We start from the raw sequence: 54473 nt of genomic DNA on the forward strand, positions 1-54473 counted from the left end.
ATCAGGTTTGCCGCGCTGAACGATTTCAGCGCGAAGCGCTCCATCTTGAACTGCCCTTGCGGAGACGGCGTGTCGACGCCTTCGACTGCGAATTCGCCGTCGTTATATCTGACCGCCTTGATCCTGGCCGTTCCCTGTGGAAGGCCCATCGACATCGTGCCGATCTCGATCCGACCAATGCGAAGACCCTCATAGAATCCGGCGAGCTTCTCCATCATCTCGCGCGATTGCGCGGCGGTCGCGACGACCGACCGGTCCGTCGGCACGAGTGCAACGATCTCGGCCGGCCGGAATTTGGAGGGCTGCACCGCGATGTCCTCGAAACTGACCCCGTCGATCTCCATCCGCAGGCCCTGGGTCGATTTGAGCACATAGCGGCCGGCCGAGATCTGCCGGTAGATGCGGTGATAGCTGTCGTCGCCGGCCTTCTGCGGGTCGAGCGCCGCGGCGACTGCTGTCGCGTCGAAATCGTTGATGATGATGTTGGAGAGGTCGCCGGTCAGCTTGTCCTGTTTGCCCGGCTGCGGCACGTCGATGGTGAAGACGGCGCGGTCGGCCTTCATCGCCTCGACCTTGCCGCGCTTGAGAGTCTGGACCGCCAGCCCGGAATAGGTGATTTCGCCGCTTCCAGCGGCGCTGCCGCTCGCGTCGAAGGTCATCGTCAGCGTCGGAGCCGTGACGGATGATGCCGTGATGCTCGAATATTGTTCGAGCACATAGCGATAAATGTCGATCAGGGAGCGGTCCGTCGGCGGATTGCCGCCGCGAATGGGGCCGGCATAGTCCCGCAGAGTGAGCTGCGGGATCTTGTAGGATGCCTTCAGCTTCGCGGCGCCGACCTGGTCCAGGGCGACTTCGAAACCGCCGACCTCGATGATGTCGGCCGAGAAGCTGGTATCGTCGATCAGGCGAACGCCGGTACCCTTGATGCCAGTAATCTTGATCTGCGCTTGCGGCTGGCCGGCGGGGGTGATGGCGATGTCCTCGATCGTCAGCATCCGGGTCGCGAGCTCGAAGGTGATCTTGCCATGGCTCGCCTTGCCGCCGCCCGAGCGGATCTGCTCGAACGCCGCCTCGACCTCGCTGGTGGCCCGATGCTGGACATAGAGGTTGAAGCCAAACCATCCGCCCGCGCCGAGCACGGCTGCCACGATCAGGCCGATCAGGATTCGCTTCATTCCCAGCTCCAGTTGCTCATTTTGCACCGCGCAACCTGCCATATTCAGAAAAAGTCGCGCGGTCCAGGGAAAGCTATGCTTTTCAAATATTTGACGGCGCGCCCTGTTGATGGGGGCGCAATCGGATGTTGCCACCGAGGCGCCCGGCGTGCTTCATCGCCCTTCCATGACCCGGAAATACGGTTCGCTTGGACAGCGGCCCCGGATCATGCATTTTGAGGCCGGTAACGCGAGGCGAGACACCGCATGTCGTCCTATTCTGATGATCTCCACCAGGCGGCGCTCGCCTACCATCGTCTGCCGCGCCCTGGAAAGCTCGAGATCCAGGCAAGCAAGCCGCTTGCCAACCAGCGCGACCTCGCGCTGGCCTATTCGCCGGGCGTCGCCGCGGCCTGCACCGAGATCGCCAAGAACCCGGCTGAAGCCGCGACGCTGACCACCCGCGCCAACCTTGTTGCCGTGGTTTCCAACGGCACCGCGGTGCTCGGCCTCGGCAATATCGGCCCGCTGGCCTCCAAGCCGGTGATGGAAGGCAAGGCGGTCCTGTTCAAGAAATTCGCCGGCATCGACGTGTTCGACATCGAGATCGCCGCCGACACCATCGACCGCGTGGTCGAGACCGTGGCCGCGCTCGAACCGACCTTCGGCGGCATCAATCTGGAGGACATCCGCGGACCGGAATGCTTCGAGATCGAAGCGCGCCTGAAGGAGCGCATGAAGATCCCGGTCTTCCACGACGACCAGCACGGCACGGCCATCATCGTCGCAGCCGCCATCACCAACGGTCTCCGCCTGAACGGCAAGAAGCTGTCCGACGTCAAGATCGTGGCCTCGGGGGCAGGGGCGGCCGCGATCGCGACGTTGAATCTGCTGGTCTCGATGGGCGCGCAGCGCAAGAACATCTGGGTCTGCGACATCGACGGCCTCGTGCATGAAGGGCGCAACACCTCGATGGACCGCTGGAAGGCGGTCTATGCGCAGAAGACAGACAAGCGCACGCTCGCCGACGTCATCGGCGGCGCCGACATCTTCATCGGGCTCTCGGCACCCGGCGTGCTCAAGCCGGAGATGGCCAAGGCGATGGGCGACAAGCCGCTGATCATGGCGCTCGCCAATCCGACACCGGAGATCATGCCGGAAGAGGCGCGCAAGGCGCGGCCCGACGCCATGATCTGCACCGGACGCTCGGACTACCCGAACCAGGTCAACAACGTCCTCTGCTTTCCCTTCATCTTCCGCGGGGCGCTCGACGTCGGCGCCACCGCGATCAACGAGGAGATGAAGCACGCCGCCGTCGAGGCCATCGCGCAGCTCGCGCGCGAGGCGCCGTCGGATGCCGTCGCGCAGGGCTTCGACACCGGCGAGACGCAGGGCTTCGGTCCGGGCTCGCTGATCCCGAGCCCGTTTGATCCGCGCCTGATCCTGCGCATCGCGCCGGCCGTGGCGAAGGCGGCGATGGAATCGGGCGTCGCGACGCGGCCCATCACCAATTTCGACGAGTACAGGGCGCTGCTCGAGCGCTTCGCCTTCCGCTCTGGCCTCGTCATGAAGCCGATGTTCGCCAAGGCCAAGACCCAGCCGGTGCGCGTGATCTATGCCGAAGGCGAGGACGAGCGCGTGCTGCGCGCCACGCAAGTCGTGCTGGAGGAGAAGCTGGCGCGGCCGATCCTGGTCGGCCGTCCTTCGGTCGTGGAGGCGCGCCTCAAGCGCTTCGGCCTCTCGATCAGGGCGGGCAAGGATTTCGACCTGGTCAATCCCGAGGACGATCCGCGCTACCGCTCCTACGTGCAATCCTATGTCGAGGTCGCCGGCCGCCGTGGCGTGACGCCGGATGCGGCGCGCACGGTGGTTCGCACCAACAATACGGTCATCGCGGCGCTTGCGGTGACGCGCGGCGAGGCGGACGCGATGCTCTGCGGCGTCGAGGGCCGCTATATGAGCCATCTGCGCCACGTCCGCGAGATCGTCGGCTTCTCGCCGGGGATCAGCGACTACGCGGCGCTGGCGCTGCTGATCACCAGCAAGGGCGCCTTCTTCATCGCCGACACGCAGGTTCGTCCCAACCCGAGCGCGGAGGAGCTTGCCGAGATCGCCTCGCTCGCCGCGGTCCACGTGCAGCGCTTCACCATCAAGCCCAAGATCGCCTTCGTCTCGCATTCGGATTTCGGCAGCTACGACACCGAATCCTCGCGCAAGATGCGGCGGGCGACGCAGCTATTGAGAGAGAAGCATCCGGAGATCGAAGCCGACGGCGAGATGCAGGGCGACACCGCGCTCTCCGCCACTGCGCGACGAATGGTGCTGCCGCACTCCAAGCTCGAGGGTGAGGCCAACATCCTGATCATGCCGACCCTGGATACCGCCAACGTCGCCTATCAGATGATCAAGTCGCTGGCGGACGCGCTGCCCGTCGGCCCGATCCTGGTCGGCCCGGCGCGCCCCGCGCACATCCTCACCCCCTCGGTAACGGCGCGCGGCATCCTCAACATGACCGCAGTTGCCGTGGTGGAAGCGCAGGAACGCGCCTCGCGGCAGCAGCCCACGTTGTTCACGTAAGGGCCGGGCTCTCACGGCGCTGGAGGTGCAATCCCTTCTCCCCTTGCGGGAGAAGGTGGCGTAGGCGGCCTTCGGCCGCCGTTCTCAAGAACGCCGAAGCGAAGCTTCGGCTATGGCGCCGGATGAGGGGTTGTTTCCGCGAGTCCGGATCTCGCGAGTTTCCCCATGCTGATAGATACCCCTCATCCGTCTCGCCGCTTCGCGGCGAGCCACCTTCTCCCGCAAGGGGAGAAGGGAAGAAACCGCCACCTTTGAATTCCTTTCAGCTCGCCATTTCCCCGTTTGAAAAGCCCAAACGGACTCTTCATAATCGACTTAAGCGTTCCGTGCGGTAGCGCTTTGCCAAGAGGCCGATCATGCCAGCGTTCGTGACTTTCGGGCGAATCCTGTTCGCCGTGCTGTTCATCTACACGGGCGCGACCAAGCTCTTTGCCATGCAGGCGACCGCCGACGTCATCGCCGCCAAGCTCGTGGTGCCCGACATCATCGCGCCCTACGCCAAGCAGATCGAGACGGCGACCGCCATGACGACGCCGCAGCTTTTGGCGATCGCGATCGGCGGGCTCGAGATCATCGCAGGGCTGATGATCGCGCTGAATTTCGGCGCGCGTTTCTTCGCCATGCTGCTGATCGTCTACGTCGCCGTCGCGACCGTCCTGTTCTACGATTTCTGGAACATGGCGGCTCCCGACAACGCCAAGATGCTGGTCGACGCGCTCAAGAACCTGTCGATCATCGGCGCGCTCTGCATGATCATCGGCTACGGCCGCACCACGCGTCCGGCCGAAGCGGCCTACGGCGACGTCTAGCGGTCAAATCCGCTCTCGGCGGCGCGCGGCGCGGGTGTGGCGCTGCAGGCGGTCTCGATATGTGGGGGGCGGCGGCTCGGCTGATTCCGCACAAGAAAGCAGCAAGGTACGCAATGGTATTCTATTGCCGGTACTGTGCATGGGGTTGTTTTGCCAGTTTGAATCGGAGCCTTCGGTGTGAGCGACGTCGGTCATGCCGAGAGGCTAACCCGGCCGCCACGGAGTCACGGTCACCTCATGCGCCGCGTCGAGAAGGTACGGCGCGCCCGGCTTCATCCCGTGCGCAGCCAGTACGTCATGCGGCGTCCGCTGGGGCACGCCGACGAAGCATCCTTCGCCGCCGGGCAGCCGCACATGCGGCGCCTCCGATAGCCAGAACGTGTCGTAGCGGTCCATGAACATGTCGAACACGACCGGGCCGCCGATGATGGCGACCATGCCGGAGGCGACGCCGGCGAAGGCGCAGGCCTGTTCGAAGCTCGCATGCGCCGGATTCCACAGCGTCGCGTTCGGCATCTCTGGATCGACGGTGAGGTCCTTGATCTTGCGGGTCAGGATCAGCCGCTTGCGCTTGGCCGAATTCGGCTGCTGCTCGTGCGAGTTGCGGCCGTGCACGATCAGCGCGGCGCGATCCAGCGCCTGCTCGAAGAACAGCTTGTCGCCTTCGAACTTCAGGCTGTCGGGCATGACGCGACCGGCGTCGGCAAGCATGCCGTCCGCCGAGACGATGACGTAGCCTTCGAAGCGGAAAGACAATGGCCTTCTATTCGGAAACGGTCGTCACCACGGAATTGACCGGGCGCTGGCTCACCGTCGGCAGCTTGATGTCCTTGAGCAGTTCCTGGTCGTATTCCGGCAGCGTCGAGACCGGGAACTTGGCGCGCATCGCCACCACCTTGTAACCGCCGGCCTTCAGCCGCTTGAGCAGCTCGGGCAGCGCCTCCGCGGTGTGCTTCTGGAAATCGTGCATCAGGACGATGCCCTTGCCCCTGGTCTCGAGCTTCTTCATCACGGTCTCGACCACCTTCTCGGGCTTGGAGGCCTTGAAGTCGAACGAGTCGATGTCACAGGAGAAGATGCCGACATTGCGGTTGCCGAGATAGGTGACCATCTCCGGCGGATGCTGCAGCGCCGGGAAGCGGAAGAACGGCGCAGGCGAGATGCCGCCGAGCGCCCACTTCACCGCCGCAAAGCCCTTCTCGATCTCGTCCTTGCGCTGCGCGTCGTTGAGCTTCTTGTTGTTGAGGTTGGCGTGCGACCAGGTGTGGGCGCCGACGGTGTGCCCGGCCGCGTAGACCTGCTTCAGGATCTCCGGCTCGTAGGTCGCGTGCTTGCCGATAGTGAAGAAGATTCCGGTGGTGCATTCATCCGCGAGTGCCTTCAGCACGGCGGGCGTGTTCTTCGGCCAGGGGCCGTCGTCGAAGGTCAGCACCACCTCCTTGTCGCGCAGGAAGTCGAGCTCCTTGAAATGCTCGAAGCCGAAGCCGGGACCGCCCGTGGTGTCGATCTCGACGGTGCGGGCGACGCCGAGCGCGCCCGGTGTGTTGCAGGCCGCGCGGGCCGGCTGCGGCGCCTGTTTCGGCGGGGGCGGATTGACGAAGCCCGCTGGCGCCGCAGCCGCTGCTGCGGGCGTTGGAGCTGCAGGGGAAGTTGCAGCTGGTGTTGCCGCCGGCGCGGCTTGCGCTGCGGCTGCGGGCTTCGCGGCCGGCGTCTGCGACCATGCGGCGCCGGTCATCGCCACCGACATCGCACCTGCTAAAATCAGTCCTGCCGCCACACGCATGGTGTTGTCCTCGAGATTGATCCCGTTGTTCCGCCGCGGCTTTTCGCCTGCGGCCAAAACCGTCCTGCCCCAAACTCATCCTAGCCTAGATGGTGGGCCATCGCCATTGCAACGGCTGTTTGATGTCCCACCGCAATTGTGCCCAACCGGATGGCGTGCACCTGCGTCACGTGTCGGCCAGGGTTCTGGCAATGGCAGTCTTGATCCGCGTGTCGGCCGGCTCGACGGCGGATGGAAACACCTCGGCGATATAGCCGTCGCGGCCGATCAGGTACTTGTGGAAGTTCCAGCGCGGAACTTCCTTTGGTCGAGCCTCGGCGGCCCATTTGTAAAAGGGATGCGCTCTCGCACCGACCACCGTCGCCTTGGCCGTGATCGGGAAGGTAACACCATATTGGTGGTGCGCGGTCTGCGTGATCTCGCTGCTACCGCCGGGCTCCTGGCCACCGAAATCGTTGGAGGGCACGCCGATCACGGTGAGGCCGCGCCCGCGAAACTCGTTCCAGATCTCCTGCAAACCGGCATATTGCGGTGTGTAGCCACAGAGCGAGGCCGTGTTCACCACCAGCAGCGGTTTGCCGGTGAACGCTGCGAGGCGGATGTCGTCGCCTGACAAAGCGGGAAAGGAGAATGCGTAGGCCGAGACCCGGCTCATCCCGCTATCAGCGAGGGCGCGCGTGACAGGCGCGAATGCGCCTGCAAGCGTGACGCTCAGCACGGTCCTGCGATTCATCATGACGGCGTCCCCCGAGACGATCCGAGGGCAGATTACTCCGCCACTGCGACCTCACGCGTCAACACCGCGTTATCGAGCGCTGCGTGCGGGCTAGTACAGGCGGACGATGAAGTCGGTGCCTTCGCCGGTCTCGCCCTGGTTGATGCCCTGGTCGGAAACGATGATTGAGCCGCCTGACGTCAGCATCTCGTTGATCTTCGCCATCGTCTCGGTGGGGACCGAGATGCGGTCGAGGGCTTCAGCCGGGCTGTCCGGCGTCACCACCGGTTTTGCGGCAACGGGGATCACGGCTGCGCCGCGCTGGCGGCGCGCTAAGCGGCTGTCGTCCTCGCGCGCCGCGGAACGGGCGGAGACGGGCAGTGACACCACCGACCAGCGCAGCGCGTTGGCATCGGCCTTGTCGAGTTCAGCGGTGAAGACATGCGTGCCGAGCGGCCGGTCGCTCGCGGCAATCGTGACGGGCACCTCGAACAGCGGCGCAAAATTCTGCCGCACATAGAGCTTGGAATCCTTGCGGCTGATGAAGACGGCAATCTGGCCGGCCCGCTTGGGCGCGTCCGTCTTCGCTGCCGCCGCAGGATCGGCAACGCGGCCCTCGTCCTTCTTCGCATCGGGTGCGGCGGCGAGCGCCGGTGCATTGGCCTGATTGGGCGTCTTCGCGGAGTCCACCGCCTCGGTCTTGGCCGGCTCGGTCTTGACGGTCTCGACCTTGTCGGCGGGCTTGTCGTTGCTCGCCGGCTTGGCCGATTCTTCCGATTGGGGCTTGGCCGCTTCGGATGCTTCGGCCGTCTTGACCTCGGCGGCCGGTGCGGCGGCTTCCTCGTGCGCAGCCGCATTGCCGGTGGTCACGTCCGACAACACGGCGTGGCCGACGGAGGTGCGCAACTCGAGCACGCTCTCGGCGCTGGCCGTCTTGGTCTCGACCGGCTTGGCTTCGGCCGTGCCTTTATCGGCCTTGTCGGCGACATTGGTCTGCGGCGCGAGGCTCGCGGCGGGCTGCGGCGGCACGCGCATGGAGGCGAGCAGGGGATGGGAGAAGCTTTGCGGCGACATCTGGCCGGGCGCCACGATCACGCGCGCGCCCATCCTGGTCCAGTTCCACATCTTCATCGCGAACGCCATGGGCATGCGGATGCAGCCATGCGAGGCCGGATAGCCCGGCAGCACGCCGGCATGCATCGCGACGCCGGACCAGGTGATCCGCTGCATGTACGGCATCGGCGCGCCGCTATAGATGTTGGAATGATGGAATTTGTGCTTCTGGATGACGCTGAACACGCCCATCGGCGTCGAGTGGCCCTTCATGCCCGTCGACACCGGTGATTCCGCGAACACACCGGTCTTGTCGTAGACCGTTACCCTCTGCCGCTCGATCGAGACGACGATGACAAGCGGGCCTTGCGGCTTGGTGCCGGCTTCCTTCTCGACGACGACTTCCTTCTTGCTTGCGGCGCCGCGCTTTTGCGGCTTCTGGCGCGGTATTTCGGGAAGTCGCTCCTGCCGGGCGTAGTAGGACCCGTCGGAATAGTCGGTCCAATAATAAAATGCTGCGTCTGCCTGGCTGGTCGCGCCGATCGCGCCCGCCGCCGTCAAAATGGCGACCTGCCACAGCCGTACCGGCTTGGCAGAAGAACCCGACCCGTTCACGCTGTTCATCCTCGAATCCATAATCCAAATCAGACGTTAGTCTTCGCAAAGGGGATACGCGTTCACCAGCAGCGCGGTTCTGCCATCAGCTACTTTTGTTCAAGGCGTAGCAAAAAAGCCTCACGGAGCGGTAAACGGCGGCCGCGTCCGCCCCTCCGCCGCCTTCCTGACCGCCGTTTGCGTTCCTACATTGCGGGGACTTGTTACCGGAGACCTTCATGTCATCTTGTTTCCCCGGTCTTTCCAGCATCCGCTTGAAAGCCCTCGCTTTATTCCTCCTGGCTTTGATCGCGCCAACGGCGTCGGCATCCGCGGCCGATGAGCCCGATCTGATCTTCCGCCGCTCCACCGTGTTCAAATGGGTGAGCCCGAACGACAAGCTCGCGACCTATGGTCTCGACGATCCCGAGGTCGAGGGCGTCGCCTGTCATTTCACGGTGCCGGAGAAGGGCGGCTTCAAGGGCTGGCTCGGGCTCGCCGAGGAGGTCTCGGACATCTCGCTGGCCTGTCGCCAGGTCGGTCCGATCAAGTTCAAGCACAAGATGGAGCAGGGCGACGACATGTTCCGCCAGCGCCGGTCGCTGTTCTTCAAGAAGATGCAGATCGTGCGCGGCTGCGACACCAAACGCAACGTGCTGGTCTACATGGTCTATTCGGACAAGCTGATCGAAGGCTCGCCCAAGAACTCGACCTCGACCGTGCCGATCATGCCTTGGGGACCGGCGGACGCAAACGTCCAGAAGTGCGGCGAGTTCTTCACGCAGTGACGCGCGTCGTTCACTCCTGTGACGCGGTCGCGTTCACCCGGTGGCGATCGCGCGGCGCAGCAAGCCGCGACCCGGTCAGCCGCACAAATGTCTGCGGCGCCGCCTCGAAGCCCCGGCTCGATTGCAGCGCCATTGCGCCGGCGCTGCCGCGAATGATTGGTTGATCTCCGCGATCCGTCGGTGGATTTTCATCGCGCGGCGTTGCGCGATTTCCCGCCATCATGGCCATCCCTCACGTGAATGCGCCCGATGATCCGGGCGTCTCGGTTTCGATGGCTTGGGTCGTCGTTGAACCAACCCCGGTTCAACAGGATCCAGCCTTCTTTTGCCCGTCCTTTCACCAGAAAAACGTAAAATGCGTGTGAAGCGCGCGCGGCGGCGGCATGACGACAGCTGCGCGGGGCGCATATCCGTACCGGCACCGGAACTTAGCAGGCGACTTTGACCTGCCGTGAGACCTGTCTGAAATAACTGGCATTTTCCGAGATTTGTTTCGTCGCCGCGCCCGGGACGAAACAATTCTCACGAAGACGAAACCATTTTCAGCTTTTCGCGCATCACGCGCGAAACCGCCCATGGTTATCAGGCTCATAACGACGACGGCGCACCGCCGGCCAGCGAATTGGAACACACATCATGCGCGTGCTCAGCTTCATCCTTGCTTTCGGTCTCGTTCTCGCCGGCCCCTCATTGGCGGGTGCGCCCGATGGCAATCTCCCCGGTGTCGGCACCTTCCAGTACAGCGGCTCGCCCCTTGCGGTTCCGGCCGCTCAGCTCATGATCGCTGCGCGCTTCTGACCGCACACAACAACAGCCGGCATAGCCCATCATGTTGCTTCGTCTCTGCGCCGCAGCGTTCGTGTCCCTTCTGACGATCAGCTCCGTTCAGGCGCAGGTCCGCTCACCTTCCAGGCTACCCGATCCGCGCGGCGAATTCGTTCGCCAGTGCGCGCCGCGCATGCTCGGCCGCTGGGAGCATCCGGAGGAGGTCTGTGGCTGCCTGCACGATCACGCCGCCGCGGCCGTCGAGGATCGCGATCTGCGCGAAGCGCTGCTGCGGGGCATCAGCGAGACCGGCGTGCCCACCATCGAGACCGATTGGGTGCCGGCCTCCAAGCAGAGCGAGATCGGCCCGACCTTCACCAAGATCGCCAAACCGACGCTACAGTGCATGTTCGATCCGGCGAAATAGCTTTCCGGATCCTCACTTCGTTTTCGGTCCGTGCCGCGGCACGCAGGAGCTCGTGCGCGAGACTCCCTTATCGGTCATCTTCGCGCCGCGGACTTCCCTGACCTGGCCGGCGGGGCAGGTTCCGTCATCCACGAGCACACGCTGGCCGAGCTTGAGATCGCCGATGTCCTGCTCGCGTCCGATGGTGGCGGCGCTTGCGGTCGAGGCAAGCGCGATGGCGATCAGCAACGAAAGGCAGGTCGCGTGGCGCAGCGGCATGATGTGAGGTCCCGGATCGATGCCGCAATCTAGGGAGCGGCGGGCGATTCTGATAGTGAAGCTTCGTCACGCGCGGCGGGCCGATTTTCCCCTTGCGCCCAATGCCGCGCGCGATTCCCTTGCGAGACGTTCGGCGGAGGCCACGAGCTGTGGCATGGGATGTCCAGAAAATCCCAGCACGAAGCCGGGGAGGGGACGCCCGCGCGAATAGGTGTCGGCCAATAGCCAGCCTTCGGCGCCGGCCACCTGCTTGGCATGCGCAGCCACCGCCGGATCGACGGCAGGATCGAACCGGGCGACAAGATGCAGGCCCTGTGACGGTACCGGCACCGAAAGCGCGCCGTCGGATGCGACTTCCAGCGTCCCGGCGAGCACGTCGCGCGCCTCGCGATACAGTTTTCGCACGCGCTTGAGGTTCGCGGCGAAGGCGCCGGAATTGAGCATGTCCGCCACCGCGCCCTCCATCAGTGTGCCGGGAAATCGGTCAAGCGCCGCGCGCGCTGCCGTCACGTCTGCGATCAGACGTTCGGGCAGGGCGCAATAGCCGATGCGCAGGCCCGGAAACAGCGTCTTGGCAAATGTGCCGAGATAGATCACGCGCTGGAGGCGATCGATGCCGGCGAGCGACATCAGCGGCGCGCCGTCATAGCGGAACTCGCTGTCGTAATCGTCCTCGAGCACGAATGCGCTGGCCTGCTTCGCCCAGTCCAGAAGCTCGAGCCGCCGCGGCATCGACATCTGCACGCCAAGCGGAAACTGGTGCGATGGCGTGACGTAGGCCGCACGTGCGGACGGCGCCGCGATCCGGCCTTTGGCGACGCGCATCCCGTGCTCGTCCACCGGGACAGGCACGGTGCGATAGCCGCAATGGGCGATAGTTTTTCGGGCGGCGGGATAGCCCGGGTCCTCGCACCAGACCTGGTCGCTGGATTTCAGGATCGCGCTCAGCACGATGCGCAGCGCGTGGAGCGTGCCCGAGGTCAGCATGATCTGGTCGGAATCGCAACGCAATCCGCGCGCGGACAACAGATGGTCGGCGATCGCCACACGCAGCTCGCGGCTGCCGCGAGGGTCGCCATAATGCAGGTGCTCCGATCCGAATGCGCGCATGCGGCGGCCGACGAAAGCGCGAAAGCGCTGCACGGCGCGTTCGTCGATATGGGTACAGCCGAGCGCAAACGCGCCCTGCTTTGGCGCTTCGAGAACCACCTTCGGCTTGTTGGGCTCGGCCGCGCGCTTGGGGATACGCGCCGCGACGAACGTTCCGGAGCCGACCGTTGCGTCGGCAAAGCCGTCGGCGATCAGGCGCTCATAGGCGGTGACGACGGCGTTGCGGCGGAAGCCGGTCTGCCTGGCCAGCGTCCGCGACGGCGGCAGCGGCTCGCCCGGCTTGACGAGACCGGAGACGATCATCTCGCACAGCGCCTGATAGAGCCGGTGCGCGGCGGATGCGCCGGCGGTGACGTGAGGGCCGGCGAGATCGAGCGGAAGCTCGGGCTTGGCTCGGGAAGATGAATTGGTCGGAATTTTTTGCATGGAATTGGAACTATCGCAGACCAAATGCGCCGCTACAACTGCTCCGGATTTTCTTCCATCCGAGCAGGAGCGGCCGTGAGCCAGACCGAGACCTCGACTTCCTATCCGACATCGGCACGCAACCAGGTGAAGCGCCGGCACGACCGCGGATTCTATGATCACGACACGGTTCATCGCATCCTGGATTCCTCGATGCTGTGCCACGTCTCCTACGCGATCGACGGCCAGCCCTATTGCACGCCGACCTTCTTCTGGCGGCAGGGCACCAAGCTCTACTGGCACGGATCGAGCGCCAGCCGCATGCTGCGCAACCAGAGCAGGGGCGAGCGCGTCTGCCTGACGGTCGCCCATCTCGACAGCCTCGTGCTGGCGCGCTGCGGCTTCAACCATTCCGCCGACTACCGCGCCGTCATGGCGTTCGGCACGGCCTATCTCGTCACCGACCCCGATGAGAAGGAGCGGGCGGTGATCGCGATGGTCGATCGCTTCTTCCCGGATCGCACCGCCGGCCTGCGACAGAGCACCACACAGGAAATCAAGGCAACGTCGTTCATCGCAATGGAAATCGAGGAAGCTTCGGCCAAGATCCGGAGCAAGGGTGTCGCCGACGACGATGAGGACTATGCGTTGCCGATCTATGCGGAGCGCATTCCGGTCCGCACCGTGCTCGGCGCCCCGGAACCGTGTCCGCGCCTGCTCGATGGTGTGAGCCGGCCTGCGACGCTGAACGGCTATTCCGAAGGCCGGCTGCTCGAAGATGCATTGCGGGATGCATATTTTCTGGAGTACCCGAACGGCTGAAATCGGCTAGTTTGCGCGCTCCTTGGGACCATTGGAATGTCTGGAGTCGCCCGAATGAATGCCGAAACGCAGCAGAGGATTCTTGACGCCGTCGACAACGGCTTCGAAGCTCAGCTTGCAACTACAAGCGATTTCGTCGCGATCCCTTCGACCCGCGGGGCGGAGGGACCCTGCCAGGACATGATCGGCGATCTCCTGCGCGAACGCGGCTACGAGGTCGACGACTGGCATATCGATGTCGAGGATTTGAAAGATCTGCGCGGCTTCGGCCCGATCGAGCACGACTTTTCGAAGGCGCGATCCGTGGTGGGCACTTACCGCCCGCGAACCAATGGCGGCAAGTCGCTGATCCTGCAAGGGCACTGCGACGTGGTGCCGGCGGGTCCGCTCGAATTGTGGGATACGCCGCCATTCTCGCCGGTCATCAAGGACGGCAAGATGTTCGGCCGCGGTGCCTGCGACATGAAGTCCGGGACGATCGGTGCGCTCTATGCGCTGGACGCGATCAAGGCGGCTGGCTTCAGGCCGACGGCGCGGATCCATTTTCAATCGGTGATCGAGGAGGAGAGCACCGGCGTCGGCGCACTCTCCACCCTGCAGCGCGGCTATCGCGCGGACGCCTGCTTCATTCCGGAGCCGACCGGCGGCAAGATGGTGCGATCGCAGGTTGGCGTGATCTGGTTTCGCCTCCGCGTGAAGGGACACCCGACCCACGTCGCCTTCGCAGGCTCTGGCGCGAACGCCATCATGGCGGCGTATCACCTGATCCAGGCGCTGCAGAAGCTCGAGATCGAATGGAACGAGCGCGCCAAGGCCGACCGTCACTTCAAGACGATCGACCATCCCGTCAACTTCAACGCCGGCGTCATCAAGGGCGGCGACTGGGCCTCCAGCGTGCCGGCCTGGTGCGATGTCGACTGCCGGATTGCGGTGTTGCCGGGCTGGTCGATCGCCGATCACCAGAAGGAGATCATGGCCTGCGTCGCCGCCGCTTCGCGCAACCACCGCTTCCTCGCCAACAATCCGCCGCAGGTCGAGTGGTCCGGCTTCCTGTCGGAAGGCTATGAGCTGACCAATGCTAGGGAGCCCGAGGCTGCGTTCGGCAAGGCCTTCAACAGGGTCTATGGCGGCGCGCCAGAGGATCTCGTCTTCACGGCACTGACCGACACGCGCTTCTACGGCCTCAACCACGGCATCCCGAGCCTCTGCTTTGGCGCCAGCGGAGGCGAGATGCACGGCTTCAACGAGTTCGTCGATCTGGATTCATTGAAGAAGGCGACCAAGGCGATGGCGCTGTTCATCGCGGAATGGTGCGGGCTGGAGAAGGCGTAGGCCTCTCCGCCGTCATTGCGAGCGCAGCGAAGCAATCCAGCATCTCTCGGCGGCGGCAGCCTGGATTGCTTCGTCGCTGCGCTCCTCGCAATGACGGAACGGCGGTTAGGCGCTCATCCTGAGGAGCTTGCGGAGCAAGCGTCTCGAAGGGTGAAGGCACGGCCGGTGGCCTCGCCCTTCGAGACGCCGCTTCGCGGCTCCTCAGGGTGAGGAGAAACATCTTGCCGCCCTGTGCCCGAAACACGGGCTTCGCCAACTCCTTTAAGCTTAAAAGAAGGACTAGGATGCGGTCCTGACCGGTGGCAGACTGGCGTCCGGTTCGTCGGACGAGTCCTCGGGAGCAACGATGCGCGATTGGGATGACGCTTACGCCAATTCGGCCCATATCCCGGGCTCGGACAAGATGCCGGCGCTGTGGGCGGAGCGGGCGGCGGCCTACCGCGCCGGGCTGAAGGAATTTCGTCCCGACATCGCCTACGGCGCCGGCGAGCGCCAAAAGCTCGACCTGATCCTGCCTGACGGCGATAGCAAGGGTCTCGTCGTCTTCGTTCATGGCGGCTACTGGATGCGCTTCGACAAGTCGGCCTGGACCGACCTCGCCGAAGGTGCGCAGCATCATGGCTGGACGGTGGCGCTGCCGAGCTACACGCTGGCGCCGGCTGCACGCATCTCCGATATCACCGCGGAAATCACCGCCGCGATCGCCAAAGCCGCATCGCTGGTCTCGGGGCCGATCCGGCTCGCCGGCCATTCCGCCGGCGGCCATCTCGTCACGCGCATGCTGTGCGACGACAGCCGGCTCGAGTCTGCTGTCTTCAACCGCATCGCCGGCACGCTCTCGATCAGCGGTCTGCATGATCTGCGTCCGCTGCTCAAGACGAAGATGAACGACACGCTGCGCATGACCATGGAGGAGGCGAGCCTCGAAAGCGCGGCGCTGCATCTGCCGCGGGGGCATTCGCCCGTAACGGCCTGGGTCGGCGGCAGCGAGCGGCCCGAATTCATCCGCCAGTCCGATCTGATGGCCAATATCTGGACCGGCTTCGACGTGCCGACGCACCTCGTCATCGATCCCGGTCTCAACCATTTTACCGTGATTGACGGGCTGAAGGACCCGTCCTCGCCGATCACTGCCCGCCTGATCGGCCTCGACTGAGCAAAGCCGGGAAGATCGATCGAAAGGACCCGCCATGACGTCCCGCGATTACGATCCTGCAAGCGAAGGCGCCGAGACCGATTTCGCCCGGCGCATGTCCTATGGCGACTACCTTGCGCTGGATGCGATTCTTGGCGCGCAGCACCCGCTGTCGGAGGCGCATGACGAGATGCTGTTCATCATCCAGCATCAGACCACGGAGCTGTGGATGCGGCTCGCCATCCATGAGCTCAGCGCTGCGCGCCGCGCGATCGCCAAAGACGAGGTTGCCCCCGCGATGAAGATGCTGGCGCGGATGTCGCGCATCTTCGAGCAGCTCAACAACGCCTGGGACGTACTCCGGACCATGACGCCCAGCGAGTATACCCACTTCCGCTCGCAGCTCGGTCAATCCTCGGGGTTCCAGTCACGCCAGTACCGGCTGATCGAATTCCTGCTCGGCAACCGCAACCACGCCATGCTGAAGCCGCACGCGCACGATGCCGAGACGGTCAAGCTGCTCGAAGCCGAGCTCGCGACGCCAAGCCTCTATGACGAGGTGCTGCGGCTCGCCGACCGCAACGGGCTCAAGATGCCAGCGGCGGTGCTGGCGCGCGACGTTCGCGAGACGCACAGCTTCAACGAAGGCGTGCTGCAGGCCTGGCGTATCGTCTACGAGGCGCCGGAGACGCACTGGATGCTCTACGAGCTGGCCGAGAAGCTGGTCGATTTCGAGGACTATTTCCGGCGCTGGCGCTTCAACCACGTCACCACGGTCGAGCGCGTCATCGGCTTCAAGCGCGGCACCGGCGGCACCGGCGGCGTGAGCTATCTGAAACGCATGCTCGAGGTCGAGCTGTTTCCCGAGCTCTGGCGCGTGCGTACGATTCTGTAGGGATGTCCATGACCAGGCTTCGCGTCTACGACGACACCAAAGCGTTGTTCCATCTGCCTGACGGCCTGATCTATCTCGACGGCAATTCGCTCGGTGCGCTGCCGCTGGGCGTTGCCGAGCGCGTCAACCGCGTGATCACCGAGGAGTGGGGCAACGAGCTGATCCGCGCCTGGAACACCGCAGGCTGGTATGTCCAGCCGCGCCATGTCGGCGATCGAATCGCGCGGCTGATCGGGGCGGAGGCCGGCTCGGTGATGATCGGAGACACGCTGTCCCTGAAGGTCTATCAGGCACTCGCCGCCGCGCTCGACATGACCCCGTCCCGCAAGATCGTCCTGTCGGACACCGGCAACTTCCCGACCGACCTCTACATGGCCGAGGGCCTGATCGCGACGCTTGGGCGCGGCCATCAATTGCGTCTGGTGGCACCTGAGGAGATCGAGGGCGCGTTGTCTGACGAGATCGCCGTTCTGTACATCACCGAGGTCGACTACCGCACCGGCCGTCGCCACGACATGGCAAAGCTCACCGCGAGAGCGCACGCGCTTGGCATCGTCACCCTCTGGGATCTCGCCCATTCCGCCGGCGCGCTGCCGGTCGATCTCGCCGGGAGCGGCGCCGATTTCGCCGCGGGGTGTACCTACAAATATCTCAACGCGGGCCCCGGTGCGCCGGCCTTCCTCTATGTCGCGCCGCGTCATGCCGACAGCGCGCGCGCCGCTCTGTCGGGGTGGATGGGCCACGCAAAACCGTTTGCGTTCGAGCTTGCCTATGCGGCCGCGGGCGGCGTCGAACGCATGCGCGTCGGCACCCCTCCGGTGCTCGCCATGGCGGCGCTGGAGGCCTCGCTCGATATCTGGGACAAAGTCGATATCGCGGAGGTTCGTGCGCGTTCGCTGGCGCTGGGTGATCTCCTGATCAGTGAAGTCGAGCGCCGTTGTCCGCACCTCAAGCTCGTCACCCCGCGCGACTATGAGCGCCGCGGCTCGCAAGTCTCGTTCGCCTTCGACGGCGGCTACGCCGCGGTGCAGGCCCTGATCGCCCGCGGCGTCATCGGCGATTTCCGCGCGCCCGACATCATGCGGTTCGGCCTGACCCCGCTCTATGTCGGAGAGAATGAGATTATCCGGGCGGCGGAGATCATCGAAGAGGTGATTTCAGGAGAGATTTGGCGCCGGCCGGAGTACCAGGTCGTGAACGCGGTGACGTGAGCGGTCTCGTGCCCCGGACGCAGCGCAGCGCGCTTCTTAGCGGTGCGCTGCAGAGCCGGGGCCCATGCCGCATCATCGTCTGTCGCGAGATGGGTCCCGGCTCTGCGCAGCAACGCTTCGCGTTGCTGCGCGTCCGGGACACGAGAGTATGGCATTGCGTGAGGACGTCAGCACCGCCATTACCTCGGACGTCATTGCTTCGCCGCGCGGGGCAATTCACGCTGAGGCAACAACCAATTGGGAGCAGTTCCGATGACGCCGCTCGAGAAACTTAAAGCGATGAAGATGCCGTTCGCCGAGCTCAAGGGCGTCGAGTTTGTCGAGGCGGAGAAGGACCGCGTAGTGGCGCGGATGACCGTCCGGGCCGATCTCTGCACGCTGCACCATACCATCCACGGCGGGGCCGTGATGGCGCTGGCCGATTCCGTCGGCGCGGCGGCGACCGTGATCAATCTGCCCGAGGACGCCAAGGGGACGACCACACTGGAGAGCAAAACCAATTTCATCGGCGGGGCAAAGGAGGGGGCCACAATCATCGCTACTGCCACCCCGGTGCACCGGGGCCGGCGGACCCAGGTCTGGACCACCCGGCTGGAAACCGAGGACGGCAAGCTGGTTGCGGTGGTGACCCAGACGCAGCTGGTGCTGTGACTACAGCATTTTGATTCTATTAACGAATTACTCGTGCCGGTGCCCGAATCTTGGGCAGGTTCCCGTCTTGAAAATCATGGTGCGATGCACAATATTGGGGGCCTAGGGATTCGAACGCCTCCTCGAGGGACACCAAGAGGAGTTTCTGACGTGGTACTTGAAGACACCGTCCGTACCGTTCCCGGCTATGTACGGACCTTGATCCAGCAGGAAGAATTGCCGCTCCTGCGCGATCACCTGCTGAGGCTCGATGCCGCCAGCCGGCACGACCGTTTCAACGGCTTTCTCGACGACAGCTTCATCGAGCGCTACGCCGCCCGCTGCGCCGAGGACGGCACCGTGATCGTTGCCTATATGGTCGACGGCGTGGTGCGCGGTGCGGCTGAGCTGCATCCGCCGGAGGACAATTCCTTGCCGGAGGTCGCTTTCAGCGTGGAAGCCTCCGCGCGCCGCCAGGGCGTCGGCACCGTGCTGTTCCGCCGCCTGATCGCGGAGGCGCGCTGGAAGGGCTACAAGCGGCTGCGCATCACGACGGGTGCCGAGAATCACGCGATGCGGGCGCTCGCCAGGAAGTTCGGGGCCCATCTGGCTTTCCGCCACGGCGAATCGACCGGCACGATCGACCTCGCCAAGACGCCCGAGGCCGAGCTTGCCGATCTGGCGGCCTCGCCGTTCACGGCCGGACGCGCTCTTCTCAGCTTCAACAGCACGTGCTGGAAGCTGATCTCGAGCATGTACGGCAATCGGGCTGCATAGCCCGGAAATTGCGCACAGGAATCACAAAGCGGACCGGCCAGGCCGGTCCGCTTTCGTGTTCCGTGCGATGAGATGAAATGGATGCTCAGCTGCGTGTGGCGGCGCCGAAGCGGCGGACAACGCGACGTTCGACCACCACGGAGCGCTGCGCGCCCTGTTCGCCGGCGATCACGCGCGTCGCCGTGATGCGGCTGTTGGCGCGGGCCTGCTTCTTCACCTCGGCCTGGACGACGTCGAGCGGCATCCCCATCAAGGCTGCGGCGATCTCGGCCTGCTGCGCCTGGTCGTCGGTGATGCCGATCGCAGCGAAGATCGCCTCGTCGAGGGTCGGAGGATCGTGGCGCACGCGCCGTGTGCCATATTTGGTATTCCAGTCTGCGCTCATAACGGCCTCATTTCGATGCCGGATACCTAGTGCCGCCAATGTTGCATTGCAATATGGAATCGGTGTGGCATCTCAGCTATGCACCGGTCTGGTGTCACAGCGGTGACGCAGCACCTGCGCCGACCTCCACCCGTTGCTGGGGCCAACGCTTCAGGGCGGCGTGTCCGGCTTCGGTGAGCCGGTAGATTCCCCGCTCAGCGCGTTCGAACCAGCCATACACATTGTTAAGCAAGATCTTGCCGGCATCGGGGCAGCGTTCGCGCAGCGCGCGCACCTGTTTCGGCCCCTCGGCAAGCGCCGCCGCGCAGGCCAGCGCCTGCTGGCGATAGGCCGTCATGATCGGTGCGCGGGTGCTGCCGCCAAGCACGGGATCGCCCTGGCGGCGCTGATGCTCGGCAACCAGACGCGAGCGCACCTTCGGCTCGCGGCGCGGTGCCGCGGTCGGCGGCTTCACCAGCACTTCGACCTGGCCGCGATCGGTCACGCCAAGCATGCCGAAGCCGAGGCGGCGGCAGAGATTGCGATAGCGCGCATCGCTCTCGCGCCCCTTGCCGCGCGCGGACATCTTCGCTGCGATCCAGACCTCGTCGCCGGCCGGCGCGCGATCGACCGCCTGCAGGATCAGCTCGAGATTGAAGGCAAGCTTGAGCTCGCCGATCACCACGACGGGTGGATCGCCGGCGCTGAGGCCGACGAGATCGCAGCCGCCGATCTCGCCCTTGACCGTGAAGCCGAGCTCTTCGAGGAAGCGTTTGACGGGGAGGTAAAGCGCGGTTTCCAAGGGACGTCCGATCGGAGAATCAGTTGCAGACAGTCTAGAGCCTTCTCGGCCCCTATTGAATCGGAGCCGATGTCTCTAACTGTCGGATCGGAACGCGATTAGACCCGGCCGCCGACCGGGACCAGCGCGCCGGTGACGCCGCTGGCGGCATCGCTGGCGAGGAACAGGATAACTTCGGCGAGTTCCTGTGGCGTCACCCATTTGGAAAAGTCCGCCTTCGGCATGTCGGCGCGGTTGGCCGCGGTATCGATGATCGAGGGCAGGACGGCATTGACGGTAACCTTGCCCTTCCACTCGTTGGCGAGCGCCTCGGTCAGGCGATGCACGCCGGCTTTCGACGCAGCATAGGGGCCCATGCCGCTGCCGGCCTGCAGTGCGCCCATGGCGCCGATATTGACGATGCGGCCGGCCGGGGACTTGGCAAGGTGCGGCAGCGCCGCGCGCGAGGCGTTGAGCGCCGTCAGGACGTTCAGCGCGTGCATGCGCTGCCACGTCGCGATGTCGCCGTCGCCGACGGTCTCGAAGGCGAAGCCGCCGGCGATGTTGATCAGCGCGTCGAGCCGGCCGAAATGCTTCGCCGCCGCATCGACGGCATTCTTCGCTTGCCCCGCGTCGGACAGGTCGACACCGCCCATCACGATGCGTTGGGGCGTCTCTGACAATTGCGAGGGCGCATGATCGATCCCGGCAATCCGCGCGCCGCGGGACCGTGCCATCTCCGCGACGACTCTGCCGAGTGCGCCGAGCGCGCCAGTCACGACAACTACTTTCCCCTGCACGATTGCTCTCCATCGTTATCCTTCACTGACTATTGCGCGGGGTGGATTGCGCTTGCAATGGCGGCAACATCAAGACTGGGCTACAAATGCAACTTTAGATCGTTGAGGAGGTCATTTCATGTCTGACAATTTGCCAACCGTCGAATTTCCCGCTGCGATCGTCGACCTGACATATCCGCTGATGCGGCTCCGACAGGCGTTGGGAGACAAGGGACCAGTGCGCATCGTCGCCATGGGCTCGTCGTCAACAGCCGGACGAGCCGACGTCGTCCCGTATCCCTATAGGCTGGAGATGTATTTGCGGCAGTATTTCAAGGATGTGGTGCCGCGGCCGGACATCCGGATTGACGTCCTGAACCGGGGCAAGGGCGGCGAAGAGGCAACCGAAGAGCTTGGACGCTTCGATGTCGATATTTTTCGTGATGATCCGGCATTGGTCATCTGGCAGGTCGGAACCAACGCGGTCTTTCATAACGACAAGTATGACGTGGATATCGTTGCCGGGGACATCAGGAAGGGCCTGGCGCAATTACGCGCTCGCGGCTTCGAGGTTCTGGTGATCGATCCGCAATACGTGACGAAGATGCTTTGGGATGACCGCGCCGAGCTCGCTGACAAGATGGTCCGGCTGATCCGCGAAGCTGCCAATGAGGCAAGTGTGAATTTGTTTCGGCGTTGGTCGCTGATGCGGCACTGGCACGTGCAGAACAATGTCTCGTTCGATCAATTGATCGACACGAGTGATCCCGACAAGCTGCACCAGAACGATTGGAGCACCCAACAACTTTCCTTGGCGCTCAAGAATGCCATCATCAAAGCCCTCGGGCCGATGGCCTGAGGCTACCGCCGCTGGTCAAGCCTGCAGATAACGCTCCTTCAGTGCGGTGCGCTCTGCCGTGCCGAGCTTGAGCCCGTCGCGCAAATAGGTTTCGAGATCGCCATATTCGCTGCCGACCGCTTCGAAAGCGGCCGCCAGGTAAGAGGCCTCGACGCTGCCGATCGCGTCAAGGACATCGGCGGGCAGATCGGAGGCGTTCGACGGGTCGCGCTTGTAGTGCCGGTTGGTCAAGAGGTAATCGTCCGCAATGACGTCGTCCGCCACGCCCAGCGCGTGCAGGATCAGCGCGCTGGCAAAACCGGTGCGGTCCTTGCCGGCGGTGCAGTGGATCACGAGCGGCGCGCGGTCTTCCAGCAGATGGCCGAACAGCGCGCGGTAACTGTGGGTGTTGTGGCGGACATAGTTGCGGTAGGACTCGCGCATGAGCTCGAGCGCCACGGCCGCGGTCAGCGTGCCCTTCGCGAGCTCGGCGCGCAGCGCGGCCACGACGGTCGGCTCGATCGGCAGCGAATGCACCGTGATCTCGTTCACGACGCAGATGCCGGCCGCGCGCTCCTCGACACCGCGGAAATCGAAGGCGCTGCGCACGCCGAGCGCGCGGACGATCTCGACGTCGGCCGCGGTGAGCTGGCCGAGATGGTTGGAGCGGAAAATGTGCCGCCAGCGCGTGGTGCGGCCATCGGCGGTCGGGTAGCCACCGAGGTCGCGGAAATTGCTGGCACCCTGGAGGGCGAGATGACGGGCAGGGGAGTCCTTGAGGGAGGAGTCTTGCATGGGATCAGCTTGGGTTATGGTTCCACCGGATGCACGTTCGGCATCTTGCGGTCTATTACAGGGGGCGATCATGGGCCGGCACAAGGCCATTGTTTTGACGGTCAGCATGCTGGCGGGCGGAATGCTCGGTGGACGGCAGGCCGATGCGCAGACCTTCCAAACCTATCGCTGCGCCGATGGTACGCAGTTCATCGTCGGGTTTTATGACGGCGACAAGCGCGCCTTTCTCCAGATCGACGGCGAGCCGGTCGCGCTCGCCAAGCGGCTGGCGGTTTCGGGGGCGCGCTATTCGGGGGCGGGAGTTACGCTGAGGATTCCCAAGTCCGGCCCCACCACCGTCAAGCATCTGAAACGGCCGGTTACCGCCTGCGCGGTGGTCGAAAAGTCCGGGATCTAGCCCGGGGGCCGCCTGGAATCGAAAAGGGCCGAAACGCCGTTGTTTCGACCCTTGTTCAAACTGTCGCCGGCCGGTTGCGAGAGCCTGGCACTGTCGGACCAGCAGCTGGCATCAGCGTTCCCATTTGGGCTTGGCTTCGTCGACCGCGTCCTGGTGGTACCAGCTATCGCTGCAGATCGAGACGTTCGCTGGCAGCGAAGCCTGATCGGCGGGAAAGCGGGTCTCGCCATAGCGGCGTCCGGCGAGGGCCGCACGGCCGCCGACGGGGAATTGATAGATCTTTGCAGATCCGTGACTCAGACCATTGTTCATCATTGCGATTCTCCTTGGTCGAAGCGCCTTGGCCTCCATGGTGCGCCCGACTCGTTCGATTGTGGTTACTGGAATCCCCATATCGGCCCCTCGTCCCGGATTGGAAAGTGCTGAAAAGGAAATCAGTTTCCGCCCAATTTGTAGGCAGGCAGCCTTCTGCATCCTCCAAGGCACGCTGCCGCTGACCAACGCGTGGGCCATTCCGAAGGTTGCTGGGGAGGGGTGGGGGAGTTTGCGAAAGTTACCGGACGTTGATGCGCGTTTCATCGGCAACGCGCGGGGCGGTGTCAGCTGCTTCTGAATCGGGCGTTTTCCGCGGGATTTTTGCAGTGCAGCTTCACGTCAAGGTGCGCGGCTATGACGCACGGTGCCGTGGAGGCCTCGCCCGCGGCGAGGAGGAGCCGGAAGCAGTGGAAAACAGCCCGTTCTGCGGCCTTTTGGCACGCAAAATGCTTGGGAAGGGCCGGCCGATGATGGCCGGGTACAAAACGTGCGGGGGCCGCCAGGCCCCCAACCTTTCGCATCATCTACAGAGAGGCTCAATGACCAAGTACAAGCTCGAGTACATCTGGCTCGACGGATATACGCCGACTCCGAATTTGCGCGGCAAAACTCAGATCAAGGAATTCGCGTCGTTCCCGACGCTCGAGCAGCTTCCGCTCTGGGGCTTCGACGGCTCCTCGACCCAGCAGGCCGAAGGCCACAGCTCCGATTGCGTGCTGAAGCCGGTCGCCGTGTTCCCGGACGGTGCGCGCACCAACGGCGTGCTGGTGATGTGCGAAGTCATGATGCCCGATGGCAAGACCCCGCACGCCTCCAACAAGCGCGCCACCATCCTCGACGACGCCGGCGCCTGGTTCGGCTTCGAGCAGGAGTATTTCTTCTACAAGGACGGCCGTCCGCTCGGCTTCCCGACATCGGGCTATCCCGCGCCGCAGGGCCCGTACTACACCGGCGTCGGCTTCTCGAATGTGGGCGACGTCGCCCGCAAGATCGTCGAAGAGCATCTCGACCTCTGCTTGGCCGCCGGCATCAACCATGAAGGCATCAACGCGGAAGTCGCCAAGGGCCAGTGGGAATTCCAGATCTTCGGCAAGGGCTCCAAGACCGCTGCCGACCAGATGTGGATGGCCCGCTACCTGATGCTGCGCCTGACCGAGAAGTACGGCATCGACATCGAATTCCACTGCAAGCCGCTCGGCGATACCGACTGGAACGGCTCGGGCATGCACGCCAACTTCTCGACCGCCTATATGCGCGAAGTCGGCGGCAAGGAGTATTTCGAGGCGCTGATGGCCGCCTTCGAGAAGAACCTGATGGACCACATCGCCGTTTACGGCCCGGACAACGACAAGCGTCTGACCGGCAAGCACGAGACCGCGCCGTGGAACAAGTTCAGCTACGGCGTTGCCGATCGTGGCGCTTCGATCCGCGTTCCGCACTCCTTCGTCAACAACGGCTACAAGGGCTATCTGGAAGACCGCCGTCCGAACTCGCAAGGCGACCCCTACCAGATCGCTTCGCAGATCCTGAAGACGATCTCGTCCGTGCCGACCGACAAGAAGGCCGCGGCCTAAGATCCTCCCGGCCCGGGCTGGGGGCTGGCCCGGGTTGGCATTCAATCCGCCGGAGCGACAAGCTCCGGCGGATTTTTGCATTGTGATGACAGCTGTTCCTCTGCCAGTCGGCCCCGGCGCCGGGAAACTTGTCCATCGCCGCCGAAAGCGGGATAGAGTGCGTCCGGATGCGCGCAGGGCCGGGGACACGGCTGGTGTTTGAAGGCTTCTACAAGGTGAGATTTCAGCTCGGCGATTCCGTCGGCCGCAGCGTGATGCATGCCGGCAATGGCAAGATGCTCGGCGGCAATTCGGCTTTCGCCCATATCGGCAGCTACGAGAAGACCGACAGCGGTGTCGACGTCGTCATCAAGACCGTCCGCCACAATCCCGATCTGAGCTACCGCGCCATGGCCGGCACCGACGATGCGACCCTGATCGCGAAGGGCTGGGCCGACGGCGATCTCTATCGCTTCAAGGGCGAGCTCAAGGAGCTGCCGGGCGTGCCGTTCCAGTCGCTGATGACGCCGATCACCGAGGAGGAGGTGCCGATCGCGGGCGGCGTCGGCGAAGCCGGCATCAGCGACGGTCTTTACTCCATCCACCTGCGCATGCTCGACGGCCTCGACGGCGGGCTCACCGGGGTGATGCTGCTCAACCAGGGCCGCATCCTCGGCGGCGATGCGGCTTTCTACTATCTCGGCAGCTACACCGCCGCGAAGGGCCGCTGGAAGGGCCAGATCCTCAACCAGGAGCACACGCCGGCCAAGGACGATCCGATCTTCGGCGGCCACGAGGTCGGAATCGGCTTCTCCGGCAGCTACGACGCGGAGCAGGCGGTTCTGGAGGCAGCGGCGCTGGCCGGCAAGCGATCCTTGCGTCTGACCGCTGCGCTCAAGCTGATGCATCGCGCCTGATTGCGTCGGGAGCTATCAATGGAAAATGTCCGCATGCTCTCGACGCTCGGCCTGATGGGCGCGATGCGGAGCCTGTCCACCGCCTTCGAGGTCATCAGCGGCATCCATGTCGATGCCGATTTCGCGCCGACGCTGGCGCTGCTCAAGCGGTTGCGCGCGGGCGAGGCCGCCGACCTCGTCATCCTCACCCGCGAAGGCCTCGACGAGATGATCGGCGAAGGCCAAGTGGTCGCCGCGAGCGCAGCGGATCTGGCGCGCTCCTTCGTCGGCATCGCCGTGCGGGCAGGGCAAGCGCACCCCGACGTCGCCAACGAAGCCGCGCTGCGCCAGGCGTTGCTCGCCGCGCGGTCCGTCGCCTATTCGCGGCTCGGCGCAAGCGGCGTGTACTTCGCCCAGCTGATCGTGCGGATGGGCATCGCGGCAGAGATCAACGCCAAGGCCAGCATCGTCGAGCAGGGCTTTACCGCCGAGCGGCTCGTGACGGGCGAAGCTGACCTCGCCGTGCAGCAGATCAGCGAGCTGAAGCAGGTCGGCGGCATCGAGGTGGTCGGCCCGATCCCGCGCGAGCTGCAGACGCCGGCCGTGTTCTCCGCTGGCCGCATGGCGAATGCGAAACATGCCGGCGCCGCGGACCGCTTGCTGCGCTATCTGGCATCGCCCGAGGTCGCCCCCGTCCTGCGCCAGTCGGGACTCGAGCCTTGAATTTGCCGAGCCACAGACGCAACGTGACGATCATGCGGATTTTCCTCCTTGCCATGCTGCTGGCCTTCGCCGCGCCCCAGACGGCGCAGGCGCAATCGGCCGATCTCGTGTTGTGCGACCGTCTCGCCGCCGATCCCAGCGATCCCGACAAGCCGGCCGACGTGAAGGGCGTCGCGGAGATCGCGTCCGCCGACATCGCAACCGCGGTCAAATTCTGCAGGCAGGCGGCCAACGCCTCGCGTCGCGCGATGTTCGAGCTCGGGCGCGCTTACGCGGCCAACCGGCAGACGGCAGAGGCGATCGCCGCCTGGCGCAAGGCGGCCGACAAGGGATCCAGTGCGGCCATGGTCGAGCTCGGCGTGCTCTACGGCACCGGCGCCGGTGTCGCCAAGGACGAGGCGCAGGCGCGAAAGCTGTTCGAGAAGGCGGCGCAGGCCGGCAACCCGCGCGGCGTCAGCAACCTTGCCGCGCTCGGCAGTGCAGGCGGCGCCGCGCCGGCCGACCCCGCCCAGGCCCGCGCGCTGCTCGGCAAGGCCGCCGAGACCAATGCGGAGGCGCAGTACCAGCTCGGCCTGATGCTGTCTGAAGGCGATGGCGGCGCAAAGGACGACGTCGCGGCGCGCGCGCTGTTCGAGAAGGCGGCGGCGCAAAACCATCCCGGCGCGCTGGAGCGGATGGGGGCCTTCGCGCAGGAAGGCCGCGGCGGTCCGAAGGACAAGGACGCCGCCAAGGCCTATTACGAGCGCGCCGCAGCGCTCGGCGACGAGGACGCCAAGAAGGCGCTGGAGCGCATTCGCTGTCCCTATGCGATCAAGGACAAGCAGGGCAAGCTCGTCACCACGCTGTGCTTCTGATTGATCGCGCTCCCTTCAAGAGCGGCCAGTCGCAATGGGCGCGCATCGGGCAGGTGAACATCGGCCCTCATCCGGGCCGCTAAAAACAAAACTCCGAAAACAACCCCATGCACAGTAGGGCCCCCGCTGAAATCACAGCGAAATTCGCGCTTACGGATTTTACGAAGTTCGTTTGACCCGTCGGGCAAAACAGGGGTATAGTGGTATCATGGCCACCGACGTTTTCGAGCAGGGCCCCTGCGCGGAAAGGCCGGATGGAATCGGTGCGGCAGCGGTGCTAGGTAGCCCTCGATTCCATTTTGATTTGCGGGCGAATTGCATTGCTGGACGGACTCTACAAGGTTGAATACGGCGTCAACGATGCGTTCGGCTGCAGCATCATGTGCTTGCATGACGGCAAGATGCTGGGCGGCAATTCGGGCTTTGCGCATCTCGGCACCTATGTCGAGCGCGACGGCGAGATCATCGCCCAGGTCATCACCGAGCGGCACAACCTGGACCCCAGCTACAAGCCGCTGATGGGTGCCGACGTCGCCTCGATCCGGGCGCGCGGCCGGCTCTACGGCAACCAGATCCGTCTCGAGGGCGGCGCGGACACCATGCCTGGTGCCAGGTTCTGGGCCAATCTCACGCGCCTCGACGACGAGGGCTTGCCGCCGAGCGGTGCGGTCGGACCGGGCGGCATCGCCAACGGGCTCTATGGCATGAAGCTGAGCGCGCTCGACGGCGTCGATGCCGGATTGTCCGGCGTGATGCTGCTGATCGACGGACGCATCCTCGGGGGCGATGCGTTCTTCTACTATCTCGGCTCCTATTCCTCGGCGGACGGCCGCTGGAAGGGCGAGATGCTGAACCAGGAGCACACGCCGGCGAAAGGCGAGAACCCCGTGTTCGGCGGCCTCGAGGTCGGCATCGGCTTCTCCGGGACCTGCACGGAAGACAGCGGCGAGCTCGAAGGCATCGCGCTCGCGGGGAAGCGAAGCTTGCGGCTTGCGGCGTCGCTCAAGCTGATGCGAAGGGCGTAGGGCGCACACTCATTGGCATCGGGTGTCCGCTTCGTGAGCTGCATGCCTGGGGTTGGCTAGGTGCGGGTAGACCGATTCCTTCCGCCCGTATCGCAGCAAGAGCTGTCGGTATGCTCTTGCCTGGCGTCCCAGATCAGCTGCTAGATCAGCTTTCAGAACGGCGTCGTTCTCAACGGCAGCAAACCGATCGAAGGCAACTGCTCTTTCAAGGTAGTAGAATCAGGGCTCCAGTGCAGTGGCAATTCCTTGCTCGACTGGCGATTAACCTGCATCAGCAACTCTTCAAGAATGGAAGGAAAGCAGCAGTTCGCAAGGAACGGCTCGGAATAAGCCTTGTTGCCCGACATCGATGACACATGTCCCTCCCTCGACTAACCCGGCCAGCACTGCTGACCGGGTTTTTCCTGCATGGAGAGACCACCGACCCCTGCGGCTCTGCTGTCGCGCGGACTTTCTCGGTTAAGGGCGCGCTTGGTATCACCATCCCGCCTTTCGTCCTTGTGAGCGCCGAAGCCATCAACTGACGTCTCCCCTTGGCTGGTGGCTGACCTCCGCTCTGCTCGTCGCATTGTCCGCTTCCGAGGTGAGGAGTGGCGTCATGCACACCGCGAGGCATCCTTTGTCGTCGCCTCTCTGTCCAGCACGTCGTTTTTCGGGCTGCTCGTTGGTTTAATTCTCGCCCCAAAAGCACTTCACGGGAAGAATTAATTATCCTAGATTTAATACACGTTAATTATTGGAAATATTAAATACGGTAAATCACGAGCATACCCGAGGAACTTTTGGCCAGGTCATTGCGCATGCAAGTGCCCTAGGGCCCAAACTCGTTCTATCCGTACGGAGCTGGCTGGCATGGATCGAGAATACCTTGACGCGTTGTCCATGGATGAATTGTGGGCGCTGCACACGCAGGTCGATCAGATCCTCGCGGCGAGACTCGTTGCAGAAAAGCGCGAGCTCGAACGGCGGCTCGATCAGCTCGGCCAAGGAGCAAACTCGAACGAACCGGCGAAGAACTCCCCGGCGAAGCACTAGGACGCGAAGCCAGTTTTTAGCGGGACTCGGGGTTTGTTATATTTAGTGATTGAACTCGATTAACTTTATTTAATTTACTCAGATTGGCGGACGTGTTTAATTGCAAGAGTCATGAGGAGGCGCGATGTCCTCATACGAACACGACGACCGGCGCGAGTTTTTGAAGACCTGCGGAAAATTCGCCGCCGTAACTCCTCCTGCCGTGACCATGCTGATGTCGACATCAACTCGGTCGCGGCGTCTGGCGGGGAGGGCGCGGGGTCCCACGAACACCATCATCACAAACACGGTGAGATTAGCTGAGGGTCGCTCCGGGGCGCGGCTTGCCGCTCCATCTCTTCTCGCGACGAAATCAGTGGGGAACGTGCTCAGGGTCGAACCCTAGGTACGTCGCCACGCGGAGGACCCGGCCATGGGTGGTCTCCACCATATCCAGACTTCCTCGTCGGCCCCGCGGGCCGATCTCTTCAAATCGGCCAAGGTGCCTGCGGGCAATCCTTGGGCGGATGCTGCTGCCGCTGCTGCTCTTCTTCGTCACCGTTTCGAAGCGCTCGCTTCTCAGCTCGCCGAACTGGAAGCGCTTCGCGTACGAGTGCTTGAGGCTGAGCAGAAGCACGACCCGAAATTGATCTGATGAAAGGCTGGGCCGGGCATCAGTAAGCGCCGTTTAGCGCATAATGAACTCGGCCACTTTCAGCTTCTGGTGACCTATTGGCCTCTGAAGAGTGTTGCCGCGCCAAAGAGTAGGGCGCATTGGAGGCAGATATGCTCAGGTCGGTGATCAAGTCTACGGTCATAGCAACGTTGTTGATCACCCTGATTGGCCCGCCGGTCATCACCCAGGCCTTTGGCCACGGGAGCGGTGGTGGTGGTGGCGGTGGTGCTGGGGGCGGTGGTGCTGGTGGCGCTGGAGCTGGCGGTGGTGCCGGTGGGGCTGGTGGCGCTGGAGCTGGCGGCGGTGGTGCTGGTGGTGCTGGAGCTGGCGGCAGTGGTGCCGGCGGCGCTGGTGGTGCTGGAGCTGGCGGCGGTAGTGCCGGTGGCGCTGGTGGTGCCGGGGCCGGCAGCGGTGGTGCGGGTACCGCTGGTGGTGCCGGTGGCAGTTATGGCGGGGGCCATCATGATGCTGGTGCATACAGCTTGCCCTATTCCAGCCGGCTGGGCACGAACATGCAGCTGATTCAAAGGAGCAAGGCCTGGTCTGGTGGTGGCTGGATTCGTGAGGATACTTTTTATCCACTCCGCGGACGCGCTCCCCGGCTGGGGTGGGATATGTGGAGGCACGCGGCGCCCGTGTCGGACCTCCACAGGCTTCACAAGGCGCAGCGAACAAGGCTCGAGCCGCGCGACACGCGGAAGATGCTGTCGGGCCAGAAATCTGTGCAATCGTTCGGGACGCGAACCTTATTGGACGCGCGTCGCGGGGAGGGCGATGCGACGGCTAGCCGCCGACCGGTAAATCGTTCACGAGTCGAAGTACAGGTAGCGCCGCCATCCTTGATCGAGCCTAAGGAAGAGCAAACGACTGGCGCGGCGCCGGTAGATGCGTCGGCGGATGTGGTCAAGATCACCCCGCCAGCCGCGATCGAGCGCGAAAGCGAGCAAACGATCGGCGCGGCATTCGTAGATGCCTCGGCGGATGTCGCTCAAGTCAACCCGCCCTCCGTTATTGAACAGTACGACGCGTCGACAACGCTGTCACTCGACGGGCTGGTAGCGATGATGATGGCACTCGTCGCACTTGGTATCCCATTGCTCCTTCACCATAAGGATGCCCGACGCGTGTTGGCCTATGCTGCGACGCGTCGCTCCGAAGCACGCCTCGACGATGCTCGCCCCGTCTACTTACTGTGTCCACCGCGGATCGAAGCCGATCCCGATCTTGAATCTAATTGGGAAGCGTCCGTGAGAAACGTTCTCAACACAATAAAAGAGGCTGAGGTCGAGATGGCTTCCTCACGACAGCTCCGAAAACCCGCGTGAAGCCCTCCCTGAGTTTGTTGACGCTGATCGTGCCTTTGAGGTTTTGGGAGACCTACCCGTCGCCTAAACAGGTGCGTCGATGCCGGACTGTCCGGCGTGATGCTGCTGATCGACGGGCGCATCCTGGGAGGCGATGCGTTCTTCCACTACCTCGGCTCCTATTCCTCGGCGGATGGCCGCTGGAAGGGCGAGATGCTGAACCAGGAGCACACGCCGGCGAAAGGCGAGAACCCCGTGTTCGGCGGCCTCGAGGTCGGCATCGGAGTCTCCAGGAGCTGCACGGAAGACAGCGGCGAGCTCGAAGGCATCGCGCTCGCAGGGAAGCGAAGCTTGCGGCTGGCAGCCTCGCTCAAGCTGATGCGACGGGTGTAGGGCAAGTGCTCACGAACGTCGGATGCCGGCGTCGTGAGGTGAAGCAGGCCTGATGGGTCGCCCTCGCCAATGTCAGCAAGCGGTCCGATGCCAAGTTCGGCCTAATTGAGAGATCGACTGAGCTTAGGAGAGAAGGATGCTATTGAAAGCGAAAGTGGCCGCCCGCCTTCCAGCCAAGGATCTGGATCGGGCTCGGGCGTTCTATTCCGAAAAACTCGGCCTTGAGCCGATCGAACAGCGCGAAGGCGGATTGCGCTATGTCTGCGCAAATGGCGAGTTTGCGATATTCGTCTCAGCTGGCACGCAATCCGGCACGCATACGCAAATGGGCTGGGAAGTCGAGGATATCGAAGCAACAGTGCGCGAGCTTCGCGCGCGAGGAGTCAAATTCGAGGAATATGATCTGCCTGGTCTGAAGACGGTCGAGGGGATTGCCCAAATAACCGGGAACTACCCCAGCAAGGGCACCGGTGAGCGAGGTGCGTGGTTCCGCGACAGCGAAGGCAATCTTCTTGGGATCGGTCAGCCAATACGTTCCTGACGGGCGGCTGGGGCGTAGTTGGCGCTCGAGGCGATCGGCAGCGCGAGCGCTGCCTTCAACGAAGGGCGCGATGGCCTATCCAACAAGCCTGGCCAATCTCGCGGTGGGTATTGATCCGAGCGTTCGCAGAACGCGTCGTTGGTGGCTGCGGCGGGCCGGAGATTGACGGGAGCGCAAGGACTTCGTGGTGAGCTCTTAGCCAGTGTTTCTGACCGCCTCAGCCAGAACGGCGTAAAGCTGCTGCCTGCTGAATTCCTTTGTCTGCTTCCTCTCTGCTGTATTCGATGACACCTTCTGCGCGATTGGACGGGCGCAGGCTGCCGTCGACGGCCTCAGCTTCGGGGCCGGCCTTATCTGGGGCCGTGCTGTGGGCGGCTTGTGACCGCGCTTCAGGCCCAGACGATTCAGCATACCGCAAACCGCGTTACGACTGCAGCCGAGATGGCGCGCAATCTGCGCCGCGCTCTGTCCTGCGGACCAGAGCCTTTTCAGAAGCGCTATGTCTTTCGCATCCCATCCCATGAAAGATATTATAACACCGACTGCCGTACCCCGGCCAGTCTAGTCTTCTTCCGGCTCGCGCACGACCGCCGGTTCATCATCATCGTCTTCCTCATCGTCGTCCTCATCGTCTTCATCGTCCTCGTATTCATCGGGATCCCGGGGCGGCATCACGATGTGCATCAGCGTGAATAGTGTCCAGCCGATCGCTGTGGTGGAAACTGCTTCGGAGGTGTGTTGCTTCATGCCTTTGTGCTCCTCGACAAATACGTGCGCTCGCAAATTCTTGGGCGGCTCATGCAGGTGGCAGGGGCGCGATGCAGATCAGGTTGATTGCACCATCAGCGGGCGTCAGGCTAACCGGCAGCGTTTTCGGCTACTTGATGCCCGAGGACCCATTGGGCTCTATGTTCACCAAAACCTCGCCGGCAGAGATTTCGGGAACTCCAAGATCGAGGTCGGGTAGACTGGCTTGAACAAATGCCAGTATCTTGGCGTTCGCTGCGTTGGCGCTTTCGCGGTCGTCAAATATCATCACGGCGATACCGACACCGTCGCCCGCATCCAGCACATGGTAAGATCTGAATCCCGGCGATTGCCTCAGGATCTCACCAACGCCGCTCTTTGCGCGACGAGCGGCGTCCGCTACCGAACGAACCTTGCTGTACTTGCGAATGACCATGTACATGGGGCACCACGTGCCATACGCCCAATCGCATCAAAGCATTTCGGTCGCGCTCGGACTAGTGCCAACTTCCGCGATGGACCTCGCGTCCGGCCGGGCGGACCGCGCAACGCGCCTTGCCAATGAGCCATCCTCGGTGCTGAGGCTCAGGAGCCCTCGAACTTGAACGATACATTGAGCTTGGCGCGGTAGGCCTCGACCTTTCCCTTGTCATCCAGTTGCATATCGAGCTTGACGACCTCTGCAACGCGAAGATCCCGGAGAGATTTAGCAGCTTGCTCGACCGCATTGGCGGCCGCCTTCTCCCATGAGTCGGTGCTGGTACCGATCAGTTCAATGACCTTGTAGATGCTATCGGGCATGTTCGTCCTCCTAATCGGCAGGGAGCAGGAAGTGTAGCATCAGGAAATCGACGCTGATACGCCCAACGGATGCCGCGGAAAAGGTCCGACTGTCTGTCACTTTCCTGTTCGACCCAAGGAAGAACTCGGGTTGTCCTGTCGGGGATTGCGTTCGCATTTCAGCTCGTAGGATGGGGTGAGCCCTTGCGAAACCCATCATGCTTCGTCGCATATGGTGGGAGCGATGGGTTGCGCCGGCGCTCCACCGTCCTACGCGCCGGCCAGACCGGCAGTCAGCGGAGACCGCCGTTCATCCGCAAGGATCGCACGAAGTCGATCACTGCCAGCGCCATGACGCTGACAACAATGATGATGAGCGGGATGGCCTTGATCCAGGCCACCAGGATTCCAAGAAACGCCAGGACGAGCGCAAGGCCGATGATCCCGGTGATCACATTGGTCATCGCATCTTCCTTTTCGCCGCACCGGGAGCCGATTTCGCCCCGGCGCTCGGGACCTTGCACCGAGTGCCACTAGCCCTGACAAGCCAGTGCGCCGTGCGCAAGAGGCGGGCATCGTTTCCGCGGCGGCCGACAAGCTGAACGCCCAGCGGAAGGCCGGTTTCGGAGCTCATCAACGGCAGGCTGATGGCGGGCACGCCGAGATAGGTCCAGAGCGTGCAGAAAATCGGGTTGCCGGTCGTCTCAATTCCGGGCGCCGCGCCGGGGGCTGCGGGCGTCAGGATGGCGTCGTATTCGTCAAAGATATGGTCCAGCGCCTGATTGAGCGGCGCAATCCCGGACAGTGCGTTGCAATAATCCACCGCGAGATGCGTGCGACCGCGCTCGATCGCCTGGCGCAGCCGGGTGCTCAGTCTGTCGCCGCCCCGTTCGTAGTCGCGCCGCAGATTGTGCGCCATGTCGACTTCCATGATGATGCCATGCATATCGACGGCCTTGGCGAAGCGAGGGCCAAGCTCGACTTCGCTCGACGCGTCACCCAAAATCTCGATGAGCTCGGCAAAGGCATCCCGCGTCACCGGCTCGGCCTGATCCCAGACCGGAGAGTGAACGAAGGCAAATCGCGGCGGTAACGGCGGCTCGCTCGCCGCTACGGCGGTGAATGGCGGACACGCAACGGGCCGGGTGTCCGGATCCTCCTGGTCGAAGCCGACCAGGACCTCGGCGAGCAGGGCCACGTCCTCGACGCTGCGCCCAAACACGCCGACATGATCGAGCGTGCGCGACAATTCGAGCGCGCCGCTGCGCGGAATCAGGCCATGCGTGGGCTTGAAGCCGACCACGCCACAGAAGGCGGCAGGACGGATCACGGAGCCGTTGGTCTGCGAGCCGATGGCACCTGGTGCCATCAGCGCCGCAACGGCCGCGGCGGAGCCCGAGGACGATCCGCCCGGCGTGTGAGCCGTATTGTGCGGATTTCGCGTCTTGCCGGGATTGTAGTACGCGTACTCGGTGGTCACCGTCTTGCCGAGGATCACGGCTCCTGCCGCCTGCAGACGCGCCACGGCCGCCGCATCGCGACGCGGCGTGCGTCCGGCCCACAGATCCGATCCGAATTCCGTCGGCATGTCGCCAGTGTCGAAGATATCCTTGATGCCCAAGGGCACGCCATGCAGCGGGCCTACGGCCTTGCCGTGCTTGCGATGATCGTCGGCAGCCTCGGCCTGCCGAATCGCGTGGTCGCGATCGAGGAACGCCCACGCATGGATGTCGTGATCAACCTCATCGATGCGCTTGAGGCAGTCGCCGACAAGTTCCACCGAGCTGAACCGGCCGTCGCGGATGCCGGCCGCAGCTTCGGTGAGACGCAGTGCGCAGAGACTCATCTCGCCTCGTCCTCAATTCTGCGAAAGCTCGTTCTCATAGCCGGGACCAGTAGTTCGGCAGCCAAAGCGCCATGCCCGGAAAGATATACATGAGCACCATGAACGCCACCACGATCCAGATGTAGGGCATCACGCCCGAGAAGATCTGGTTGATCGTCACATGCGATGGCGCGACACCCTTCAGGTAGAACGGTGCCATTGCCACCGGCGGCGACAGGAACGAAGTCTGCAGGTTCAACGCGACCATGACGCCGAAGAACAGCGGATCGATGCCGAACTGCTTCAGGAGCGGCAGGAAGATCGGCAAGAAGATGATGATGATCTCCGTCCATTCCAGTGGCCAGCCAAGCAAGAAGATGATCAGCTGGGCCACCAGCATGAACTGCCACGCCGAAAGGCCGAGGCCGACGACAAATTGCTCGATATAGGCCTGCCCTCCCAGCAACGCGAATGCCGAGGAGAAGATCGCCGAGCCGACGAACAGCCAGCAGACCATTGCCGTGGTGCGGGCGGTGAGGAAAACCGACTCCCGCAGTTTATCCATGGTAAACGCATTGTTCGGAAGCAGCGCGCACATGACGAGGATCGTCAGGGCCGCGGCGGCGATAGGGACTGCGTTCAAGCGCGGCAGGCCGAAGTAGCGAACGCCGATCAGCCAGACGACAACGGCCGTCATGATCACGGCGTAGCTGCGCAGGATGAGCAGGTTGTGGCGCTTGGAATAGTCCGCGCCATAGCCGATCGCGAGCAGCAGCGCGCCGAAGGCGCCGATCGCCGCCGATTCGGTAGGAGTGGCCAGTCCTGCAAAGATCACCGCGAGCACGACGAAAGTCAGGATCGTCAGCGGCATGAACGATACCAGCACTTCGTAAAGCACGGTGCCAAGCGGCGCGCTACGCTCCTCCTTCGGCAATTTCGGCGCGAGCTCCGGTTTCCACGTCGCAAGTGCCATGATGTAGACGAGGTAGGCGGCGGTCAGGCCGAAGCCGGGAATGAAGGCGGCAAGATAGAGCTTGATGGGAGAAATGCCTGCGGTTGCGGCATACAGGATCAGCATCACGCTCGGCGGAATCAGGATGCCCAGGGTGCCACCGGCGCAGATGACGCCTGACGCCAGCTTGTTGTCATAGCCTGCGCGCAGCATCGCCGGCATCGCCAGCAGGCCCATCAACACGACCACCGCACCGACGATTCCGGAGGCAATGCCCCATAGGGCGCATACCACCATGGTCGCAAGGGCAAGCGAGCCGGGCAGACCGCCGATCGCAAGCTGGAGGGCGCGGAACATGCGATCGAGAATATTCGCCCGGTCAATGATGTAGCCCATGAAGGTGAAGACCGGGACCGAGATCAGGACGTCGTTCGAAGAAACCTCGAAGGCCTTCTGCACCAGCAGCGTAAATACGCGATTGGACGTGAGCTCCTGGCCTGGCACGTAGTAGGCGTAGAAACCGAAGCTGACGCCCATCGCCATCAGCGTAAAGGCGATCGGGAATCCCAGCACGATCAGAAAGATGAAGATGATCAGCATCGAAATGCCGAGTTGGGGATCGGTCATGCCGAGCCCCCTGTGCGGACGGACGGAGCCTGCCGGTCATGCTCGGCCAGATATTGCTGTTGGTGCAGGATGACCGTTTCCATTTCCTCGACGTCATGCAGTCGCTGAGGCCATTGGCCGTCGCGGATACAAAGGATGCATCGGATGATCTCGGCGACGCCCTGGATCAGGAGCAGCGTGCCGGCGAGGGGGATCAGTGCCTTGAGCGGAAAGACCGGGATGCCAGCCGGACTGAAGACGCTCACTTCGCGAAAGCCTACCGACATCGAGGCGTAGTTGAAGCCAGCATAGACCAGAGCGAGAACGCCCGGAAGAAAGAACAGGACGAAAAGAACGAGATCGATCGTCGCCTGGGTGCGTGGCGCCCACGTCCTGTAGATGAAATCGCAGCGCACGTGATTGTTGCGCGCCAGCGCATAGGCACCCGACATCAGGAAGAGACCGCCATAGGTGATGTAGCTGAAATCGAAAGCCCATGTGGTGGGTGCGTTCAAGGCATAGCGGACGAAGACCTCGTAGGTTACCGACATGCTGAGAATGAGGATCAGCCAGGCGAATGCCTTGCCGACCCAGGTGCTGAGTTCGTCGATGAAGAAGAGGAAATTTCTCATGCGAGCTTGGCCCGCGGCGAGTAGCACATCCGGATGTCCCCCAACCAATTTGGTGCCCGGGCGGCGCTTGCACAGCGCCACCCGTCATCATGCAGCGTCAGTGCTGCGCCGCCGACGTCGTCACGCCTTGAGGACCCCCGGGAAGTGATGCTCGAAGGCGCCGCGGTAGTCCGTCGCGTTGTTCATGTTGTAGTAGACCACGCGGCGCACCCATTCCTTCTGCGAGTCCATGACCTTCTTCATGAACGGATCCGAGCCGAGCTGGGCGATCAGACCGTCCCACGCCTTGATCTGGGCGTCGAACACCGACTTCGGTGTCCGCTGGACGTTGACCTTGTCTTTGTTGATCAGCTCCTGCAGGTCCTTCGAATAGTAATCCATGGCTTTCCATTCGTTGGCGGAGGACACGGCTTCGGCGGCGTATTGCAGGATCGCCTGCTGTTCCTTCGGCAGCGCGTTGAATTTCGTCCGGTTGAACATGATCTCGAAATATTCGGTCGCCTGATGATGGCTGCCCATCATGTAGTTCTTGGCGACATCCTGCGCGCCGAAGCGCCGGTCGGAGGTCGGATTGTTGAACTCGAACCCGTCGATCACGCCACGCTCCATCGCGGGCACGATCTCGCCACCGGGCAGCTGCGCGACGGATGCACCCATCGCCTGGAAGAGGTCGGCGGCCAGGCCCACCGTGCGATACTTCAAACCCTTGAGGTCATCGGCGCTGGTGATGGGCTTCTTGAACCAGCCGAGCGGCTGGGTCGGCATCGGCATGGCGAAGAAGCTCTTGATGTTGACGTTCATGATCTTGGTCTGGAGCTCCTCGAACAGCTCCTTGCCTCCGCCGTTGTGGATCCAGCCGAGGCCTTCGTTGGCGTTGAAGCCGAACACCGGGCCGGTACCGAACAGCGAGGCGGCCTTGTGCTTGCCGTACCAGTAGACAGTGACCGTGTGTGCAGCGTCGAGCTGGCCGCCATGAACGCCATCGAAGACCTGGAACGGGTGCACGACCGAACCGCCGACGAGATAGTCGATGCGCAGCCGACCACCGGCCATCTCGTTGACGCGCTTCACATAATCCTCGGCCATCTCGTTGAAGACATCGGCTTTGCCCCACGAGCCCTGCATCTTCAGGGCCACCGTTTGCGCCCGACTGACTTGCGGCATGGCAATGGTGGCGGCGCCGGCCGCGCCGGCCGTCAGCAAGAATTTGCGACGAGTGGTTCTGGTCTTCTCAGCCTTTGAGCTCATGGACGTCCCTCCCTGGCGGCCTGGTTGTTCGAACGCGCTTCAGTGCGCTTGTCGTTGTTAACCGCTGGAGGTATGCCGCATTCCAGCGACTTTGATCACAGTTTGGACGCATGGCCGGCGTCCGACAAGCGCACCGGTGTCGCACAATTGGTCTTAGGCGACTCCATCTGGTCTGTTGGCAGCCGATATCCTCGCGCTTGTCGCAGCGCAGCAAAGATGCAGCCGGACGTCCGCCATTGGCGCGGCCGGCGAAAGGCGAGAACCCCCGCGTTCGGCGGCCTCGAGGTCGGCATCGGATTTTCAGGAACCTGCAATGAAGACAGCGGCGAGCTCGAAGGCATCGCGCTCGCGGGGAAGCGAGGCTTGCGCCTGACAGCCTCGCTCACGGCAAATCAGGTCCAGCACGCGCTGGGCACGCTGGGCGCATTAAAGGCCGAAAGTCGATAGGCGACTTTCGGAGGCGCAAGGCTGAAGAAGCAGTACTTCTTTGCGCTAGCCGTTTTTCAGCGCACGAGACCGCGGCGCTAAATTCGTCTGCCGCCTTTGAGCGAAGACCGCTCGATCAAGAAATCGTCTAATTTCCGGCCGCATCGAAGCTGCGGTTGCAGCCAGCGAGGTGGCCTACCGCGACCCGACCACGTTTCTGCGGGGTTGTTCGGATTACGATACTTGGGCCGGACCGGCGGGTAGGGACGACGCTTACGATCGAACCGTATGGCCTCGTTGGCGAGTCCAATCTTGTGGAGCCGTTCCTCCAATCGTGCTTTTTGCACCAGGATTTTCTCAGTAAGGCTGGCCGTAACCTGCTGGTGAACTATCCAGAGCTCGTCAAGCGAGAGCAAGTTGAATTGCGCGGCATTCATGGCACAGATCCGGTTCTGGTGAGAAGGCCAGTCACACAAGCCGTAAAATGAAGGGACAGACAACCCGACATTTAAAAATTAGCCGTACAATCCACATTAAAGTGCGAGGTAGCAGGGAGAAAGGCGCGACGGCGGTTATATCGTGGCGGAACATTTAATTGGGTGAGGACAAGGACGCGGGCGACGCTCGGCGCTCGCGGGTGGCTCGATTTCGTCGCTTTTGCAGCCTGCTAGAGCTGGACCGACCTATTAATTTGGATAGCCGAGCGCAAAATTAATCATCGCATCGCCCAATTTAAGCCGCATGAGAGCCCATCTTGCCGCGAAGGCTTGTGCCGGATGGGGGCAACACCGGGAGTTTTCGATGTCCGGTCATTTGCGATTCTGCTTCGCCAGTTTGGTTCTTGTTGGAGCTGTTTCGGCGGCACCTGCGTCCGCCAATCCCATCACCGACCTGTTCAATACTGGTCCTCGCGAGCCCGCTGCAACGTCGCCGGTGCAGCCAGAATGCTTGCTGCGGCCCGGCAACTCGTCTGGCCCACGCCAGCGCTGGGTGTATCGGCGGGACGGCCACCGCAAGTGCTGGTTCCTGGCCGAGGGCATCGCAGTCGTGCGAAAGTCGGTTCGTGATCGCGCGGCGAAAGGCGGCGCCAGTCCCGACAGGAATGAGGCTGGGCGGCACAGGCAAGGCCCGGTGATTGATGCGCGCGCGGAGTTACTGAGGTCGGCACCGGCCGAGGGGACTTCGGCGACGCCGCCGGCGCTCGAACTCAAGGTAGCTGATGCCGCTTCGGAGCTCAGTACGCGCGCCGCCCCGACGTGGGTGGCTTCCATCGCGGAGCTCGCTGCGCCCGAACATTCAGTGCCTGGCCAAGCCGATGTAAAGCAGCCTCTCGCGGCGGGGCCCATCGCTGACGCAGGGCCTTCGTCGGATCCGCCGGCTATCGCGATCAGCGTGGTCGAGGAGGAGCGGAGCTCGGCGCTGCCCTGGTTGGGCGTGCTGCTGATGGCGCTGGGGGGCCTGTCAGTCTTAAGCTCGAGCCGCATACTTCGGGACGCGGTGCGATTGCGCCCACCGAGAGTGCGATACGCCGGGCACGTTACCTGACGCGCCGCCACGAGATCCATGAATTCAGGAGTTCGAAGTCGAACGGGAATCCGTGCGACCGCTCCATCCTGAATAGACGGCGGATCTCGCCGCCGAGTTAGCTTGCGGCTCTTGCTCCGCGACCCAGTCCGACACGCCGCCTTCTGCCGAGTGTTCTGGCCTCTACGCGTCGGAGCTTGCTTCGAAGCTTTTCGACCTCTCTAAGCTCCGCCACGAGTGCGTGGAGTCGCTCGCTCAAAACAGCACAAGTATAAACTTGACGCATACTGGACATGGCACGCCTCGAGGCAGTTCATAAAAAGAGAAAAGACAAAATTCAGTCGGCCGAAGTTCAGTGAGTCAGAGCAGTGGCCGCCAAATGTTCCCAATACTCCGCCTCTGCGAGCAGCTTCCAGCTTCTCTCGGGATAGCGCGCGGCACTCTGTCGGCAAAGCAACGCCATTGCGCGAAACCGGCGGGCAACTTCCATTCCAACCTCCCATTATATTTTGTTTTCAACATATTGTTTAATGTTGTGCTGGAGTCATCATCATTATCGGTCATAATCAAAATTATCGTTTAAGGGCAGTCAACTAGGGTTCCTCAGGCGAATTAACGGGCATTTGTTTCGGTTCGGAGTTCAGATCGGTTTCGAATGCGACGTGCTGCGTTCGCGTTGCGAGTTGAAGCGCCTCGCCACGCGATTGTGCGCTCGTCAGGAGCCTGTGGCGCAACAACACAATTGTGTTTGATCAGACTATCGGTCGGGTCTGCGCGAGTTCTCAGACAGCGGCGAGGCGAGGAGAGTGGGACCTCAGGTCGGGCACCGGAACAAAGTACTCCAAATTAGCCGACCTTCGTCAGCTCAATGCCACGCCGCCAGAGCGGCCCTGGCCAGAAGCCTCCCGAAAATCCCGAGTCCGGAGGTTTGCGGAAGCGTTCCACTGCTCCATGGCCTGAAACCATTTGGACAGCGAAATCGGAGACTTTGACACGCGCGAGCCGTTCGACTTCGACCTGCGAGGGATCCAATCGCAAGCCCAACCTCACGAACGCATGGCGTCGATCGCATGGGCGATTAGGACCGCTGCACTGACGCCGATGAGAACGACGAGCAAAAGAGTGAATAACACGTTCGCCTCCAATGTCTGGAATTGAACGCGCTCATTCGTGCACAGTCAAAATCAACCGGCCGAGATTATTAATTTCGGCTTTGGGCTGAGGATTCACGGTAACGCTTGCGTCCGTTGTCGGCCCTATCGATGGAATGCCATGAACAGAAGAACCCCGACAACGCACGCCGCGAGTGAGAGCAAGTAAATACCCACGGCAATCCCCGACTCATCACAAATCAGCATTTAGATTGGAACTCGCATCATTGCGCGGGTCAAGTGCGAGCGGCTCAACAAATTATTTAATCAATTAAATAATGCCGAAGTCAGCCGGATGTGATTTAATTTCAGGTCCCGACGTCGCGCGAGAAAGCGCATTTTAGGTTGGCTTCTTCATTCGGAGTCTCGCCATGATGGAACGTCGTGCAATGAAGCGGATAGCAATCAACCGGGCGGCGCGGCTGTCATTCGGTGAAATCATTGGGACTCATCCTTGCATGGTGCGGGACATCAGCGCCTTGGGAGCCTGCATCTCCACGCCGTACTACATATTCGCGAACGAATTTGCGCTGTCGTTCGACAGTCACTCCGGGATATTCGTCTGTCGCGTTGTGTGGAGGAAGGAGACGCTTTGCGGGGTCCGCTTTCTTCTGCGACACTGCTCGCCGAACTTAGAGAATGATTCCAGCATCACTGCACTCGCAGCGCGACTTGGCCCCCGGATGGTGTGCGGCAATGGGCCCGTTTCCGCTCACCTTTAGCGTTGCGCTGCACAGCACGCCTCTTTCGGACTTGAGAAGGCTTAGTCTCGATCAATCGTCCCAAGGCGCCGCTCGTGACCACGGCGGATATTCGGCTCCGAAAAAAACCGGCCAGCAGTGCTGACCGGGTAAGTCAACTTGGGAGGAGAGCAAGGATCGCCATCGATCTCCGACAATGAGGCGTATTCCTCGTCGTTCCTCTACGGTTGCGGGGTTCCACCGCCGGTGAAGACTCCCTGATGCAGGTTAAGCTCTCCTCGGCCCCAGTCGGAAGACACACTTCTGCGACTCTGTATCGCCGATTTCGACCCGAAGCAGACGAAGGCTTGGAAGGGTACCCGAGGGCCGAGCCCATCGAGGGGGGCCTTGGGATTGACGGGAGCGCAAGGACATTCGTGGTGAGCTCTTAGCCAGTGCTTCTGACCGCCTCAGCCAGAATGGAGTAGAGCTGCTGCTTGAAGCGACGGCACCGCGCAAGCATCAGCAGTCGCGCTCAAACATTGGGTGCCGGTAGTGGACACCATTGGGTTATTTCGAAGCCGAAGACCTCGTTTCGTGCTCGACGTCACTTTCGATTTCCAGCCATGGCTAGTCCAGGGAAGCGGCTGTTCGACGCTGTAAATGCGTTTGACGGCGATAAGAAGAGGGGCTGCTGTTCATAGAGTAACATCCGCCTGCATGTCGCCTCGTGGTCCATGCCTGACCTCCGCCGGATCGACGAAATGACTAGGCCCCGGTGCGAGCGCTCGCTTAGTCGATGCTTGTCGAAGAAGGTTCATCTGAGGATAGAAAAATTTCGCAGCTCCTCAACGCGGGAGTGTGGTCATAGGATTGGATCACCCGGGCGACGAGGCCCGAGCTCCAACGGCATCCTTTTTGGTTTCGGACGCGGCGCCGGTCGCCGATCCGCGCGTCAAGGTTTGCCTTTACCAACAAAAGCACAGAGGGGGGACCATCATGCCTGCGTTGTCACGCCGCGATTTCCTGGCACTCTCGACATCAGCCGCAGCCGTCGGGCTCGCCGCGCCCGCGCGCGGGACGATGGGGCCGAACGACAAGTACGACCTGGTGATCCGCGGCGGCGAGGTGCGCGACCCGAGCCAGTCGCTGCGCGCCAGGCGCGATATCGGCATCCGCTGGGGCGTGATCGAGGCCGTCCAGGAGACGATCCCCGCCGAGCGCGCGTTGAAGAGCATCGACGCCTCGGGCAAGCTCGTGATGCCCGGCCTGATCGATCTGCATTGTCACGTCTATCCCTACGGCTCGGCCATCGGCATTCCCGCCGACGAGCTGGTCCAGTTCCAGGGCACGACGACCGTCGTGTCGGCGGGCGATGCCGGCGTCAACAATCTGGCGGCGTTGCGCCGTTTCATCGTGGCCCAGACGCGGGCTCGGATGTACGCCTTCGTCCACATCGCCAATAACGGCCTGTCCGCGTTCCCCGTCGCCGAGCTCTACAACATCGACACCGCGCAGACCGAAGCCTGCGCGATGGCGCTGGCCGAGAATTCGGACTTCCTCCTCGGGGTCAAAGTGCGCATGTCGGAAAACGTGATCTTCAAGCACGGGCTCGAGCCGCTCAAGCGCGGCATCCAGGCCTGCGAGATGTGCGGCTGGCCGGCGAAGATGATGGTGCATATCGGCGGCGTCGAGTCCAAGGAGCTGATGTCGCAGATCCTCGACCTGATGCGCCCGGGCGACGTGCTGACGCACGCCTATTCGGGTGCCCCGAACATGTCGAGCGTCTTCACGAATATCGTCCAGGACGGCAAGCTGCTGCCTGCGGCCCTGGCAGCCAAGCAGCGTGGCGTGCTGTTCGACGTCGGACATGGCGGCGGCAGCTTCGATTTCACCGTGGCGGAAGTGGCGATCCCCGGCGGATGCGCTCCTGATACCATCTCTTCCGATATCCACGTCTTCTCCGGCAATTCGCCGGGCATTCCCTTCCTGCCCAACGTGATGAGCAAGTTCATGCTGCTTGGCTTCACGCTGGAGCAGGTCGTCGCAATGGCGACGACGGCGCCGGCGAAGATCATCAATCGCGCGCCGAAGATCGGAACGCTGCAGGTCGGTGCGCCCGCCGACGTCGCGATCATGGAGCTGGTGGAGGGACCGGTCAGCTTCGTCGACACGCGCAACAACAGGAGGGAAGGGAAAGCCCAGCTCAAGCCGATCCAGACCGTCATCAACGGCGTGCCCTTCGGGCGGCCTTATCAGGCGCCGTTCTCGGTGAGATAGAGTCGGCGCCGGTCTCGAGCCGCTTCGGGAAATGTCTGCACGTCGAGGACGGCAAGCCGCCGCTCAGCGCGGCGCACTGTTCGCCGTCGGGCATGGCGGCGGCAGTTTCGATTTCGCCGGGGCGGAACTGCTGAGGCAGCCTTGAGCGATAGCCGACTTTGGCGTTGAGCCGATTTGTTCCGGGTGCTATGTTCGAGCGACATCATTGCCCTTAGGGCTGATGGGACGGGCGGGTTATCAGGCTTACGGACTGCCGCCTGCCAATTTGGAAACTGGAATATTCTAGCCATAGGCCCCGCCTCCGGACGCATTTCAAAGTCGGCCGGAGAATGTTGATTGACGTCATTTTCCTCCGTTCTTCCCATTGACTCGGAGGCGGGCTTTTTTGTTCAACTAGAAAAAGCCATCGCCATGTCTACTTTCAGAAGCCGAGCCCGGTGCGCGGCAGGTAGTGGCCGTTCAAGCGCAAGGCGAGTTTGCAGCTACCTTTTGGCTTGCATACTCCAAGCCGCCTGCGTCGTTCCTTTCGCGAGTACCGCGTCCGCGCAATGCGCAGCCCGCGATGTCTTGCAGAACCGGCTGAAGCCCAAGTCGCACTCGGCCCCAGCGTCCGAACAGCCTATCAGGTCCGCTCGTGACGTTGCGACCTGGAAGACGATCACGATAGGTACCTTCGCCAACTCACTTACCTTGCGCAACGATCTCGCTAGCAAGGGCTGCAGTGTCGGTGGTCAGGCTGCAGAAATCCTTGCTCGGCCGGCGTTCACCGTTAGCTCTCAGAAGACAAATGTCGAGCTCGTCCATTTATCACCTGCGCAGCTTGGGTTTACCTTCGACACCGTGACCCTGGCTAACGTATACGCACGCGCCCAGCAGGTCGGCCTTAAGCTTGCTGCGGCCGAAGTCGGCCCGCAATTGCGCATCCAATATTTTGACCAACCTGTCGGCGAATTTCTCATCATCGGAATGGAGCCGATCAAGACATGGAGCGGCGAGCCGATTATTCTGAATGTGGCAAATGGCGGCGCCGGATTGATCCTAATCGGCCAGGATGGTCGAGCCGAAGCGGATATACCCGTGACCTCTCGTTTCATTTTCGTCCGATCCCATCAACCGGCAGCTAGCAGCGAAGTCGTCGGATCAGTCGCGGCATTTTTGCCGCCGTGAACGGATTGAGGCCGCCTTAGTGTCGAATGACGGCTTATGATCCGTTGGCGAGTTTCGATGCTCCTAAAAATGGCCAGCTTGTTAGGCATCATGGGATCTCTTCCTCCTAGAGCCCAGGCGTCACCCCGAAGCGGCCGAGACCAGGCAGCTTGAGCGCCGGGCGTCGGATGTCGAGCCCGAGCACGGCGCCGAAGAAATTGATCTCCAAGCCTTCGACCCAGCCGACGGAAAAGCCAACATATCCGGCAAGCGAAGCATAGATGCCTGTGCCGGACGCCGTCAGGCCGACCCACTTACCCGTGTACGGGAAGTCCTTGCCGATCGCGGTCGGCGGCAGCACGGCTCGGAGCTCGGGGACGGCATCGAGGGCCGCCTGCACGAAGGTGTTCGAGTTGGGACCGGGCCAGACGCTATAATCTCCATAGGACCGAAACTGGTAGTTTTCGATCACGTATCGGATTTTGGGGATCAGCGCCTCGGCGCGCTCTCCGTTGACGGCCACAATGATTTCTGGCGCCGCGCCGAACCACCGCCCGTCCGGAGCGAAGCCGTTGGTGCGGATCGGTTCGCCCCACGCCGTGTAGTCATAGCGGGTGTAGGTCGGGGCATTTTTCTCCTTGACGACGATCCAGGTGTGAACCGCGAAGATGCTGCGCCACCGCACCGTTCTCGCCCCGAACACCCGTATGACGGCTTCGGGATGATCGGCAGCGGGAAGCAGAAGACCTGCGCTCGACCGATCGGCGGTTTGCCAATTCTGGCGGCCATCGCCCAGCCAGAAATATCTCACCGCCGACGCGGCCAGCGGTGCCAAGACAAGGAACAGAAAGATCAGCAAGGGCTTCTTCAAGGGAGTGATGCGGCGGACGTTTGACAAACCATATAGTTCGCATGAATGCCGCCGCCAGAGCCGAAGGCGCTGAGATCAGGTGGTTGTTCCGCAACCGCAGCAGGATTGGAGCACGCGCATGGACATGAAGGAAGCTGCGGCGATGACGGAAGCCTCCGGCTTGGCAGCCAATCAGGACGGCTTGGAGCAGATCTCAAGCCCGCGGCCAGGTTCCGGAGCGGCCAAGCCACAACCCGACTCGCCTTCGCTGGATTCCGCCAGGCGATGGGCTGACCGGTTGCGAGAGGTCACGATGAAAGCGCCTCTACGGTCGCTGTTTGTCGCTTTCCTGGCCGGAGTGTGGATCGCGCGCCGGCGGTAGGAGCTGTGAGCTTGCGCATTTCGTGACAAGGAGACTGCGGCGATTTATGACTTGCTGGTAAGCGGCGAGATGATCGCGAGGATGGCGGCGCTGGGAGGGCCGCCTTCCAGAATGCCGGAGACTCCGGTCAAGGGACCGCTCACGGATTGCCCGAGAGCGGCCTTTTCGTAAGGCGCATCAAGCAGCCTTTTCTTTGAGTTCAAAATCCATGGTCCAAGTCGAATTTCCTGGCTGCTTGCGGAATATCCAGATGGTCAATGTCGAACCCGGTGGGATGACGATACTGTCACCTTCGTGCATCGTGAACTGCCGAATGTTGCTTTCGGTCGCCCAAATCGAATGAGAGTAAACGTCCTTGTCGCTGGACTTGGTGCAGACCAGAACTCCACCGTTCAAAACGGCGCGGGTGACAGTCTGGCTTACGGACGAGTCCATGTGGATGGTAGTCATCGCGGCAATCTCCAAATGATGAAAAAACGCCAGATGCTCCCTTAGGTTGTCGTGGCATGTCAAGTGTGACCGGCCCCAGTCCGCTCCTCTCAGGGAGCTGGACGCCAACCCGGAAAATTGATGGACCACCCCTTGCTGCACAGCATCAGGATGTTCGGGTTTTCCGCTCCGTTGCCGGATCCGATATAGATCTTGTGCAGGGGGCTCCCAGATCCAGATCACTCTCGGCGCATAGTCGTCTGGACGGTCTTTTTCGTAAAGCACGTCCAATCGCTTAGCTGCAAAGACCGCAACTAGAGAAAGACGATGTTCATGCCATCTCGATCATCGCAATGATCATTGGCGTAGAGCTTCGCTGTCGTCGTTATTATGCTCAGCTCGTAGGGTGGGTAGAGCGCGGGGCTGCTCGTCGTAACTCCGTTGTCATCGAGTTGGCGATCGTGATGCACGGGTGCATCGCCGGCCCTGCATCATGAGCCGCAACTCATATCCGCAGGGCCGACAGACGTGCTGCGAGGAAGTCCATCGTGGCGCGGATGCGCCGCGGCAACGCGCCGGCGCTCGAAGGTCTCGGCTGCGATGGATACTCAATCGCTGATCGGCTATGTGTTGCCAAATGGGTGGAGGAAGACGGAATGCGAGCCGAGGCGTGGACTGACATCGTTCAAGCGAATGCGTCGAGCTACGGGGGCATCGTCGTAGGCATTGATCCATATCTGCCAGATGTTCCCGCGGCTTTCGAGAGCGAGGGCGGGCGCCTCGATTGGCTGCCCCGATACCTTGATTTCGTCCTGGACCGGACCATTGGTCGGGTCGGCTTCGTGAAATTCCAATCTGCCTACTTCGAGGCATATGGCCTTGCAGGGCTCAATGCCTTGTCGTTGGCAATGAAGCGGGCTCGGAGTGCGGGTATGGGCGTGATTCTTGATGCGAAGCGCGGTGATATCGGATCGACCGCCGCGGCGTATGGGCGAGCCTACCTCACGCCTGGGACTGCTGGTGGCAGCGGCGACTTTGAGGCGGATTGCCTAACCGTTAATCCGATGATGGGACCAGACACTTTGGAGCCATTCCTCGATTGTGTTCGCAGGTATGGCAAGGGCTTGTTCATCTTATGCCGTACCTCGAATCCCGGTGCAGGCTGGTTACAAGACCGGATGACGGGAAACCGTTTTATTTCCGATCGGCTCGCTGACTTGATCGCGACTGTCGGCAAGGATTGCAATCAGGGGGCGCGCCTCAATCCGGTTGGGGCCGTGATAGGCGCGACAGTTCCACAAGAAGGAAAGCGGCTTCGTAGCCTGCTGCCGAACGCCATCATTCTAGCTCCAGGGCTCGGGCCGCAGGGAGGAGATGTGACAGCATTGAATGCATTGCGGGGCTCTCATCCGGGAGATCTTCTAGTACCGGTCTCTCGTGGTCTGCTTCGGGTGGACGATCGGTCTATTGCACTGGACGAATACGAACAACTCATCAAAGAACGTCTTGAGCTGTTCAAGGCCGTGATCGCGGCTCCATCGAAGCTTAGTGCAACGGGTTGAAGCCCACGGGAGGAGGTCCGCACGCGGTTCCTCACGCCGGCAGCGCACGCCCCACCTGCCATCCAGGCCTCCACCAGCGCGCCGGCCGGCTCTTGCCCATAGCGAGTGGGTGGCCGAAGCCGGTCGCCGATCCGTACCCCGCCGGGCTTCCCCTCACGCCCCGCATGCCCTATGACGCTGCAACGCAAAAATCCCCCCAAAGACACTCATGATCCGCCTCGACAACGTCAGCAAGCAAGCCGGCCACCAAATCCTGTTCATCGAAGCCTCCGCGGCCCTCAACAAGGGCGAGAAGATCGGTCTCGTCGGACCGAACGGCGCCGGCAAGAGCACGCTGTTCCGGATGATCGCCGGCGAGGAACTGCCCGACGAGGGGCAGGTCTCGACCGATCGCGGCATCACCATCGGCTATTTCAACCAGGACGTCGGCGAGATGTCCGGCCGCAGCGCGGTGGCCGAGGTGATGAACGGGGCTGGTCCCGTCAGCGAGGTCGCGGCCGAGCTGCGCGCGCTCGAGGCCGATATGGCCGACCCCGACAAGGCCGACCAGATGGACGAGATCATCGCCCGCTATGGCGAGGTGCAGCACCGGTTCGAGGAGCTGGACGGCTATGCGCTCGACGGTCGCGCGCGCGAGGCGCTCTCCGGCCTCGGCTTCAGCCAGGAGATGATGGACGGGGACGTCGGCAAGCTCTCCGGCGGCTGGAAGATGCGCGTGGCGCTGGCGCGTATTCTCCTGATGCGCCCCGACGTCATGCTGCTCGACGAGCCCAGCAACCATCTCGACCTCGAAAGCCTGATCTGGCTGGAGAAATTCCTGCACGATTACGAAGGCACGCTGCTGATGACCTCGCACGACCGCGAGTTCATCAACCGCGTGATCTCCAAGGTGATCGAGATCGACAGCGGCTCGCTCACCACCTACACCGGCGATTACGAATTCTACGAGCAGCAGCGGGCGCAGAACGAGAAGCAGCAGCAGGCGCAGTTCGAGCGCCAGCAGGCCATGCTCGCCAAGGAGATCAAGTTCATCGAGCGCTTCAAGGCGCGCGCCTCGCATGCGGCGCAGGTGCAGAGCCGGGTCAAGAAGCTCGACAAGATCGAGCGGGTCGAGCCGCCGCGGCGCCGCCAGAGCGTCGCGTTCGACTTCCTGCCGGCGCCGCGCTCGGGCGAGGACGTCGTGGCGCTCAAGAACGTGCACAAGGGCTATGGCTCAAAGCGCATCTATGACGGGCTCGACTTCATGATCCGCCGTCGGGAGCGCTGGTGCGTGATGGGCGTCAACGGCGCCGGCAAGTCGACGCTGCTCAAGCTGGTGGCCGGCGCGAGCGAGCCGGACCAGGGCACGGTGGCGCTCGGAGGCAGCGTCAAGATGGGCTATTTCGCCCAGCATGCGATGGATCTGCTCGACGGCGAGCGCACCGTGTTCCAGTCGCTGGAGGACGCGTTTCCGACCGCGGGGCAGGGCTCCTTGCGTGCGCTCGCCGGCTGCTTCGGCTTCTCCGGCGACGATGTCGAGAAGCGCTGCCGCGTGCTCTCGGGCGGCGAGAAGGCGCGCCTCGTCATGGCCAAGATGCTGTTCGATCCGCCGAACTTCCTGGTGCTGGACGAGCCCACCAACCATCTCGACCTCGCCACCAAGGAAATGCTGATCAACGCGCTGTCGGATTTCGAGGGCACCATGCTGTTCGTCTCGCACGACCGGCATTTTTTGGCGACGCTGTCGAACCGCGTGCTGGAGCTGACGCCTGATGGCATCCACCAATATGGCGGCGGCTATACCGAATATGTCGCGCGCACCGGGCAGGAGGCACCGGGGTTGCGGAGCTAGTCAGGGGGCCGCGGACCTTGCAATGACGGAGCTCTGGTAGGGTGGGCAAAGGCGCAATTCGCGCCGTGCCCACCATCTCGTTCTGAGCTGCGGCAGATCGTGGGCACGCTTCGCTTTGCCCACCCTACGAGATCCGACCGCGTAGCCCGAATTTCGCGCGATCGCCTACCGCAAGATCTCGCGCAGCACTTCGCCATCGACGCCGTGCGGTCTGTGATGACCGCTGCTTCAAGCGGGACTAGCCGAGGTTCTAATAGGCGTAGAACATCCGCTGAATGTCCTTGGTGTCGGTCGTCTTGGTCAACGCCAGCATCAGCAAGATGCGCGCTTTCTGGGGATTGAGCGTATCCGAGACGACGAAGTCGTGCTCATCGTCCTTGGCCTCGCCATTGCGCGCGACGATGCCGTTGCCGACACGGCTGCTGCGAACGATCACCACGCCCTTCTTGCGGGCTTCGTCGAGCGCCGGCTCGACCGCCGGGCGGGCCAGGCTGCCGTCACCGACGCCGGCATGCACGACCCCCTTGGCGCCGGCGGCGACAAAAGCGTCGATCGCGACCCGGTTCATGTTGGCGTAGCCGTAGACGATGTCGACCTGCGGCAGGACATCGAGGTTGGACACGTCAAATTCGGAATCCGCCGTGTGCCGGCGGGTCGATTGCCGATAGAAATACGGCTTGTTGCCCTGCATGTAGCCGAGAAAGCCGAGTTCAGGCGTGCGAAAGGTGTCTGCCGTGGACGTGTTGTTCTTGGTGACGTCGCGCGCGGCGTTGATCTGATCGTTGAGGGCGACGAGCACGCCCTTGCCGACGGCTTCTTCACTGCCTGCGAGGATCACCGCATTGAAGAGGTTGATCGGGCCGTCCGCGCTGATCGCGGTCGACGGCCGCATCGCGCCGACGACGACCACAGGCTTCTTGCTCTTGACGACCAGATTCAGGAAATAGCTGGTTTCCTCGATCGTATCGGTCCCGTGCGTGATCACGATCCCGTCCACGTCGTCCTGCGCGAGGAGCGTATTGACGCGCTTGGCGAGCTTCAGCCAATAATCATTGTTCATGTTCTCGCTGGCGATCTGGAAGACCTGCTCGCCCTTGACGTTGGCCACCGTTTTCAACTCGGGGACGGCGTTCAAGAGGGTCTCGATGCCCACCGTGGCTGCGGTATACCCGACGACGGTGGTGCTGCTCGCCCCGCTGCCGGCGATCGTGCCGCCGGTTGCGAGAACCATGACGTTGGGCAGGCCAGGGCCTCTGGCGTTGGCAACGTCAACAATCATGAGCAGCGCAAAGAGCACGCTCATTGTCGCCATGATGTGATCACGCACGCGGAACTGCAACATCTCGCCCATCCTTTGCTGGAAGCCTCGTCGATGCGCCCCGGTTCGCTCAGCGTTGCATCATCCGTCAGCCGCTGCGTTCTGTCTAGGGTCGCGAGGAGTTTGCTTTACGCGCACGGCGCGTGCCAAAAAACTGGCGGCGGGGAAGGCACAAGAAGCAAATGGCCGGGAGGTCTAAAGCGCGATGCGATCGGGATGAATCGTCATCGCGCTTTAGCTTATTGTTTGAGCATGATCTTTTCGGAAAACCGCTTCGCACTTTTTCGGATCATGCTCTCGCGCGAAGACGCGCTTCTGCCCGGCCATGACGGCATTTCGTTTGTGATGGCTCGCTGAAAAAGCCGGGAACGGACTGCGCGCTTACGCGCTGGTCTCGCACTTCTTCATGAAGCTGTTCTTGGCGGCGCCGGCGAGCGGCTTGCCGTCGGAGCCGACGGCCTTGGGGGCGCAGGCATCTTCCTTGCACTTCTTCAGGAACGAGGTCTTGGCGGCGCCGGCCAGCGGCTTGCCGTCCTTGCCGACAGCCTTGCTTTCGCAGGTTTCTTGCGCAAGGGCCGAGCCCGCTGCAAAGCTGGCAACGATCGCAGCGAGGAAAATCCGCTTCATCATGGGGGTCTCCTAAGCCAGAAATGGCCGGGAGATTGGAGCCGCAAATCGTGGCGCAATCAAGCAGGATGAGCACCGACCGCCCGCTCGCCCCGCTGATTTTTGCGCTTCGAGCGCGGAAGATGTCGCCTCTGTTGCACTGCTCGCTGACCTCATCGGGCGATCCTGCTAGCGTCGGTCCCTCGAGATGGAGAGGAAGCATCGTGATGGACGCCGCGATCCCGCACGACCAGGGCGCCGCTGAGCGGCATTCCCACCTGGTTCGCCCCCAGGACATGGATTGGCAGAAGACGCGCTTTCCGGGCTGCGAGGCCAAGACGCTGCTGTTTGATCGCGGCACGGGGCTGATGACCGCCTTGATGCGCTTTGCGCCGGGATCGGTGCTGCCCGATCACGAGCATGTCGGCATCGAGCAGAGCTGGGTCATCGAAGGTGCGCTCGTCGACAAGGAGGGCCCGGCCAAGGGCATTGCCTGCAAGGCCGGCGAATTCATCTGGCGCGAGGCGGGCAGCCGGCACGCCGCCTGGTGCCCGGACGGCGCGCTGATCCTCGCGATCTTCCAGGTGCCGAACAAGTTCTTCGAGGCCGACGGCCGCGTGGTCGATGCCGCCGGCCAGGATTGGGACGAGGTCTGGGGGCACACCGCGGCGCAGCGGGCGCGGAGCGCCTGATCGCCTTCACACGCCGCGCACGAGCAGCGCCTTGAAGTCGGCCCGCGCGCGCTGGGCTTCGGCGCGCGCGGCGTCGGAGGCGTCGCCCATGCCGAAATAGCCGTGGATCAGGCCGGGGCCCTCATGATGCTTGACGCGGATGCCGGCCGCTTCCAGCGCCCGCGCATAGGCCGCGCCTTCGTCGCGCAGGGGATCGAACCAGGCGGTGGTCACGACCGCCGGCGCGACGCCGGCCAGCGATGCGGCCCGCAGCGGCGAGACGCGCCAGTCGCCGGCGTGCGCGGGATCGGCGAGATAGTGGCCGCAGAACCATTC

The 54473-nt window shown here is 62.9% G+C and carries 63 protein-coding genes (2 of these 63 cut by a window edge); 34 read left to right on the plus strand and 29 right to left on the minus strand.

Annotated elements, in window-relative coordinates; all coding sequences use genetic code 11:
- Window positions 1-1178, minus strand: the 5' portion of a protein-coding gene (locus tag N2602_RS17930) for a hypothetical protein (protein WP_260383444.1). It extends 796 nt beyond the left edge of the window; 1178 of the gene's 1974 nt are visible here — the first part of the coding sequence; its start codon is at window positions 1176-1178; its stop codon lies beyond the left edge, outside the window.
- Between the two features lie 246 nt (window positions 1179-1424).
- On the opposite strand from N2602_RS17930, the gene N2602_RS17935 reads away from it, so the two are divergent.
- Both N2602_RS17935 and N2602_RS17940 read left to right on the plus strand, forming a co-directional pair.
- Window positions 1425-3734 (plus strand): NADP-dependent malic enzyme, encoded by a 2310-nt coding sequence (locus N2602_RS17935; RefSeq protein ID WP_172788477.1) that lies wholly within the window; start codon window positions 1425-1427, stop codon window positions 3732-3734.
- A 356-nt stretch (window positions 3735-4090) separates the two neighbouring features.
- Entirely contained in the window at window positions 4091-4543 is a 453-nt protein-coding gene (locus tag N2602_RS17940; protein WP_212257578.1) for a DoxX family membrane protein, read from the plus strand.
- Between the two features lie 204 nt (window positions 4544-4747).
- Here the strand turns inward: N2602_RS17940 and N2602_RS17945 are convergent, their stop codons facing one another.
- From N2602_RS17945 to N2602_RS17960, 4 genes are all read right to left on the minus strand, one after another.
- Window positions 4748-5299 carry a dihydrofolate reductase gene (locus tag N2602_RS17945; RefSeq protein ID WP_260383445.1) on the minus strand — a complete coding sequence of 184 codons (552 nt, stop codon included), beginning with the start codon at window positions 5297-5299 and terminating at the stop codon, window positions 4748-4750.
- 7 nt (window positions 5300-5306) lie between these two features.
- Window positions 5307-6326 (minus strand): polysaccharide deacetylase family protein, encoded by a 1020-nt coding sequence (locus tag N2602_RS17950; protein WP_260383446.1) that lies wholly within the window; start codon window positions 6324-6326, stop codon window positions 5307-5309.
- Between the two features lie 166 nt (window positions 6327-6492).
- Window positions 6493-7062, minus strand: coding sequence for a glutathione peroxidase (locus tag N2602_RS17955; protein WP_172788481.1), 570 nt, complete (start codon window positions 7060-7062; stop codon window positions 6493-6495).
- Window positions 7063-7152: 90 nt separating this feature from the next.
- A complete protein-coding gene (locus N2602_RS17960; RefSeq protein WP_260383447.1) occupies window positions 7153-8718 on the minus strand; it encodes a L,D-transpeptidase in 1566 nt (521 codons plus the stop codon).
- 209 nt (window positions 8719-8927) lie between these two features.
- Between N2602_RS17960 and N2602_RS17965 the strand changes: the two genes are divergently transcribed.
- On the plus strand, window positions 8928-9476 hold the full coding sequence (locus tag N2602_RS17965) for a CreA family protein (protein WP_260383448.1): 549 nt from the start codon (window positions 8928-8930) through the stop codon (window positions 9474-9476).
- 10 nt (window positions 9477-9486) lie between these two features.
- Here N2602_RS17965 and N2602_RS17970 read toward each other — a convergent pair whose 3' ends face one another.
- Window positions 9487-9705 (minus strand): hypothetical protein, encoded by a 219-nt coding sequence (locus N2602_RS17970; RefSeq protein WP_311739260.1) that lies wholly within the window; start codon window positions 9703-9705, stop codon window positions 9487-9489.
- A gap of 407 nt (window positions 9706-10112) precedes the next feature.
- On the opposite strand from N2602_RS17970, the gene N2602_RS17975 reads away from it, so the two are divergent.
- Both N2602_RS17975 and N2602_RS17980 read left to right on the plus strand, forming a co-directional pair.
- Window positions 10113-10274 (plus strand): hypothetical protein, encoded by a 162-nt coding sequence (locus N2602_RS17975; RefSeq protein WP_260383449.1) that lies wholly within the window; start codon window positions 10113-10115, stop codon window positions 10272-10274.
- 31 nt (window positions 10275-10305) lie between these two features.
- Window positions 10306-10668 (plus strand): hypothetical protein, encoded by a 363-nt coding sequence (locus N2602_RS17980; protein ID WP_025035902.1) that lies wholly within the window; start codon window positions 10306-10308, stop codon window positions 10666-10668.
- A gap of 12 nt (window positions 10669-10680) precedes the next feature.
- Here N2602_RS17980 and N2602_RS17985 read toward each other — a convergent pair whose 3' ends face one another.
- Together N2602_RS17985 and N2602_RS17990 are read right to left on the minus strand one after the other, a co-directional pair.
- Window positions 10681-10926: a DUF6719 family protein gene (locus N2602_RS17985; protein ID WP_172788486.1), complete on the minus strand. Its 246-nt coding sequence runs from the start codon at window positions 10924-10926 to the stop codon at window positions 10681-10683.
- Between the two features lie 66 nt (window positions 10927-10992).
- Window positions 10993-12462 (minus strand): PLP-dependent aminotransferase family protein, encoded by a 1470-nt coding sequence (locus N2602_RS17990; RefSeq protein ID WP_260383450.1) that lies wholly within the window; start codon window positions 12460-12462, stop codon window positions 10993-10995.
- Between the two features lie 75 nt (window positions 12463-12537).
- On the opposite strand from N2602_RS17990, the gene N2602_RS17995 reads away from it, so the two are divergent.
- From N2602_RS17995 to N2602_RS18025, 7 genes are all read left to right on the plus strand, one after another.
- A complete protein-coding gene (locus N2602_RS17995; protein WP_212257584.1) occupies window positions 12538-13263 on the plus strand; it encodes a pyridoxamine 5'-phosphate oxidase family protein in 726 nt (241 codons plus the stop codon).
- A 54-nt stretch (window positions 13264-13317) separates the two neighbouring features.
- Window positions 13318-14595 (plus strand): ArgE/DapE family deacylase, encoded by a 1278-nt coding sequence (locus N2602_RS18000; RefSeq protein ID WP_260383451.1) that lies wholly within the window; start codon window positions 13318-13320, stop codon window positions 14593-14595.
- A 346-nt stretch (window positions 14596-14941) separates the two neighbouring features.
- A complete protein-coding gene (locus N2602_RS18005) occupies window positions 14942-15751 on the plus strand; it encodes an alpha/beta hydrolase (RefSeq protein WP_260383452.1) in 810 nt (269 codons plus the stop codon).
- A gap of 34 nt (window positions 15752-15785) precedes the next feature.
- The gene (kynA, locus tag N2602_RS18010) at window positions 15786-16625 is read left to right on the plus strand and encodes a tryptophan 2,3-dioxygenase (protein WP_260383453.1); all 840 of its coding nucleotides are present in this window, start codon (window positions 15786-15788) and stop codon (window positions 16623-16625) included.
- 8 nt (window positions 16626-16633) lie between these two features.
- Window positions 16634-17836, plus strand: coding sequence for a kynureninase (gene kynU, locus N2602_RS18015; RefSeq protein WP_260383454.1), 1203 nt, complete (start codon window positions 16634-16636; stop codon window positions 17834-17836).
- Window positions 17837-18088: 252 nt separating this feature from the next.
- Window positions 18089-18487, plus strand: coding sequence for a PaaI family thioesterase (locus N2602_RS18020; protein WP_212257588.1), 399 nt, complete (start codon window positions 18089-18091; stop codon window positions 18485-18487).
- A 150-nt stretch (window positions 18488-18637) separates the two neighbouring features.
- Window positions 18638-19243 carry a GNAT family N-acetyltransferase gene (locus tag N2602_RS18025; RefSeq protein WP_260383455.1) on the plus strand — a complete coding sequence of 202 codons (606 nt, stop codon included), beginning with the start codon at window positions 18638-18640 and terminating at the stop codon, window positions 19241-19243.
- Between the two features lie 85 nt (window positions 19244-19328).
- On the opposite strand, the gene N2602_RS18030 is transcribed toward N2602_RS18025, so the two are convergent.
- The 3 genes from N2602_RS18030 to N2602_RS18040 all read right to left on the minus strand — a co-directional run bounded on the left by N2602_RS18030 (window position 19329) and on the right by N2602_RS18040 (window position 21188).
- Complete coding sequence (locus N2602_RS18030) at window positions 19329-19628, minus strand: hypothetical protein (RefSeq protein WP_172788495.1); 300 nt, start codon at window positions 19626-19628, stop codon at window positions 19329-19331.
- Between the two features lie 94 nt (window positions 19629-19722).
- Window positions 19723-20409 carry a DUF2161 domain-containing phosphodiesterase gene (locus N2602_RS18035; RefSeq protein ID WP_172788496.1) on the minus strand — a complete coding sequence of 229 codons (687 nt, stop codon included), beginning with the start codon at window positions 20407-20409 and terminating at the stop codon, window positions 19723-19725.
- A gap of 98 nt (window positions 20410-20507) precedes the next feature.
- A complete protein-coding gene (locus N2602_RS18040) occupies window positions 20508-21188 on the minus strand; it encodes an SDR family oxidoreductase (RefSeq protein WP_260383456.1) in 681 nt (226 codons plus the stop codon).
- Between the two features lie 118 nt (window positions 21189-21306).
- Here N2602_RS18040 and N2602_RS18045 point away from each other — a divergent pair, with 118 nt between their 5' ends.
- Complete coding sequence (locus N2602_RS18045; protein ID WP_260383457.1) at window positions 21307-22026, plus strand: SGNH/GDSL hydrolase family protein; 720 nt, start codon at window positions 21307-21309, stop codon at window positions 22024-22026.
- 15 nt (window positions 22027-22041) lie between these two features.
- Here the strand turns inward: N2602_RS18045 and N2602_RS18050 are convergent, their stop codons facing one another.
- Window positions 22042-22800 carry a tyrosine-protein phosphatase gene (locus tag N2602_RS18050; RefSeq protein WP_172788498.1) on the minus strand — a complete coding sequence of 253 codons (759 nt, stop codon included), beginning with the start codon at window positions 22798-22800 and terminating at the stop codon, window positions 22042-22044.
- A 70-nt stretch (window positions 22801-22870) separates the two neighbouring features.
- Here N2602_RS18050 and N2602_RS18055 point away from each other — a divergent pair, with 70 nt between their 5' ends.
- Window positions 22871-23197 carry an MliC family protein gene (locus N2602_RS18055; RefSeq protein WP_260383458.1) on the plus strand — a complete coding sequence of 109 codons (327 nt, stop codon included), beginning with the start codon at window positions 22871-22873 and terminating at the stop codon, window positions 23195-23197.
- Window positions 23198-23308: 111 nt separating this feature from the next.
- Here N2602_RS18055 and N2602_RS18060 read toward each other — a convergent pair whose 3' ends face one another.
- Entirely contained in the window at window positions 23309-23512 is a 204-nt protein-coding gene (locus tag N2602_RS18060; protein ID WP_172788500.1) for a DUF2735 domain-containing protein, read from the minus strand.
- Window positions 23513-24051: 539 nt separating this feature from the next.
- On the opposite strand from N2602_RS18060, the gene N2602_RS18065 reads away from it, so the two are divergent.
- From N2602_RS18065 to N2602_RS18085, 5 genes are all read left to right on the plus strand, one after another.
- Window positions 24052-25086 (plus strand): glutamine synthetase beta-grasp domain-containing protein, encoded by a 1035-nt coding sequence (locus N2602_RS18065; protein ID WP_172788501.1) that lies wholly within the window; start codon window positions 24052-24054, stop codon window positions 25084-25086.
- A gap of 194 nt (window positions 25087-25280) precedes the next feature.
- Window positions 25281-25982 carry a GrlR family regulatory protein gene (locus N2602_RS18070; RefSeq protein WP_260383675.1) on the plus strand — a complete coding sequence of 234 codons (702 nt, stop codon included), beginning with the start codon at window positions 25281-25283 and terminating at the stop codon, window positions 25980-25982.
- 18 nt (window positions 25983-26000) lie between these two features.
- Window positions 26001-26684, plus strand: a complete 684-nt coding sequence (locus N2602_RS18075; RefSeq protein ID WP_172788502.1) for a substrate-binding domain-containing protein — start codon at window positions 26001-26003, stop codon at window positions 26682-26684.
- A 32-nt stretch (window positions 26685-26716) separates the two neighbouring features.
- Entirely contained in the window at window positions 26717-27538 is an 822-nt protein-coding gene (locus N2602_RS18080; RefSeq protein WP_172788503.1) for a tetratricopeptide repeat protein, read from the plus strand.
- A gap of 320 nt (window positions 27539-27858) precedes the next feature.
- On the plus strand, window positions 27859-28563 hold the full coding sequence (locus N2602_RS18085) for a GrlR family regulatory protein (RefSeq protein ID WP_212257593.1): 705 nt from the start codon (window positions 27859-27861) through the stop codon (window positions 28561-28563).
- Between the two features lie 152 nt (window positions 28564-28715).
- On the opposite strand, the gene N2602_RS18090 is transcribed toward N2602_RS18085, so the two are convergent.
- On the minus strand, window positions 28716-28910 hold the full coding sequence (locus N2602_RS18090; protein WP_260383459.1) for a hypothetical protein: 195 nt from the start codon (window positions 28908-28910) through the stop codon (window positions 28716-28718).
- 505 nt (window positions 28911-29415) lie between these two features.
- On the opposite strand from N2602_RS18090, the gene N2602_RS18095 reads away from it, so the two are divergent.
- The 7 genes from N2602_RS18095 to N2602_RS18120 all read left to right on the plus strand — a co-directional run bounded on the left by N2602_RS18095 (window position 29416) and on the right by N2602_RS18120 (window position 32491).
- Complete coding sequence (locus N2602_RS18095) at window positions 29416-29598, plus strand: hypothetical protein (RefSeq protein ID WP_172788470.1); 183 nt, start codon at window positions 29416-29418, stop codon at window positions 29596-29598.
- A 124-nt stretch (window positions 29599-29722) separates the two neighbouring features.
- The gene (locus tag N2602_RS38935) at window positions 29723-29983 is read left to right on the plus strand and encodes a hypothetical protein (RefSeq protein WP_373569492.1); all 261 of its coding nucleotides are present in this window, start codon (window positions 29723-29725) and stop codon (window positions 29981-29983) included.
- A 27-nt stretch (window positions 29984-30010) separates the two neighbouring features.
- Window positions 30011-30232: a hypothetical protein gene (locus tag N2602_RS18100; RefSeq protein WP_172788506.1), complete on the plus strand. Its 222-nt coding sequence runs from the start codon at window positions 30011-30013 to the stop codon at window positions 30230-30232.
- Window positions 30233-30463: 231 nt separating this feature from the next.
- The gene (locus tag N2602_RS18105; RefSeq protein WP_260383460.1) at window positions 30464-30775 is read left to right on the plus strand and encodes a hypothetical protein; all 312 of its coding nucleotides are present in this window, start codon (window positions 30464-30466) and stop codon (window positions 30773-30775) included.
- A 317-nt stretch (window positions 30776-31092) separates the two neighbouring features.
- A complete protein-coding gene (locus N2602_RS18110) occupies window positions 31093-31578 on the plus strand; it encodes a hypothetical protein (RefSeq protein ID WP_260383461.1) in 486 nt (161 codons plus the stop codon).
- A gap of 99 nt (window positions 31579-31677) precedes the next feature.
- Window positions 31678-31950: a hypothetical protein gene (locus tag N2602_RS18115; protein ID WP_409241919.1), complete on the plus strand. Its 273-nt coding sequence runs from the start codon at window positions 31678-31680 to the stop codon at window positions 31948-31950.
- Window positions 31951-32086: 136 nt separating this feature from the next.
- A complete protein-coding gene (locus N2602_RS18120) occupies window positions 32087-32491 on the plus strand; it encodes a VOC family protein (protein ID WP_212257597.1) in 405 nt (134 codons plus the stop codon).
- Between the two features lie 195 nt (window positions 32492-32686).
- On the opposite strand, the gene N2602_RS18125 is transcribed toward N2602_RS18120, so the two are convergent.
- The 9 genes from N2602_RS18125 to N2602_RS18165 form a co-directional block, all read right to left on the minus strand.
- Entirely contained in the window at window positions 32687-33013 is a 327-nt protein-coding gene (locus N2602_RS18125) for a GcrA family cell cycle regulator (protein WP_260383462.1), read from the minus strand.
- A 39-nt stretch (window positions 33014-33052) separates the two neighbouring features.
- On the minus strand, window positions 33053-33238 hold the full coding sequence (locus N2602_RS18130; protein WP_260383463.1) for a hypothetical protein: 186 nt from the start codon (window positions 33236-33238) through the stop codon (window positions 33053-33055).
- A 130-nt stretch (window positions 33239-33368) separates the two neighbouring features.
- Window positions 33369-33680 (minus strand): hypothetical protein, encoded by a 312-nt coding sequence (locus N2602_RS18135; RefSeq protein WP_172788510.1) that lies wholly within the window; start codon window positions 33678-33680, stop codon window positions 33369-33371.
- A gap of 143 nt (window positions 33681-33823) precedes the next feature.
- Window positions 33824-34039 (minus strand): dodecin family protein, encoded by a 216-nt coding sequence (locus N2602_RS18140; RefSeq protein WP_212257599.1) that lies wholly within the window; start codon window positions 34037-34039, stop codon window positions 33824-33826.
- Window positions 34040-34311: 272 nt separating this feature from the next.
- A complete protein-coding gene (locus tag N2602_RS18145; protein WP_172788512.1) occupies window positions 34312-34482 on the minus strand; it encodes a hypothetical protein in 171 nt (56 codons plus the stop codon).
- On the minus strand, window positions 34479-35798 hold the full coding sequence (locus tag N2602_RS18150; RefSeq protein WP_260383464.1) for an amidase: 1320 nt from the start codon (window positions 35796-35798) through the stop codon (window positions 34479-34481). Before N2602_RS18150 ends, N2602_RS18145 begins: the two co-directional genes overlap by 4 nt.
- Window positions 35799-35898: 100 nt before the next feature.
- A complete protein-coding gene (locus N2602_RS18155) occupies window positions 35899-37422 on the minus strand; it encodes a TRAP transporter large permease subunit (RefSeq protein ID WP_172788514.1) in 1524 nt (507 codons plus the stop codon).
- Window positions 37419-38114: a TRAP transporter small permease subunit gene (locus N2602_RS18160; RefSeq protein ID WP_260383465.1), complete on the minus strand. Its 696-nt coding sequence runs from the start codon at window positions 38112-38114 to the stop codon at window positions 37419-37421. Before N2602_RS18160 ends, N2602_RS18155 begins: the two co-directional genes overlap by 4 nt.
- A gap of 39 nt (window positions 38115-38153) precedes the next feature.
- Complete coding sequence (locus N2602_RS18165) at window positions 38154-39281, minus strand: TRAP transporter substrate-binding protein (RefSeq protein WP_212257601.1); 1128 nt, start codon at window positions 39279-39281, stop codon at window positions 38154-38156.
- A gap of 216 nt (window positions 39282-39497) precedes the next feature.
- Between N2602_RS18165 and N2602_RS18170 the strand changes: the two genes are divergently transcribed.
- Entirely contained in the window at window positions 39498-39728 is a 231-nt protein-coding gene (locus N2602_RS18170; protein WP_409241907.1) for a hypothetical protein, read from the plus strand.
- A 77-nt stretch (window positions 39729-39805) separates the two neighbouring features.
- Here N2602_RS18170 and N2602_RS18175 read toward each other — a convergent pair whose 3' ends face one another.
- Window positions 39806-40144 (minus strand): H-NS histone family protein, encoded by a 339-nt coding sequence (locus N2602_RS18175; protein WP_260383466.1) that lies wholly within the window; start codon window positions 40142-40144, stop codon window positions 39806-39808.
- Window positions 40145-42771: 2627 nt separating this feature from the next.
- On the opposite strand from N2602_RS18175, the gene N2602_RS18180 reads away from it, so the two are divergent.
- The 3 genes from N2602_RS18180 to N2602_RS18190 all read left to right on the plus strand — a co-directional run bounded on the left by N2602_RS18180 (window position 42772) and on the right by N2602_RS18190 (window position 46509).
- On the plus strand, window positions 42772-43104 hold the full coding sequence (locus tag N2602_RS18180) for a PilZ domain-containing protein (protein WP_260383676.1): 333 nt from the start codon (window positions 42772-42774) through the stop codon (window positions 43102-43104).
- 957 nt (window positions 43105-44061) lie between these two features.
- Window positions 44062-45342: an amidohydrolase/deacetylase family metallohydrolase gene (locus tag N2602_RS18185; RefSeq protein WP_260383467.1), complete on the plus strand. Its 1281-nt coding sequence runs from the start codon at window positions 44062-44064 to the stop codon at window positions 45340-45342.
- A 336-nt stretch (window positions 45343-45678) separates the two neighbouring features.
- Window positions 45679-46509, plus strand: a complete 831-nt coding sequence (locus N2602_RS18190; protein ID WP_260383468.1) for a hypothetical protein — start codon at window positions 45679-45681, stop codon at window positions 46507-46509.
- A 106-nt stretch (window positions 46510-46615) separates the two neighbouring features.
- On the opposite strand, the gene N2602_RS18195 is transcribed toward N2602_RS18190, so the two are convergent.
- Window positions 46616-47347 (minus strand): DUF3750 domain-containing protein, encoded by a 732-nt coding sequence (locus N2602_RS18195; RefSeq protein WP_260383469.1) that lies wholly within the window; start codon window positions 47345-47347, stop codon window positions 46616-46618.
- A 130-nt stretch (window positions 47348-47477) separates the two neighbouring features.
- Between N2602_RS18195 and N2602_RS18200 the strand changes: the two genes are divergently transcribed.
- Window positions 47478-47720, plus strand: coding sequence for a hypothetical protein (locus N2602_RS18200; RefSeq protein ID WP_172788519.1), 243 nt, complete (start codon window positions 47478-47480; stop codon window positions 47718-47720).
- Between the two features lie 177 nt (window positions 47721-47897).
- Here N2602_RS18200 and N2602_RS18205 read toward each other — a convergent pair whose 3' ends face one another.
- Complete coding sequence (locus tag N2602_RS18205) at window positions 47898-48170, minus strand: hypothetical protein (RefSeq protein WP_172788520.1); 273 nt, start codon at window positions 48168-48170, stop codon at window positions 47898-47900.
- Between the two features lie 536 nt (window positions 48171-48706).
- Between N2602_RS18205 and pyrF the strand changes: the two genes are divergently transcribed.
- The gene (gene pyrF / locus N2602_RS18210) at window positions 48707-49711 is read left to right on the plus strand and encodes an orotidine-5'-phosphate decarboxylase (protein ID WP_246571662.1); all 1005 of its coding nucleotides are present in this window, start codon (window positions 48707-48709) and stop codon (window positions 49709-49711) included.
- 208 nt (window positions 49712-49919) lie between these two features.
- Entirely contained in the window at window positions 49920-51542 is a 1623-nt protein-coding gene (locus N2602_RS18215; protein ID WP_212258432.1) for an ABC-F family ATP-binding cassette domain-containing protein, read from the plus strand.
- A 250-nt stretch (window positions 51543-51792) separates the two neighbouring features.
- Here N2602_RS18215 and N2602_RS18220 read toward each other — a convergent pair whose 3' ends face one another.
- A complete protein-coding gene (locus tag N2602_RS18220) occupies window positions 51793-52884 on the minus strand; it encodes a type II asparaginase (RefSeq protein ID WP_311739272.1) in 1092 nt (363 codons plus the stop codon).
- Between the two features lie 357 nt (window positions 52885-53241).
- A complete protein-coding gene (locus tag N2602_RS18225; protein ID WP_172788524.1) occupies window positions 53242-53490 on the minus strand; it encodes a hypothetical protein in 249 nt (82 codons plus the stop codon).
- Between the two features lie 203 nt (window positions 53491-53693).
- Between N2602_RS18225 and N2602_RS18230 the strand changes: the two genes are divergently transcribed.
- Window positions 53694-54158, plus strand: a complete 465-nt coding sequence (locus tag N2602_RS18230) for a cupin domain-containing protein (protein WP_260383470.1) — start codon at window positions 53694-53696, stop codon at window positions 54156-54158.
- A gap of 6 nt (window positions 54159-54164) precedes the next feature.
- On the opposite strand, the gene N2602_RS18235 is transcribed toward N2602_RS18230, so the two are convergent.
- Window positions 54165-54473: the 3' portion of an alpha/beta hydrolase gene (locus N2602_RS18235; protein WP_260383471.1), read on the minus strand. It continues 654 nt past the right edge of the window; the window shows 309 of its 963 coding nt (coding positions 655-963); the start codon falls outside the window, past its right edge; its stop codon occupies window positions 54165-54167.

This window comes from Bradyrhizobium sp. NC92 (genome assembly GCF_025200865.1).
Taxonomy (GTDB): Bacteria; Pseudomonadota; Alphaproteobacteria; order Rhizobiales; family Xanthobacteraceae; genus Bradyrhizobium.

Coding starts and splice junctions, on each gene's coding strand:
- N2602_RS17935 (WP_172788477.1), top strand. CDS start 1,425: ATGTCGTCCTATTCTGATGATCTCCACCAGGCGGCGCTCGCCTACCAT.
- N2602_RS17940 (WP_212257578.1), top strand. CDS start 4,091: ATGCCAGCGTTCGTGACTTTCGGGCGAATCCTGTTCGCCGTGCTGTTC.
- N2602_RS17950 (WP_260383446.1), bottom strand. CDS start 6,326: ATGCGTGTGGCGGCAGGACTGATTTTAGCAGGTGCGATGTCGGTGGCG.
- N2602_RS17955 (WP_172788481.1), bottom strand. CDS start 7,062: ATGATGAATCGCAGGACCGTGCTGAGCGTCACGCTTGCAGGCGCATTC.
- N2602_RS17960 (WP_260383447.1), bottom strand. CDS start 8,718: ATGAACAGCGTGAACGGGTCGGGTTCTTCTGCCAAGCCGGTACGGCTG.
- N2602_RS17965 (WP_260383448.1), top strand. CDS start 8,928: ATGTCATCTTGTTTCCCCGGTCTTTCCAGCATCCGCTTGAAAGCCCTC.
- N2602_RS17970 (WP_311739260.1), bottom strand. CDS start 9,705: ATGGCCATGATGGCGGGAAATCGCGCAACGCCGCGCGATGAAAATCCA.
- N2602_RS17975 (WP_260383449.1), top strand. CDS start 10,113: ATGCGCGTGCTCAGCTTCATCCTTGCTTTCGGTCTCGTTCTCGCCGGC.
- N2602_RS17980 (WP_025035902.1), top strand. CDS start 10,306: ATGTTGCTTCGTCTCTGCGCCGCAGCGTTCGTGTCCCTTCTGACGATC.
- N2602_RS17985 (WP_172788486.1), bottom strand. CDS start 10,926: ATGCCGCTGCGCCACGCGACCTGCCTTTCGTTGCTGATCGCCATCGCG.
- N2602_RS17990 (WP_260383450.1), bottom strand. CDS start 12,462: ATGCAAAAAATTCCGACCAATTCATCTTCCCGAGCCAAGCCCGAGCTT.
- N2602_RS18000 (WP_260383451.1), top strand. CDS start 13,318: ATGAATGCCGAAACGCAGCAGAGGATTCTTGACGCCGTCGACAACGGC.
- N2602_RS18005 (WP_260383452.1), top strand. CDS start 14,942: ATGCGCGATTGGGATGACGCTTACGCCAATTCGGCCCATATCCCGGGC.
- kynA (WP_260383453.1), top strand. CDS start 15,786: ATGACGTCCCGCGATTACGATCCTGCAAGCGAAGGCGCCGAGACCGAT.
- kynU (WP_260383454.1), top strand. CDS start 16,634: ATGACCAGGCTTCGCGTCTACGACGACACCAAAGCGTTGTTCCATCTG.
- N2602_RS18020 (WP_212257588.1), top strand. CDS start 18,089: ATGACGCCGCTCGAGAAACTTAAAGCGATGAAGATGCCGTTCGCCGAG.
- N2602_RS18030 (WP_172788495.1), bottom strand. CDS start 19,628: ATGAGCGCAGACTGGAATACCAAATATGGCACACGGCGCGTGCGCCAC.
- N2602_RS18045 (WP_260383457.1), top strand. CDS start 21,307: ATGTCTGACAATTTGCCAACCGTCGAATTTCCCGCTGCGATCGTCGAC.
- N2602_RS18050 (WP_172788498.1), bottom strand. CDS start 22,800: ATGCAAGACTCCTCCCTCAAGGACTCCCCTGCCCGTCATCTCGCCCTC.
- N2602_RS18055 (WP_260383458.1), top strand. CDS start 22,871: ATGGGCCGGCACAAGGCCATTGTTTTGACGGTCAGCATGCTGGCGGGC.
- N2602_RS18060 (WP_172788500.1), bottom strand. CDS start 23,512: ATGATGAACAATGGTCTGAGTCACGGATCTGCAAAGATCTATCAATTC.
- N2602_RS18065 (WP_172788501.1), top strand. CDS start 24,052: ATGACCAAGTACAAGCTCGAGTACATCTGGCTCGACGGATATACGCCG.
- N2602_RS18075 (WP_172788502.1), top strand. CDS start 26,001: ATGGAAAATGTCCGCATGCTCTCGACGCTCGGCCTGATGGGCGCGATG.
- N2602_RS18080 (WP_172788503.1), top strand. CDS start 26,717: ATGCGGATTTTCCTCCTTGCCATGCTGCTGGCCTTCGCCGCGCCCCAG.
- N2602_RS18090 (WP_260383459.1), bottom strand. CDS start 28,910: ATGTCGGGCAACAAGGCTTATTCCGAGCCGTTCCTTGCGAACTGCTGC.
- N2602_RS18095 (WP_172788470.1), top strand. CDS start 29,416: ATGGATCGAGAATACCTTGACGCGTTGTCCATGGATGAATTGTGGGCG.
- N2602_RS38935 (WP_373569492.1), top strand. CDS start 29,723: ATGTCCTCATACGAACACGACGACCGGCGCGAGTTTTTGAAGACCTGC.
- N2602_RS18100 (WP_172788506.1), top strand. CDS start 30,011: ATGGGTGGTCTCCACCATATCCAGACTTCCTCGTCGGCCCCGCGGGCC.
- N2602_RS18115 (WP_409241919.1), top strand. CDS start 31,678: ATGCTGCTGATCGACGGGCGCATCCTGGGAGGCGATGCGTTCTTCCAC.
- N2602_RS18120 (WP_212257597.1), top strand. CDS start 32,087: ATGCTATTGAAAGCGAAAGTGGCCGCCCGCCTTCCAGCCAAGGATCTG.
- N2602_RS18125 (WP_260383462.1), bottom strand. CDS start 33,013: ATGGGATGGGATGCGAAAGACATAGCGCTTCTGAAAAGGCTCTGGTCC.
- N2602_RS18130 (WP_260383463.1), bottom strand. CDS start 33,238: ATGAAGCAACACACCTCCGAAGCAGTTTCCACCACAGCGATCGGCTGG.
- N2602_RS18135 (WP_172788510.1), bottom strand. CDS start 33,680: ATGTACATGGTCATTCGCAAGTACAGCAAGGTTCGTTCGGTAGCGGAC.
- N2602_RS18140 (WP_212257599.1), bottom strand. CDS start 34,039: ATGCCCGATAGCATCTACAAGGTCATTGAACTGATCGGTACCAGCACC.
- N2602_RS18145 (WP_172788512.1), bottom strand. CDS start 34,482: ATGACCAATGTGATCACCGGGATCATCGGCCTTGCGCTCGTCCTGGCG.
- N2602_RS18155 (WP_172788514.1), bottom strand. CDS start 37,422: ATGACCGATCCCCAACTCGGCATTTCGATGCTGATCATCTTCATCTTT.
- N2602_RS18165 (WP_212257601.1), bottom strand. CDS start 39,281: ATGAGCTCAAAGGCTGAGAAGACCAGAACCACTCGTCGCAAATTCTTG.
- N2602_RS18170 (WP_409241907.1), top strand. CDS start 39,498: ATGCAGCCGGACGTCCGCCATTGGCGCGGCCGGCGAAAGGCGAGAACC.
- N2602_RS18175 (WP_260383466.1), bottom strand. CDS start 40,144: ATGAATGCCGCGCAATTCAACTTGCTCTCGCTTGACGAGCTCTGGATA.
- N2602_RS18180 (WP_260383676.1), top strand. CDS start 42,772: ATGAAGCGGATAGCAATCAACCGGGCGGCGCGGCTGTCATTCGGTGAA.
- N2602_RS18185 (WP_260383467.1), top strand. CDS start 44,062: ATGCCTGCGTTGTCACGCCGCGATTTCCTGGCACTCTCGACATCAGCC.
- N2602_RS18200 (WP_172788519.1), top strand. CDS start 47,478: ATGGACATGAAGGAAGCTGCGGCGATGACGGAAGCCTCCGGCTTGGCA.
- N2602_RS18205 (WP_172788520.1), bottom strand. CDS start 48,170: ATGACTACCATCCACATGGACTCGTCCGTAAGCCAGACTGTCACCCGC.
- pyrF (WP_246571662.1), top strand. CDS start 48,707: ATGCGCCGCGGCAACGCGCCGGCGCTCGAAGGTCTCGGCTGCGATGGA.
- N2602_RS18215 (WP_212258432.1), top strand. CDS start 49,920: ATGATCCGCCTCGACAACGTCAGCAAGCAAGCCGGCCACCAAATCCTG.
- N2602_RS18220 (WP_311739272.1), bottom strand. CDS start 52,884: ATGTTGCAGTTCCGCGTGCGTGATCACATCATGGCGACAATGAGCGTG.
- N2602_RS18225 (WP_172788524.1), bottom strand. CDS start 53,490: ATGATGAAGCGGATTTTCCTCGCTGCGATCGTTGCCAGCTTTGCAGCG.
- N2602_RS18230 (WP_260383470.1), top strand. CDS start 53,694: ATGGACGCCGCGATCCCGCACGACCAGGGCGCCGCTGAGCGGCATTCC.